Source organism: Micromonospora sp. WMMA1998 (assembly GCF_027497375.1).
GTDB classification, from domain to species: Bacteria; Actinomycetota; Actinomycetes; order Mycobacteriales; family Micromonosporaceae; genus Micromonospora; species Micromonospora sediminicola.
This window is the reverse complement of the sequence record NZ_CP114911.1, coordinates 1-56,764: the sequence shown is the minus strand read 5'-3', so window position 1 is coordinate 56,764 and position 56,764 is coordinate 1. Positions and strand designations below refer to the sequence as shown.

The 56,764-nt window shown below is 73.2% G+C and carries 52 protein-coding genes and 3 pseudogenes (1 of these 55 cut by a window edge); 16 read left to right on the top strand and 39 right to left on the bottom strand.

The window, feature by feature from the left end; all coding sequences use genetic code 11:
* From O7600_RS00275 to aspS, 4 genes are all read right to left on the bottom strand, one after another.
* A protein-coding gene (locus tag O7600_RS00275) for an MFS transporter (protein ID WP_281591727.1) crosses the window boundary here: on the bottom strand, positions 1-776 show its 5' portion. 616 nt of this gene lie to the left of the window's left edge; the window shows 776 of its 1,392 coding nt (coding positions 1-776); it begins with the start codon at positions 774-776; its stop codon lies beyond the left edge, outside the window.
* Positions 773-1,381: a helix-turn-helix domain-containing protein gene (locus O7600_RS00270; RefSeq protein ID WP_281591726.1), complete on the bottom strand. Its 609-nt coding sequence runs from the start codon at positions 1,379-1,381 to the stop codon at positions 773-775. The genes O7600_RS00275 and O7600_RS00270 overlap by 4 nt, the downstream gene beginning before the upstream one ends.
* Before the next feature lie 61 nt (positions 1,382-1,442).
* The gene (locus O7600_RS00265; protein WP_281591725.1) at positions 1,443-2,252 is read right to left on the bottom strand and encodes a sugar nucleotide-binding protein; all 810 of its coding nucleotides are present in this window, start codon (positions 2,250-2,252) and stop codon (positions 1,443-1,445) included.
* Positions 2,253-2,318: 66 nt separating this feature from the next.
* Positions 2,319-4,124 carry an aspartate--tRNA ligase gene (gene aspS, locus O7600_RS00260; RefSeq protein WP_281594301.1) on the bottom strand — a complete coding sequence of 602 codons (1,806 nt, stop codon included), beginning with the start codon at positions 4,122-4,124 and terminating at the stop codon, positions 2,319-2,321.
* 147 nt (positions 4,125-4,271) lie between these two features.
* On the opposite strand from aspS, the gene O7600_RS00255 reads away from it, so the two are divergent.
* Entirely contained in the window at positions 4,272-4,970 is a 699-nt protein-coding gene (locus tag O7600_RS00255) for a DUF998 domain-containing protein (protein ID WP_281591724.1), read from the top strand.
* Here the strand turns inward: O7600_RS00255 and O7600_RS00250 are convergent.
* Together O7600_RS00250 and O7600_RS00245 are read right to left on the bottom strand one after the other, a co-directional pair.
* Positions 4,964-6,010 (bottom strand): S1 family peptidase, encoded by a 1,047-nt coding sequence (locus tag O7600_RS00250; protein WP_281591723.1) that lies wholly within the window; start codon positions 6,008-6,010, stop codon positions 4,964-4,966. The genes O7600_RS00255 and O7600_RS00250 overlap by 7 nt on opposite strands.
* A 210-nt stretch (positions 6,011-6,220) precedes the next feature.
* A pseudogene (locus O7600_RS00245) lies at positions 6,221-6,412 on the bottom strand (transcriptional regulator); the annotation flags it as partial.
* 4 nt (positions 6,413-6,416) lie between these two features.
* Here O7600_RS00245 and O7600_RS00240 point away from each other — a divergent pair.
* Positions 6,417-6,851: pseudogene (locus O7600_RS00240) on the top strand (PaaI family thioesterase); the annotation flags it as partial.
* Between the two features lie 112 nt (positions 6,852-6,963).
* Here O7600_RS00240 and O7600_RS00235 read toward each other — a convergent pair.
* From O7600_RS00235 to O7600_RS00225, 3 genes are read right to left on the bottom strand one after another with little or no spacing between them, the layout of a single operon-like run.
* On the bottom strand, positions 6,964-7,899 hold the full coding sequence (locus O7600_RS00235; protein WP_281591722.1) for an acyl-ACP desaturase: 936 nt from the start codon (positions 7,897-7,899) through the stop codon (positions 6,964-6,966).
* 51 nt (positions 7,900-7,950) lie between these two features.
* Positions 7,951-9,291 carry a histidine--tRNA ligase gene (hisS, locus tag O7600_RS00230; RefSeq protein WP_281591721.1) on the bottom strand — a complete coding sequence of 447 codons (1,341 nt, stop codon included), beginning with the start codon at positions 9,289-9,291 and terminating at the stop codon, positions 7,951-7,953.
* A gap of 43 nt (positions 9,292-9,334) precedes the next feature.
* Positions 9,335-10,048: an MBL fold metallo-hydrolase gene (locus O7600_RS00225; RefSeq protein WP_099161557.1), complete on the bottom strand. Its 714-nt coding sequence runs from the start codon at positions 10,046-10,048 to the stop codon at positions 9,335-9,337.
* A 259-nt stretch (positions 10,049-10,307) separates the two neighbouring features.
* Between O7600_RS00225 and O7600_RS00220 the strand changes: the two genes are divergently transcribed.
* Positions 10,308-11,177 carry a peptidylprolyl isomerase gene (locus tag O7600_RS00220; protein ID WP_281591720.1) on the top strand — a complete coding sequence of 290 codons (870 nt, stop codon included), beginning with the start codon at positions 10,308-10,310 and terminating at the stop codon, positions 11,175-11,177.
* 73 nt (positions 11,178-11,250) lie between these two features.
* Positions 11,251-12,087, top strand: a complete 837-nt coding sequence (locus O7600_RS00215; RefSeq protein WP_281591719.1) for a peptidylprolyl isomerase — start codon at positions 11,251-11,253, stop codon at positions 12,085-12,087.
* A gap of 73 nt (positions 12,088-12,160) precedes the next feature.
* Here O7600_RS00215 and O7600_RS00210 read toward each other — a convergent pair whose 3' ends face one another.
* The 8 genes from O7600_RS00210 to ruvC form a co-directional block, all read right to left on the bottom strand.
* Positions 12,161-14,599, bottom strand: coding sequence for a bifunctional (p)ppGpp synthetase/guanosine-3',5'-bis(diphosphate) 3'-pyrophosphohydrolase (locus O7600_RS00210; protein ID WP_172967999.1), 2,439 nt, complete (start codon positions 14,597-14,599; stop codon positions 12,161-12,163).
* 252 nt (positions 14,600-14,851) lie between these two features.
* The gene (locus O7600_RS00205) at positions 14,852-15,418 is read right to left on the bottom strand and encodes an adenine phosphoribosyltransferase (RefSeq protein WP_091583745.1); all 567 of its coding nucleotides are present in this window, start codon (positions 15,416-15,418) and stop codon (positions 14,852-14,854) included.
* Between the two features lie 90 nt (positions 15,419-15,508).
* Positions 15,509-16,699, bottom strand: coding sequence for a protein translocase subunit SecF (secF, locus tag O7600_RS00200; protein ID WP_091578127.1), 1,191 nt, complete (start codon positions 16,697-16,699; stop codon positions 15,509-15,511).
* A 1-nt stretch (position 16,700) separates the two neighbouring features.
* Entirely contained in the window at positions 16,701-18,638 is a 1,938-nt protein-coding gene (secD, locus tag O7600_RS00195) for a protein translocase subunit SecD (protein ID WP_281591718.1), read from the bottom strand.
* 225 nt (positions 18,639-18,863) lie between these two features.
* A complete protein-coding gene (gene yajC / locus O7600_RS00190; protein WP_091578132.1) occupies positions 18,864-19,208 on the bottom strand; it encodes a preprotein translocase subunit YajC in 345 nt (114 codons plus the stop codon).
* A gap of 138 nt (positions 19,209-19,346) precedes the next feature.
* The gene (gene ruvB / locus O7600_RS00185) at positions 19,347-20,411 is read right to left on the bottom strand and encodes a Holliday junction branch migration DNA helicase RuvB (RefSeq protein ID WP_281591717.1); all 1,065 of its coding nucleotides are present in this window, start codon (positions 20,409-20,411) and stop codon (positions 19,347-19,349) included.
* Between the two features lie 13 nt (positions 20,412-20,424).
* A complete protein-coding gene (ruvA, locus tag O7600_RS00180; RefSeq protein WP_091578136.1) occupies positions 20,425-21,027 on the bottom strand; it encodes a Holliday junction branch migration protein RuvA in 603 nt (200 codons plus the stop codon).
* Positions 21,024-21,551 carry a crossover junction endodeoxyribonuclease RuvC gene (gene ruvC, locus O7600_RS00175; protein ID WP_091578139.1) on the bottom strand — a complete coding sequence of 176 codons (528 nt, stop codon included), beginning with the start codon at positions 21,549-21,551 and terminating at the stop codon, positions 21,024-21,026. The genes ruvA and ruvC overlap by 4 nt, the downstream gene beginning before the upstream one ends.
* 183 nt (positions 21,552-21,734) lie before the next feature.
* On the opposite strand from ruvC, the gene O7600_RS00170 reads away from it, so the two are divergent.
* Together O7600_RS00170 and O7600_RS00165 are read left to right on the top strand one after the other, a co-directional pair.
* Entirely contained in the window at positions 21,735-22,517 is a 783-nt protein-coding gene (locus tag O7600_RS00170; protein WP_091578142.1) for a 3-hydroxybutyrate dehydrogenase, read from the top strand.
* Between the two features lie 14 nt (positions 22,518-22,531).
* Entirely contained in the window at positions 22,532-24,451 is a 1,920-nt protein-coding gene (locus O7600_RS00165; protein WP_281591716.1) for a helix-turn-helix domain-containing protein, read from the top strand.
* A 10-nt stretch (positions 24,452-24,461) separates the two neighbouring features.
* Here the strand turns inward: O7600_RS00165 and O7600_RS00160 are convergent, their stop codons facing one another.
* From O7600_RS00160 to O7600_RS00150, 3 genes are all read right to left on the bottom strand, one after another.
* A complete protein-coding gene (locus tag O7600_RS00160; RefSeq protein ID WP_091578147.1) occupies positions 24,462-25,070 on the bottom strand; it encodes a TetR/AcrR family transcriptional regulator in 609 nt (202 codons plus the stop codon).
* 11 nt (positions 25,071-25,081) lie between these two features.
* Positions 25,082-26,647, bottom strand: a complete 1,566-nt coding sequence (locus O7600_RS00155) for an MFS transporter (RefSeq protein ID WP_281591715.1) — start codon at positions 26,645-26,647, stop codon at positions 25,082-25,084.
* A gap of 125 nt (positions 26,648-26,772) precedes the next feature.
* Positions 26,773-27,834 carry an FAD-dependent monooxygenase gene (locus O7600_RS00150; protein WP_281591714.1) on the bottom strand — a complete coding sequence of 354 codons (1,062 nt, stop codon included), beginning with the start codon at positions 27,832-27,834 and terminating at the stop codon, positions 26,773-26,775.
* Positions 27,835-27,889: 55 nt separating this feature from the next.
* On the opposite strand from O7600_RS00150, the gene O7600_RS00145 reads away from it, so the two are divergent.
* Positions 27,890-28,447, top strand: a complete 558-nt coding sequence (locus tag O7600_RS00145; RefSeq protein WP_281591713.1) for a TetR/AcrR family transcriptional regulator — start codon at positions 27,890-27,892, stop codon at positions 28,445-28,447.
* A gap of 41 nt (positions 28,448-28,488) precedes the next feature.
* Here the strand turns inward: O7600_RS00145 and O7600_RS00140 are convergent, their stop codons facing one another.
* Positions 28,489-29,130, bottom strand: coding sequence for a transcriptional regulator (locus tag O7600_RS00140; RefSeq protein WP_281591712.1), 642 nt, complete (start codon positions 29,128-29,130; stop codon positions 28,489-28,491).
* Between the two features lie 170 nt (positions 29,131-29,300).
* Positions 29,301-29,669 carry a nuclear transport factor 2 family protein gene (locus O7600_RS00135; protein ID WP_281591711.1) on the bottom strand — a complete coding sequence of 123 codons (369 nt, stop codon included), beginning with the start codon at positions 29,667-29,669 and terminating at the stop codon, positions 29,301-29,303.
* 79 nt (positions 29,670-29,748) lie between these two features.
* Between O7600_RS00135 and O7600_RS00130 the strand changes: the two genes are divergently transcribed.
* A complete protein-coding gene (locus O7600_RS00130; protein ID WP_281591710.1) occupies positions 29,749-30,561 on the top strand; it encodes a MerR family transcriptional regulator in 813 nt (270 codons plus the stop codon).
* Between the two features lie 75 nt (positions 30,562-30,636).
* On the opposite strand, the gene O7600_RS00125 is transcribed toward O7600_RS00130, so the two are convergent.
* The 9 genes from O7600_RS00125 to O7600_RS00085 all read right to left on the bottom strand — a co-directional run bounded on the left by O7600_RS00125 (position 30,637) and on the right by O7600_RS00085 (position 40,222).
* Positions 30,637-31,659: a branched-chain amino acid ABC transporter permease gene (locus O7600_RS00125; RefSeq protein ID WP_281591709.1), complete on the bottom strand. Its 1,023-nt coding sequence runs from the start codon at positions 31,657-31,659 to the stop codon at positions 30,637-30,639.
* Positions 31,656-32,537, bottom strand: a complete 882-nt coding sequence (locus O7600_RS00120) for a branched-chain amino acid ABC transporter permease (RefSeq protein WP_281591708.1) — start codon at positions 32,535-32,537, stop codon at positions 31,656-31,658. Before O7600_RS00120 ends, O7600_RS00125 begins: the two co-directional genes overlap by 4 nt.
* Before the next feature lie 10 nt (positions 32,538-32,547).
* Positions 32,548-33,804, bottom strand: a complete 1,257-nt coding sequence (locus O7600_RS00115; RefSeq protein WP_281591707.1) for an ABC transporter substrate-binding protein — start codon at positions 33,802-33,804, stop codon at positions 32,548-32,550.
* Positions 33,805-33,846: 42 nt separating this feature from the next.
* Positions 33,847-34,539 carry an ABC transporter ATP-binding protein gene (locus O7600_RS00110; protein WP_281591706.1) on the bottom strand — a complete coding sequence of 231 codons (693 nt, stop codon included), beginning with the start codon at positions 34,537-34,539 and terminating at the stop codon, positions 33,847-33,849.
* On the bottom strand, positions 34,526-35,287 hold the full coding sequence (locus O7600_RS00105; RefSeq protein WP_281591705.1) for an ABC transporter ATP-binding protein: 762 nt from the start codon (positions 35,285-35,287) through the stop codon (positions 34,526-34,528). The genes O7600_RS00110 and O7600_RS00105 overlap by 14 nt, the downstream gene beginning before the upstream one ends.
* A gap of 322 nt (positions 35,288-35,609) precedes the next feature.
* Positions 35,610-36,686: a zinc-binding dehydrogenase gene (locus O7600_RS00100; protein ID WP_281591704.1), complete on the bottom strand. Its 1,077-nt coding sequence runs from the start codon at positions 36,684-36,686 to the stop codon at positions 35,610-35,612.
* The gene (locus O7600_RS00095) at positions 36,683-38,125 is read right to left on the bottom strand and encodes an aldehyde dehydrogenase family protein (protein ID WP_281591702.1); all 1,443 of its coding nucleotides are present in this window, start codon (positions 38,123-38,125) and stop codon (positions 36,683-36,685) included. The genes O7600_RS00100 and O7600_RS00095 overlap by 4 nt, the downstream gene beginning before the upstream one ends.
* A gap of 53 nt (positions 38,126-38,178) precedes the next feature.
* Positions 38,179-38,832, bottom strand: a complete 654-nt coding sequence (locus tag O7600_RS00090; protein WP_281591701.1) for a TetR/AcrR family transcriptional regulator C-terminal domain-containing protein — start codon at positions 38,830-38,832, stop codon at positions 38,179-38,181.
* Between the two features lies 1 nt (position 38,833).
* Entirely contained in the window at positions 38,834-40,222 is a 1,389-nt protein-coding gene (locus O7600_RS00085; protein WP_281591700.1) for a hypothetical protein, read from the bottom strand.
* A 188-nt stretch (positions 40,223-40,410) separates the two neighbouring features.
* On the opposite strand from O7600_RS00085, the gene O7600_RS00080 reads away from it, so the two are divergent.
* Positions 40,411-41,583 carry an acyl-CoA dehydrogenase family protein gene (locus tag O7600_RS00080; RefSeq protein ID WP_281591699.1) on the top strand — a complete coding sequence of 391 codons (1,173 nt, stop codon included), beginning with the start codon at positions 40,411-40,413 and terminating at the stop codon, positions 41,581-41,583.
* Between the two features lie 4 nt (positions 41,584-41,587).
* On the opposite strand, the gene O7600_RS00075 is transcribed toward O7600_RS00080, so the two are convergent.
* The 3 genes from O7600_RS00075 to dnaE all read right to left on the bottom strand — a co-directional run bounded on the left by O7600_RS00075 (position 41,588) and on the right by dnaE (position 47,348).
* The gene (locus tag O7600_RS00075; RefSeq protein ID WP_281591698.1) at positions 41,588-42,625 is read right to left on the bottom strand and encodes an aminotransferase class V-fold PLP-dependent enzyme; all 1,038 of its coding nucleotides are present in this window, start codon (positions 42,623-42,625) and stop codon (positions 41,588-41,590) included.
* Positions 42,626-43,266: 641 nt separating this feature from the next.
* Entirely contained in the window at positions 43,267-43,767 is a 501-nt protein-coding gene (locus O7600_RS00070; protein ID WP_281591697.1) for a cation:dicarboxylase symporter family transporter, read from the bottom strand.
* A gap of 47 nt (positions 43,768-43,814) precedes the next feature.
* The gene (gene dnaE, locus O7600_RS00065) at positions 43,815-47,348 is read right to left on the bottom strand and encodes a DNA polymerase III subunit alpha (protein ID WP_281591696.1); all 3,534 of its coding nucleotides are present in this window, start codon (positions 47,346-47,348) and stop codon (positions 43,815-43,817) included.
* Positions 47,349-47,534: 186 nt separating this feature from the next.
* On the opposite strand from dnaE, the gene O7600_RS00060 reads away from it, so the two are divergent.
* The 7 genes from O7600_RS00060 (at position 47,535) to O7600_RS00030 (ending at position 53,445) form a co-directional block, all read left to right on the top strand.
* Positions 47,535-47,876, top strand: a complete 342-nt coding sequence (locus O7600_RS00060; protein ID WP_091578193.1) for a PadR family transcriptional regulator — start codon at positions 47,535-47,537, stop codon at positions 47,874-47,876.
* The gene (locus tag O7600_RS00055) at positions 47,873-48,817 is read left to right on the top strand and encodes a permease prefix domain 1-containing protein (protein WP_281591695.1); all 945 of its coding nucleotides are present in this window, start codon (positions 47,873-47,875) and stop codon (positions 48,815-48,817) included. Before O7600_RS00060 ends, O7600_RS00055 begins: the two co-directional genes overlap by 4 nt.
* 263 nt (positions 48,818-49,080) lie before the next feature.
* On the top strand, positions 49,081-50,364 hold the full coding sequence (locus O7600_RS00050) for a sensor histidine kinase (RefSeq protein ID WP_281591694.1): 1,284 nt from the start codon (positions 49,081-49,083) through the stop codon (positions 50,362-50,364).
* Complete coding sequence (locus O7600_RS00045) at positions 50,361-51,053, top strand: response regulator transcription factor (protein WP_281591693.1); 693 nt, start codon at positions 50,361-50,363, stop codon at positions 51,051-51,053. Before O7600_RS00050 ends, O7600_RS00045 begins: the two co-directional genes overlap by 4 nt.
* Positions 51,054-51,134: 81 nt before the next feature.
* Entirely contained in the window at positions 51,135-52,028 is an 894-nt protein-coding gene (locus O7600_RS00040) for an ATP-binding cassette domain-containing protein (RefSeq protein ID WP_281591692.1), read from the top strand.
* Entirely contained in the window at positions 52,025-53,086 is a 1,062-nt protein-coding gene (locus O7600_RS00035; protein WP_281591691.1) for an ABC transporter permease, read from the top strand. The genes O7600_RS00040 and O7600_RS00035 overlap by 4 nt, the downstream gene beginning before the upstream one ends.
* A gap of 77 nt (positions 53,087-53,163) precedes the next feature.
* Positions 53,164-53,445, top strand: coding sequence for a hypothetical protein (locus O7600_RS00030; protein WP_281591690.1), 282 nt, complete (start codon positions 53,164-53,166; stop codon positions 53,443-53,445).
* Here O7600_RS00030 and O7600_RS00025 read toward each other — a convergent pair.
* The 5 genes and pseudogenes from O7600_RS00025 to O7600_RS00005 all read right to left on the bottom strand — a co-directional run.
* Positions 53,397-54,146, bottom strand: coding sequence for a YebC/PmpR family DNA-binding transcriptional regulator (locus O7600_RS00025; protein ID WP_099161583.1), 750 nt, complete (start codon positions 54,144-54,146; stop codon positions 53,397-53,399). The genes O7600_RS00030 and O7600_RS00025 overlap by 49 nt on opposite strands.
* A gap of 106 nt (positions 54,147-54,252) precedes the next feature.
* Complete coding sequence (gene pdxT / locus O7600_RS00020) at positions 54,253-54,858, bottom strand: pyridoxal 5'-phosphate synthase glutaminase subunit PdxT (RefSeq protein ID WP_091578217.1); 606 nt, start codon at positions 54,856-54,858, stop codon at positions 54,253-54,255.
* Positions 54,859-54,931: 73 nt separating this feature from the next.
* Complete coding sequence (gene pdxS, locus O7600_RS00015) at positions 54,932-55,843, bottom strand: pyridoxal 5'-phosphate synthase lyase subunit PdxS (RefSeq protein WP_091578220.1); 912 nt, start codon at positions 55,841-55,843, stop codon at positions 54,932-54,934.
* A 130-nt stretch (positions 55,844-55,973) separates the two neighbouring features.
* On the bottom strand, positions 55,974-56,477 hold the full coding sequence (locus O7600_RS00010; protein ID WP_281591689.1) for a hypothetical protein: 504 nt from the start codon (positions 56,475-56,477) through the stop codon (positions 55,974-55,976).
* 82 nt (positions 56,478-56,559) lie between these two features.
* Positions 56,560-56,739: pseudogene (locus O7600_RS00005) on the bottom strand (alpha-(1-2)-phosphatidylinositol mannosyltransferase); the annotation flags it as partial.
* Positions 56,740-56,764: the final 25 nt, after the last annotated feature.

Sequence of the window (56,764 nt, the reverse complement as noted above, 5' to 3'; positions counted from 1 at the left end):
CCGACCACCTCGGACAGCCGGACCGGCAGCAACGACTCGAACGTGACCATGCCGAAGCCCCAGAACAGCTCGACCGCGACCAGGGCCAGCAGCACCCGGTTGCGGCGCAGCAGGCCGACGGCCTGCCCGACCATCCGGGGCGCCTCGACCACCGAGGCGCGCAGCGCGGCCGGGCCGGAGGCGGGTCGCCGTTCGACCAGCAACGCCAGCAGCGCCACGATCGAGACCGCCTGGAGCACGATCGCGACCAGCACCGGCAGGGTCAGCGCGCTGACCGGGCCGACCGGCCCGAGCGCCACCAGGCCGCCGCTGAGCAGCGCGCCCGCGCCGATGGCGACGCCGACGACGGTGCCGGCCCAGCCGAGACCGCGCTCGTACTCGGCGGCCGGGTCGGCGGCCAGCGTGGCGTCGACGTACCAGGACTCCAGTGGGCCGCTGTCGAGCGCCCGGTAGAGGCCCTGCAACGCCCAGACCAGGAAGAACATCCAGAACGAGTCGGCCACCGCCATCAGCGCCAGCGAGGCGAGGCAGACCACCCAGGCGGCCAGCAGCACCGGTTTGCGGCCGAGCGCGTCGGCGAAGCCGCCGGTGGGCAGCTCCAGCGCCAGCACCACCAGGCCCTGCGCGGTGAAGACCAGGCCGATCTGGGACAGCGAGAGCCCGCGCTCCTGCATGAGCAGGATCATCACCGGGATCAGCAGGCCGGCGGGCAGCCAGCGCAAGCCGTAGAGGGTGAGGTAGCGGGACCGAACCTGGCGTACGGACAGCGCGCTCACGACTTTCCCCCGGCCGGCGGCAGCACCGTGCTGAGCGGGAAGGCGGCCAGGTAGAGCTGGACCATCTCGGCGTCGGGGTCGTCCGGGGCGGTCTCGTCCCGGTGCCGTTCGAAGACCGCGAAGACCTCGGCCTTGATCGCCTCCAGCCGGGCGGCCGGGATCCGCATGAAGAAGTCACCCATGCCGTAGGCGTCGCGCCAGGCGGGCGACCACTCGTGGCGCTGCGCGAACCAGCGCTCCGCGTGGTGGGCGAAGAAGCGGACGTAGTCCTCCTCGATCCACTCGATGGCGGCCCGCGCGTCCGGGTCGTCGTCGAAGTCGGAGGCCTCCCAGCTGGTGGCGTCGTGCGCGGCCCGCCAGTAGCGCTGCCGGCCGGTGCCGAGGTGCGGATCCTCGACCACGAGGCCCACCTCGGCGAGCTGACGCAGGTGGTAGCTGGTCGCGCCGGTGTTGGTGCCGAGCATCTCGGCGAGGGCGGTGGCCGTGGCGGGGCCACTGACCCGCAGCGCCCCGATCAGCCGCATGCGCAGGGGCTGGGCCAGGGCGCGCACCTGCCGGTGGTCGATACGCACGGCGCGGTCCTCCGTCCGCTTCTTCTCCTCCATGCAGTGCACAATATCTGTGCACACATCCTGTGCACAAGATGCTTGCAAAGAAAGTGTGCAACTAGCGGTACAGCTCGGCGACCCCACGCAGCCGGGTCCGCAGCAGCCCGACGGCGCGGGCGGAGTCCAGCACCACCTCGGCCGGGCGGTGCAGCCCGGCGCCCGCGATCGTGGTCGTCAGCAGTCCGCCCGCGTCCACGCCGTCGTGCCGCGCCACCAGGACTCCCAGCTCGGCACGGCTCACCGCGTCCGGCCCAGCCACGTTCAGCGGTCCGGCGTAGTCGCCCGGCACCAGCTCCAGCACGGCGGCGGCCAGGTCGGCGACGTGGACCGGGCAGCGCAGCTCGTCGGTGAAGAGCGTCGCCCGGCCGGCCAGCGCGTCCCGGCAGAGCTGGATCTGCTTGCTCCCCTCCCCCACGATCAGCGACGTGCGCACCAGCGCGGCGCCCGGGTCCACCGCCCGCACCGCCGTCTCCGCCGCCGCCTTCGCCGCGCCGTACGCGTGCAGCGGCGTGGGCATGTCCTCGTCCGCGTAGGGCTTCGGCCGCCCGGCGTGCAGCGCGTCGCTGGACAGGTGCACCAGCCGGGCGCCCACCTCGGCGACGGCGACCGCGATGTGGGCCGCCCCGTCCGCCGTGACCGCCCAGTCGTCGTACCGGTAGGGGGTGGCCACGACCGCGTCGGGGCGTACCCCGGTCAGCAGCGCGCGCACGGCGGCGCGGTCGGTCACGTCGAGCCGGCGCGGCGCGACGCCCGGCACCGCGACGGCCGCGCGGTGGTACGTGCCGACCACCCGGTGCCCGGCGGCCACCGCCTGCCGGCACACCTCGGCGCCGAGGAAGCCGCTGGCGCCCACCACGAGCAGGTTCATGTCGTCTCCCCCGAAGATCGAAAAGGCCCGCGTCATCATGACGCGGGCCTGTTCCGAAAGCGAGGATCAGACCGGGTCGGCCACCGGGGCGGCCGGGCCGGCGGTGCCGGCGTGCGGGCCGGCCGGGGCCTTCGGCTTGGCGTCGATGCCGGCCTCGGCGCGCTGCTGCCCGGTGATCGGGGTCGGCGCGCCGGTCAGCGGGTCGAAGCCACCGCGCGTCTTCGGGAACGCGATCACCTCGCGGATCGAGTCCGCGCCGGCCAGCAGCATGCAGACCCGGTCCCAGCCGAACGCGATGCCGCCGTGCGGCGGGGCACCGTACTTGAACGCCTCCAGCAGGAAGCCGAACTTGTCCTGCGCCTCGTCGGGGGTGATGCCGAGCAGGTCGAACACCCGCTGTTGCACGTCGCCGCGGTGGATACGGATCGAGCCGCCGCCGATCTCGTTGCCGTTGCAGACGATGTCGTACGCGTAGGCCAGCGCCCGGTCCGGCGCGGACTCGAACCGGTCCACCCACTCGGCGTTCGGCGAGGTGAACGGGTGGTGCACGGCGGTCCAGCCGCCCTCGTCCGTGCGCTCGAACATCGGCGCGTCGACCACCCAGCAGAACGCCCAGGCGCTCTCGTCGACCAGGTTCGACCGCTTGGCGATCTCGATCCGGGCCGCGCCGAGCAGCTCCTGGGCCTCGCGCGTGTTCGTGCTCGCGGCGAAGAAGATGGCGTCGCCGGGCTTCGCGCCGACCGCGTCGGCCAGGCCGGCCAGGTGCGCCTCGGACAGGTTCTTCGCCACCGGGCCGCGCGGCTCGCCGGTCTCCGCGTCCAGCACCACGTACGCCAGGCCGCGCGCGCCGCGCGCCTTGGCCCAGTCCTGCCAGCCGTCCAGCTCCTTGCGGGTCTGCGACGCGCCGCCCGGCATCACCACCGCGCCGACGTAGCCGCCCGCGTCGATCGCGCCGGCGAACACCCGGAACTCGGTGCCGCGCAGGTAGTCGGTCAGCTCGGTCAGCTCCACGCCGTAGCGCAGGTCCGGCTTGTCCGAGCCGTAGCGGGACATGGCGTCGTGCCAGGTGATCCGCGGGATCGGCCGGGCGATCTCGTGGCCGGCCAGCTCGGACCAGAGCTTCGCCACGATCGCCTCGCCGAGGTCGATCACGTCGTCCTCGGTGACGAACGACATCTCGATGTCGAGCTGGGTGAACTCCGGCTGCCGGTCGGCGCGGAAGTCCTCGTCCCGGTAGCAGCGGGCGATCTGGTAGTAGCGCTCCATGCCACCGACCATGAGCAGCTGCTTGAACAGCTGCGGCGACTGCGGCAGCGCGTACCAGCTGCCCGGCTGCAGCCGCACCGGCACCAGGAAGTCGCGCGCGCCCTCCGGGGTGGAGCGGGTCAGCGTCGGCGTCTCGATCTCCAGGAAGTCCCGCTCGTGCAGCACCGTGCGGGCGAGCTGGTTGGCCTTCGAGCGCAGCCGCATCGCCCTGGCCGGGCCGCCCCGGCGCAGGTCGAGGTAGCGGTACTTGAGCCGGATGTCGTCGCCGGCCTCGATCTGGTCGTCCACCGGCAGCGGCAGCGGCGCGGCCTCGGAGAGCACCTCCAGCGCGGCGGCGGTCACCTCGACCTCGCCGGTCGGCAGGTCCGGGTTCTCGTTGCCCTCGGGGCGACGGGTGACCTCACCGGTGACCTTGACGCAGAACTCGTTGCGCAGCGCGTGCGCGTCCTCCTCGCGGAAGACCACCTGCACGACGCCGGAGGCGTCGCGCAGGTCGACGAAGATGACACCGCCGTGGTCGCGCCGGCGGGCCACCCACCCGGCGAGCGTCACCGTCGAGCCGGCGTCCGCGGCGCGCAGGCTTCCGGCATTGTGGGTACGGATCACGGCTGGCGTCTCCTCAATCTGGTCCACGACTGCTTCCCGCATTCTGTCAGGGCGGACCGGCCGGCTCCCGGGCACCCGGCGGAGCGGCCCGGCCCGGGGGTGTGGCAAAGCCGGGCCGTGACCCGGGCGGACGGTTACCGTGGCCGGGTGCGCGCCGTACCGAGCTGGGCCGTGGCCGTCGCGGCGGCCGCGCCCGCGATGCTGGTGGCGGGATGGACGGTCGCCGGCACCCGCCAGCCTCCCGGTTACGACCCGGTGCGGGACACGATCAGCGAGCTGGCCGGCGAGGGGGCGACCGACCCCTGGCTGATGGGTGGTGTCCTGGTGCTGCTCGGCGTCGCCTACGTCGCCACCGCCGCGGTGCTGCACGCCGCCGGGCTGGCCAGCCGGTTCCTGCTCGCGGTCGGTGGCACGGCCACCGTCGGGTTGCTCGCGTTCCCCCGCCCCGAGGTGGGCGGCTCACCGGCGCACGGTGTGGTGGCCACGGTCGCCGTGCTCGCGCTGTCGCTGTGGCCCGCCGGCTCGGCCCTGCGCCTGCCGCGCGCCGTGCGCCGGGAGGTGGCCGCCTCGCCCACCGGCACGCCCCCGTGGGCGTTCCGCCGGCCGGTGGCGCTGACCGTGACCGCGGTCCTGCTGGTGCTGTTCGGCTGGTTCGTGGTGGAGGTGACCGGCGGCTCGCGGACCGGGCTGGCCGAGCGGGTGGCTGCCCTGGCCGTCGCGCTCTGGCCGCTGGCCGCGGTCCTGTCGGCCCGCCGGGCGCACCGACACTGGGCGGCCTCGGCCGCCGGTACGACGGAACGGGCCGCCGGTCGCCCGGCGGCCCGTCCACGAAAGGCGGATCAGTAGACGCTGACCCCGTAGACGCTGAGCGCCTCGGTGACCGGCTGGAAGTAGGTGGTGCCACCGGTGCGGCAGTTGCCGCTGCCACCCGACGTCATGCCCAGCGCGGTGCTGCCCGAGAAGAGCGAGCCGCCGCTGTCGCCGGGCTCGGCGCAGACGTTGGTCCGGATCAGGCCGTAGACCGAACCCTCGGCGTAGTTGACCGTCGCGTTGGTGGCGTTGACCGAGCCGCTGCGCAGGCCGGTGGTGCTGCCGGAGCGCTGCACGCTCTGGCCCACGTAGGCGTTACCGGCACCGGTGATGTCGCGGTAGCTGCCGTTGTAGAGGTAGACGTTGCCCGGCTGCGAGCCGCTGCTGTAGCGGACGATGCCGTAGTCGTTGCCCGGGAAGCTCGTCCCGGCGCGGGTGCCGAGCAGGCTGGTCTGCGAGGAGTTGCTGTACCAGCTCGACGAGATGTTGGTGCAGTGGCCCGCGGTGAGGAAGTAGTAGGTCGAGCCGCTGCGGACGTTGAAGCCGAGCGAGCAGCGCCCGCCGCCGCCGGCGTAGATGGCCTGGCCGCCGGAGATCCGGGTGCTGAGCGTGCCGGCCTCGGCCTCGATCCGGACCGCGCCACCGGTGCGGGCGGCGGCGGCCTTGACCCGCGCCAGCTTCGCGCCGGTGACGGTGCTGTCGACGGAGACGACGACCTGGTTGGTCGCCGGGTCGGTCCACCAGGCGGTGCCCGGGATCTTGGCGGAGCGCTCCAGCTCGCTGGTGGCGGCCCTGAGCTGCTTGGCGCCGCGGGTGACCAGCTTCGGCGTGGCGCCGGCGGCGTGCACCTGGCGGGCGGCGGCGGCGTCGGTCACCGTGACGACCATCGTGCCGCTGGCGTCGGCGTACGCGCCGGCGGCCCGGTCGCCGAGCTTGGCCACGAGCGTGGCGGCGGCGTCGGGGGAGGCGGGGGCGGGGGCGGCCTGGGCGGGGGCGCCGAGCAGGGAGCCGGTGGCCAGGGTGCCGGCCAGGGCGACGGCGGCGGCGCGACGGAGCGTGGACCTCGTGGGTCGCATGTAACAACCTCCGAATGGGGGTGAACGGGCGCTGTCATGGGTAAGCGCCCGAGGACGACCCGGGCGACCTGGGGAAACCGTCCGGGCTGACCAAAGTATTCACATATTTAAGATCGTAAGCAAGACATGACTTTGCCCGGATTCGCACCCGGCCCGATGTAACGCCGTGGCAACAACATCGACATGGAGTGTCAGAGCCGCTCAGGGCGGTCAGACGCGACGGCGGGCCCCCGGGCCGGGTCGGGGCAGCACGTCGCGCGGCTCGACCACGTCGTGCCCGTCGGCGCAGCGCAGCCCGACCCGGACCTCGGCGCCGCAGTCGCGGTGCGCCACGCTCAGCGGCGAGCCCTCCGGGTCGGCGAGGTAGCGGTCGCCCCACCCGAGCACCGCGACCAGCACCGGCGGGCGCAGCGGCCTGGAGCTGCTGCGCGCGATGATCGCCGGCGAGCTGGCCGGGCCGCCGGTCATGCACCTGATCGACATGGCCCGGATGGAGGCCGACGAGGGGCGCGTGACGGTCGAGCTACTGCCGCAGGAGTTCCACTACAACCCGCTCGGCACCGTGCACGGCGGGGTCCTCTCCACGCTGTTGGACACCGCCGCGGGCTGCGCCGTGCACACCACCCTGCCGGCCGGCGTCGGCTACACCTCGCTCGACCTCAACGTGAAGTTCCTGCGCCCGGTCACCGTGGACAGCGGCACGCTGCGCTGCGAGGGCACCGTGCTGCAACGCGGTCGCCGCACCGCCCTGGCCGAGGCCCGCCTCACGGACCCCGCCAACCGCCTCGTCGCCCACGCCACCTCCACCTGCCTCCTCTTCCCCCTCGACCACCCCGCCTGACCCGCCCCCTCCCCCTCCCCCTCCCCCCCGCGATCTTGCACTTTCGGCCCACGGAACGCCTGATCCACGGCTTCTGCCCGGGCAGCAACTGCAAGATCGCCGAAGGGTGGGGTTAGCGGGGGGTGGTCAGGCGGGCGGCGCGGGCGGCGCGGCGCTCCTCGAAGCGGGACGCCTGGGTCTCCAGGGTGTCCAGGTGGGCGGCGATCTGGTCGCGGGCGGCCTCGCCGTCGGCGTCCAGGCCGGTCACGTCGAACAGGTTCCACTGGCGCAGCACCGGCATCACCACCTCGTCCCGGTGCTGCCGCAGGTCGTAGATCCCGGCCAGCGCGATCGCCACCGACTTGCGGGCGAAGCCGTCGATGCCCACGCCGGGCATCTGGAAGTCGGCCAGCACGTCGGCGACCGCCCGCATGGCCTGGCTCGGCGCCAGCTCGACCGCGGCGCCGAGCAGGTTGCGGTAGAAGACCATGTGCAGGTTCTCGTCCGCCGCCACCCGGGCCAGCAGCGCCTCGCACGCCGGGTCGCCGGTGGCCCGGCCGGTGTTGCGGTGCGAGATGCGGGTGGCCAGCTCCTGGAACGACACGTACGCCAGCGAGTGCAGCACCTCGTCGTCGTGGACGTTGTGGTAGCCGGCGGACATGTGCACCATCCGGGCCCGCTCCAGCGCCACCGGATCCACCGCCCGGGTCACCGTGAGATAGTCCCGGATCGCGGTGCCGTGCCGCCCCTCCTCGGCGGTCCACCGGTGCACCCAGGTGCCCCACGCGCCGTCACGCCCGAAGAGCGTGGCGATCTCGTGGTGGTACGAGGGCAGGTTGTCCTCGGTGAGCAGGTTGACGATCAGCGCGGTGCGGGCCACCTCGGGCAGCGTCGAGTCGGTCTCGGACCAGGCCTCGCCGCCGAGCGGGCCGTCGAAGGTGCGCCCGTCGCTCCACGGCACGTACTCGTGCGGGAACCATTCCTTGGCCAGCGACAGGTGGCGGTCGAGGTTCTTCTCGACCACGGGCTCCAGTTCGGTGAGCAGGGCGGTCTGGCTGAGCACGGACACGACGTTCTCCCTACGGTGGCGTAACTTACGCCACCGTAGGTCCAAACGTCGTCAGGCGCCAGTGCCGGCCGGACCCACCAGCGGTGTGAGGTCCGCCCGGGGCGGCGTCCACTCGCCCGCCGCCGCGGCCACCTGCTCACCGGAACGGATGTCCTTCACCTCGTCGCCGTCCGCGCCGGGGAACCAGACGTACGGGATGCCCCGCCGCTCGGCGTACCGGATCTGCTTGCCGAACTTCGCCGCGGACGGCGACACCTCGGTGGGCACACCCCGGGACCGCAGCGTTGCCGCGACCGCGTCGCTGGCCGCCCGATCCTCCTCGGCGGTGACCGCGACCAGCACACACGTCGGCACCGACCGGGACACCGACAGCGCCTCGGCGCCGAAGAGCAGGCCGAGCATCCGGGTCACCCCGATCGAGATGCCCACCCCGGGGAACCGGACACTGCCCGCACTGGCCAGGTTGTCGTAGCGGCCGCCGGAGCAGATCGAGCCGAACCGCTCGTAGCCGATCATCTGCGTCTCGTAGACCGTGCCGGTGTAGTAGTCCAGGCCCCGGGCGATGCGCAGGTCCGCGACGCAGAGGCCGGGCGCGTGCGCGGCGGCGGTCTCCACCACGGCGGTCAACTCCGCGATGCCCTCGTCGAGCAGGGGATCGCTCACCCCGAGGGCGCGCACCGCGTCGGCGAACGAGGCGTCGGGCGCGGAGATCTCGGCCAGCGCGAGACACGCCTTGGCCTGGGCCTCGCTCGCCCCGGCGGTCTCGGCCAGCAGATCGGCCACCTTCGCCGGGCCGAGCTTGTCGAGCTTGTCCACGGCGCGCAGCGCCGCCTCCGGGTCGGTCAGCCCGATGCCCCGGTAGAAACCCTCGCAGATCTTGCGGTTGTTGACCTGGATCCGCACCGGCGGGATGGGCAGCGACCGCAGCGCGTCACCGATCACCAGCGGCATCTCGGCCTCGTAGTGCGCCGGCAGCGAGTCCCGGTCGACGATGTCGATGTCGGCCTGGAGGAACTCGCGGTAGCGGCCCTCCTGCGGCCGCTCCCCCCGCCACACCTTCTGGATCTGGTAGCGGCGGAACGGGAACTGCAGCTTGCCGGCGTTCTCCAGCACGTAGCGGGCGAACGGCACGGTCAGGTCGAAGTGCAGGCCGAGCGCGTCGTCCCCGGCCGGGCCGTCGGCGTCGGCCTGCAACCGGCGCAGCAGGTAGACCTCCTTGGAGGTCTCCCCCTTGCGCAGGAGCTGGTCGAGTGGCTCCACCGAGCGGGTCTCCAGCGGGGAAAAGCCGTACAGCTCGAACGTGGCGCGGATCCGGTCGAGCACGAACTGCTCGATCATCCGCTGGGCCGGCGTCCACTCGGGGAAGCCGGAGATGGGCGTGGGCTTGCTCATGGCGTGCTCCTCGAACCCGCGTCGGCGGGGACGTTCGTCGCGGTCAGAGACCGCGGGTGGGCGCGGCCGGGCGCGCGGACCCCGCCACCTCGACGAGGTAGGGGTTGGTCGCGCGCTCGCGGCCGATGGTGGTCGCGGGACCGTGGCCGGGCAGGACGACGGTGTCGTCGGCCAGCGGGAGAACCTTCTCCCGGAGGCTGGCCAGCATGCGGGGCATGCTGCCGCCCGGCAGGTCGGTGCGCCCGATCGAGCCGGCGAAGAGCACGTCGCCGGAGAGGCAGATCTCGTCGGCCTCCCAGGACGAGCCGGCGCCGGGCATCCGGAACAGCACCGACCCGCCGGTATGGCCGGGGGCGTGGTCGACGGTGATCTCCAACCCGGCCAGCGACAGGGTCGCGCCGTCGGTCAGCTCGGCCACGTCGTCGGGCTCGGCGTAGGGCAGGCGACCGCCGAAGAGCGCGGTGAGGTCCATCGAGAGCGCCTTGGACGGGTCGGCCAGCAGCTCCCGGTCCTCCGGGTGGACGTAGGCGGCGATGCCGCGCGCCCCGCAGACCGGCGCGACCGAGAAGGTGTGGTCCAGGTGCCCGTGGGTGAGCAGCACGGCGGCCGGGTGCAGGCGGTGCTCGGCGAGCACCTCGTCGAGCCGGTCGAGCACCCCGATGCCGGGGTCGACCACCACGCACTGCTCCCCCGGAGCGGTCGCCACCACATAGCAGTTGGTGCCGAAGGCGTCCGCGGGAAAGCCGGCCACGAGCACGTCCGTCCCCTTTCCGTCCGGTCGTCGTCCTCGCCCAGCAGCCTAGTCGCACCGGCGAGCGGGTTTCGCCCGCCACCGGACCCGCCCGCCCCAGGGGTCCCAGTGACACCTCCCGATAAACGCAGGCGGGACCTCGTACACCACATTCACAGTCGCTACCCGTACACTCTGGCGGGCGTGTGGCGTGGCGCACCCCGACCGGGACGGCGGGCGGCGTCGGCGACGCCGGCGACGATCAGGCAGAGGAAGGGGAGCACCTGTGGCTTCCAGCAGGGACCGGCAGCGCAAACTGGCGCGGGCCAAGCTCGACCGGCAGCTCGCCCGGCGGGCCGCGGCCGCGAAGCGCCGCCGGCAGATCCAGGCCGGTGTCGGCGCCGCGGTGGTGCTCGCGCTGATCGTGGCCGGTTCGGCCTGGGCGCTCGGCGCGTTCGACTCCGATCCGGAGAAGCCGACCGCCGAGGACGTGTGCCTCTGGACCCCGCAGGACGGCGCGGCGAACACCAACCTCAAGGACGTCGGCACCCCCGCCACCAAGGACCTGCCGACCGAGGGCACGCGGTCGATGACGATCACCACCAACCAGGGTGGGCCGATCACCGTCGGCCTGGACCTGGCCGACGCCCCGTGCGGCGCGGCGAGCCTCGCGCACCTGGCCAGCCGGTCGTTCTACGACAACACCACGTGCCACGAGATCACCACCGAGGGCGCGCTGCGCTGCGGCGACCCGAGCGGCACCGGGATCGGCGGGCCGACCTACTCGTTCTACAACGAGAACGTCCCGTCCGCGCCGGAGCCCAGCCCGTCGGCCTCGCCGGCGCCGGGGCAGCCGCCGGCGTACCCGAAGGGCACGGTCGCCATGATCGGCAACCCGCCCGGCACCAACGGCAGCCAGTTCCTGATCTTCTTCAAGGACTCCAACCCGGCCAAGCCGGACTACAGCGTGGTCGGCCGGGTCACCGGCGGCCTCGACGTGGTGGAGAAGATCGGCGCGCTCCCGACCGTGGACAATGGCAGCGGCGCCAAGGTCAAGCCGAAGACGGACGTGGTGATCCAGAGCCTCACCGTCAGCGAGCCGAACGCCGCGCCGGCCGCGTCCAGCGCGCCGGCGAGCAGCCCCAGCGCCGGCTGAGTCGACGCTGATCCACCCATGACTCGACGGCGCGCGGCGCCGTCCCCCGATACCCAGCAGGTGAGGAGAGACCGTGACGTCCACGAGAGACCGCCAGCGCGCGGCGGCGCGGGCCCGGCTCGAACGGGAGATGGCCGAGCGGGCCGGCAAGGCCCGCAAGCGCCGGCAGACGCAGGCGATCGTCGGCGCCGCCGCCGTGCTGGTGCTCGTCGTGGCCGGCACCGTCTGGCTCGCCACCTCGCTCGGCGACGATGACGACGACAAGCAGGGTGGCACCGCCGCCGGCTTCGTCCAGTGCGCCTACACCGAGGTGCCCAAGGAGGGCCGGCCGGCGCAGATCAAGGACGTCGGGCTGCCGCCGGCGGAGCAGGCCGCCAAGGGCACCCAGACGATGACGATCGACACCAACCTGGGCCCGATCACCGCCAAGCTGGACCGCGCCAAGGTGCCCTGCACCGCCGGCAGCTTCACCCACCTGGCCAGCAAGGGCTTCTTCGACAACACCAAGTGCCACCGACTGGTCACCCAGGGCATCCAGGTGCTCCAGTGCGGCGACCCGAGCGCGACCGGCAAGGGCTGGCGGGACACCGACGGCACCGGCGGGCCGAGCTACAACCTGGCCGAGGAGAACCTGCCCACCGACAAGCGCCCGCCCTACCCGGAGGGCGTGATCGCGATGGCCAACTCCAGCCAGCCGGGCAGCACCGGCAGCCAGTTCTTCATCGTGTACGGCGACTCGCAGCTCGACCCGAACTACACGGTGCTGGGCACGATCACCGGCGGGATGGACGTGGTGAAGCAGGTCGCGGCGGCCGGCGACGACGGCGCGTTCGCCCAGCAGGCCGGCGGCGGTCACCCGAAGAAGGAACTCGTGATGACCAAGGTGAACCTGAGCCCGATCCAGGGCTGAGCACCCGCACGACGACGAAGCACCCGCCGGCTGGGATCAGCCGGCGGGCGCTTCCGTGTGCGGGGTGGGCGGCTCAGGCCCCCGACGTGACCCGGTACGCGTCGAAGACGCCGTCGACCTTGCGCACCGCGGCGAGCAGGTGCCCGAGGTGCTTCGGGTCGGCCATCTCGAAGCTGAACCGGCTGACCGCCACCCGGTCCCGGGTGGTGGTGACGGTGGCGGAGAGGATGTTCACCCGCTCCTCGGAGAGCACCCGGGTGACGTCGGCCAGCAGCTTGTGCCGGTCCAGCGCCTCCACCTGGATGGCGACCAGGAACGTGGAGGCGGAGGTGAGCTTCCAGCTCACCTCGACCACCCGCTCGGGCTGGGCGCGCAGGTCCTCGGCGTTGGCGCAGTCGTCGCGGTGCACGCTGACCCCGCCGGAGCGGGTGACGAAGCCGAACACCGAGTCCGGCGGCACCGGCGTGCAGCACCGGGCCAGCTTGATCCAGACGTCGCTGACGCCGCGGACCACCACGCCCGGGTCGGCGCTGCTCTGCCGGCTGCGCGGCGGCCGGGTGGCGACGGCGGTCTCGGCGATGTCCTCCGCCGCGCCCTCCTCGCCGCCGTAGGAGGCCATCAGCTTCTGCACCACCGACTGGGCGGAGACCTGGCTGTCGCCGACCGCCGCGTAGAGCGAGGCCACGTCGGCCAGGTGCAGGTCCCGGGCGATCGCCATCAACGCGTCCGAGGTGAGCATCCGCTGCAACGGCATGCCCTGCTTGCGCATCGCCTTGACGATCGCGTCCTTGCCGGCCTCGATCGCCTCCTCGCGCCGCTCCTTGTTGAAGTACTGGCGGATCTTGGTGCGGGCGCGCGGGCTCTTGACGAAGCCCAGCCAGTCCTGCGTCGGCCCGGCCGTGTCGGACTTCGACGTGAAGATCTCGATCACGTCGCCGTTGGACAGCGTCGACTCCAGCGGCACCAGCTTGCCGTTGACCCGCGCGCCGATGCACTTGTGCCCGACCTCGGTGTGCACCGCGTACGCGAAGTCGACAGGCGTCGAACCGGTCGGCAGCGGGATGACGTCACCCTTGGGGGTGAAGACGTACACCTCCTGGCTGGACAGGTCGAAGCGCAGCGCGTCCAGGAACTCGCTCGGGTCGGCCGCCTCGCGCTGCCAGTCCAGCAGCTGCCGCAGCCAGGTCATCTCGTCGATGTGCGCCGGCGGGCCCACCACCGGGGTGCCCTTGTGCTCCTTGTACTTCCAGTGCGCGGCGATGCCGAACTCGGCGGTGCGGTGCATCGCGTAGGTGCGGATCTGCATCTCCACCGGCTTGCCGGTGGGCCCGATGACCGTCGTGTGCAACGACTGGTACATGTTGAACTTGGGCATGGCGATGTAGTCCTTGAACCGGCCCGGCACCGGCTGCCAGTTGGCGTGGATGACCCCCAGCGCCGCGTAGCAGTCGCGCACCGTGTCGACCAGGATCCGCACCCCGACCAGGTCGTAGATGTCGTTGAAGTCGCGCCCCCGCACGATCATCTTCTGGTAGATCGAGTAGAGGTGCTTCGGCCGGCCGGTGGTCTCCGCCTTGATCTTGGCGGCCTTCAGGTCGGTCGACACCTTCTGGGTCACCTGGCGCAGCAGCGCCTCGCGCTGCGGCTGGTGCTCCCCGATCAGTCGGTTGATCTCCTCGAACCGCTTCGGGAACAGCGTGCCGAAGGCGAGATCCTCCAGCTCCCACTTGATCGTGTTCATACCGAGGCGGTGCGCCAGCGGGGCGAGGATCTCCAGCGTCTCCTTGGCCTTCTGCTCCTGCTTGGGGCGGGGCAGGAAGGTCAGCGTCCGCATGTTGTGCAGCCGGTCGGCCAGCTTGATCACCAGGACCCGCGGGTCCTTCGCCATGGCCACGACCATCTTGCGGATCGTCTCCGCCTTGGCCGCGTCGCCCAGCTTGACCTTGTCGAGCTTGGTGACGCCGTCGACCAGCAGCGCGACCTCACCGCCGAAGTCGGCCCGCATCGCGTCGAGCGTGTATTCGGTGTCCTCGATCGTGTCGTGCAGCAGCGCCGCGACCAGCGTCGTGGTGTCCATGCCCAGGTTGGCCAGGATGGTCGCCACGGCGAGCGGGTGGGTGATGTACGGGTCGCCGGACTTGCGGTACTGACCCGAGTGCCAGCGCGCGGCCGTGTCGAAGGCGCGCTGCAGCAGCCGGGCGTCGGCCTTGGGGTGGGCGTCCCGGTGGGTGGAGATCAGCGGCTCCAGCACCTCGCTGACCTGCGAGGTCTGCCAAGGCGCGTTGAACCGGGCCAGCCGGGCGCGTACCCGACGGCCGGTCGGCGCGTTGGAGAGGGCGAACCCGCCGCTGGTCGAGGGGTCGTCGGTCGGGAACGGCACCACGACCGCGCCGCCGTCGGCCGTCGCGTCGGGCACGCCCCCGGTGGCGCCGGTCGCCCGGGCCGGAGGATTGCCGCTGCGCTCGGTCACCGAGCCGTCCGCGTCGCCTGTCGGGTGCACCGTGCCCTCCACCGGAGGGACGACATCGTGGGACACCGGCCTCCTCACCGCTCGCCGGGGATGCGTCGGCCGTGCGGCCGACGTCTGGTTCAACCGACCCGGGGGTCGGTGTTGTTCCGCGCCGGTCACCGGGGCCGGGCCCCGGCGGCTCGCCGCCCCGGACGGTCGCCCGCCCGGTCAGGCAAAGGGCAATGGTACCCGTACGCAGGGTACGCCGCCGCTCCGCCGGACGGTCCGAGCCGGTCGCGCCGACCGGCCGGCGGGTCAAACGGTCAACAGGGCATGGACCGGACGCGGGGCGAGCCGTTCCCGGCCCTTGAGGAAGCCCAGCTCCAGCAGGACGGTGAAACCGGAGACCGTGCCGCCGGCCCGCTCCACCAGGTCGAGGGTGGCCTCGGCGGTCCCGCCGGTGGCCAGCACGTCGTCGAGGACGAGGACCCGGTGCCCGGCGGTGAACGCGTCCTGGTGCACCTCCAGCGTGGCCTCGCCGTACTCCAGCGCGTAGGAGGCGGAGTGGGTCGCGCGGGGCAGCTTGCCGGCCTTGCGCACCGGCACCACACCGACCCCGGTGGCGTACGCCACGGCCGCCGCCAGCACGAACCCGCGCGCCTCGATCCCGGCGACGGTGTCGAACGAGTCCGGCCCGTGGTAGGCGATGATCCCGTCGATCACCTCGCGGAACGCGACACCGTCGGCGAAGAGCGGCATCAGGTCCTTGAACATGACCCCCGGCTTGGGGAAGTCCGGCACGTCGAGCAGCCGGCTCGCGACCAGCTGGGCGACCTCCGGGCCGCTGTCTCCCCGTACGCCGGCGGTGTGGGTCTCCGTCACGGTGCGTCCCATGTCCTCTCGAAACGACGACGGCGTCCGTCATGCCGTGACACCAGCATGACGGACGCCGTCCGGTCGGTTCCGTCCGGGTCAGCGGCGCTTCGCGCCGCCGGGCCGGTTGCCCCCGCCGCCGGCGGGGCGACCGCCCCGGGCGCCGCTGGGACGCTTGCCGGCCGGCCGGGCGCCGACCTTGGGCGCGGCGCCGGCCAGCGCTGCCGCGTCCGGGTCGATCGGCTCGTCGCCGACCGGCGCGGCGCGCGGCGCGCCCTTCGGGGTGATCTCGCCGCGGGCGAGCGCCCCTCGGCGGGCGAGCACCCGCTTGTTGTGGGCGCTGATCCGCGGGTCCTGGTTCTTCAACAGCACCAGCAGCGGGGTGGCCAGCAGGATCGAGGTCAGGAACGCCACCGCCATACCGACGAAGAGCACCAGGCCGAGGTCCTTCAGCGTGCCCGCGCCGAGCAGGCCGGCGCCGATGAAGAGCAGACCGCCGACCGGCAGCAACGCGACGACCGAGGTGTTCAGCGAGCGCATGAGGCTCTGGTTGAGCGCCAGGTTGGACGCCTCGCCGTAGGTGAGGTTGTTGTTCGCGGTGATGCCCCGCGTGTTCTCCTGCACCTTGTCGAAGACCACCACCACGTCGTAGAGCGCGAAGCCCAGAATGGTGAGGAAGCCGATGATCGTCGACGGGGTGACCTCGAAGCCGACAAGCGAGTAGATGCCGGCGGTGAGGACCAGGTTGGTCAGCAGCGAGGCGATCGCGGCGACCGCCATCCGCCACTCGAAGCGCAGCACCAGGTAGATCGACACCACCGCGATGAAGATCAGCAGACCGAGCAGCGCCCGCGAGGTTACCTGGCTGCCCCACGCCTCGGAGACCTGGCTGCCGCTGATCTGGTCGGCCTGGATCCCGAACTCCTCCGCCATCGCCGCCTTGGCCGCGTTGGCCTGGTCCTGGCTGAGCTGCCCGGTGCGCATCTCGTAGGTCTCGCCGCCGGCGCCGCCGACCTTCTGCGCGGTGACCACCTCGACGCCGGGCGCCTCCTTGGCCAGCACGTCGTCGACGGTGCGTTCGGCCTGGTCGAGCGTGCCGACGCTGGCCGGCACCTGGAACGAGTTGCCGCCGGCGAACTCGATGCCGAGGCTGAAGCCGCGGATCGCGAAGCTGAGCACGGCGATCAGCACCAGCGCGCCGGCGACCGCGAACCACACCTTGCGCTTGCCGACGATGTTGAGATCGGCCTCGCCCCGGTAGAGCCGGGCGGCCAGACCACTCTTCGCCATCTCAGGCCTCCTTGACGCGCGGGTTGCGGGCGGCGCCCGGCTCTGCCGACCGGGCCGGCAGCGCCCGACCCAGACCGCTGACCCGCGGGGACAGGAACGCCCGGGTGCGGGCGAACATCGTCATGATCGGGTGGCGGAAGAGGAACACGACGACCAGGTCCAGCACGGTCGCCAGGCCGAGCGCGAAGGCGAAGCCCTTCACCGCGCCGACCGAGACGATGTAGAGCACCACGGCCGACATCAGCGTGATGGCGTTCGCCGAGATGATCGTCCGGCGGGCCCGGATCCAGGCCCGCGGCACCGCGCTGCGCGGGCTGCGACCCTCGCGGATCTCGTCCTTCAGTCGTTCGAAGTAGATGACGAACGAGTCCGCCGCCACACCGAGCGAGACGATCATGCCGGCGATGCCGGCGAGCGTCAGCGTGAAGCCGATCGACCGGCCGAGCACCACCAGCGCGCCGAAGACCAGCAGCGCGGAGAGCACCAGGCTGAGGAAGATGACCGAGCCGAGCAGCCGGTAGTAGAAGAACGAGTAGATGATGACCAGCAGCATGCCGATGCCGGCCGCCAGCAGGCCCGCCTTGAGGTGGCTGTCGCCGAGCGTCGCGGTGACGTTCTGGCTCTCCTGCGGCTCGAACGTCACCGGCAGCGCGCCGTAGCGGAGCTGGCTGGCCAACGCGTTCGCCGACTTGTTGTCGAAGCTGCCGGTGATCTGCGAGTCACCGGTGAGCACGCCCTGGATCTCCGGCGAGGAGACGATCCGGTTGTCCAGCACCACGGCGACCCGGCACTTGCCGTCCTGGCCGAGCGCGGTCTGGTCGCAGGCCTGACCCTCGTTGTTGAACGACTCGCGGGTCAGCGCGGTCCACTTCTCCTGGCCGCTGCCGGTGAAGTTGAGGCTGACCACCCACTGGCTGGTCTGGTCGAGCTGGGCGGAGGCGTTCTTGACGTCGGTGCCCTCGACCTTGGCCACGTCGAGCAGGTTCTTCGCGCCGGCCTCGCAGGCCACCACCCGCTGCTTCGGGTCGTTGATCGAGCCGGCCGGCCGCTTGTCGAGCTGGGCGCAGGTGATGGTGGGGACGTTGAACTGCATGTCCGCCGGCAGCACCGCGATCTCCTGCGGGGAGAGCGTGCCGAACGGCTTGAGCTTGTCGGCCAGCGACGGGTCGGTCGCCAGGTCGGCCGGGGCCTTGAGGCCGGAGGCGGCGCCCCAGGCGGCCGCGCCCACCTTCTGCTCGACGGCCTTGCGCTGCTGCTCGATGCTCTGCGGCACCGGGGCGGCGCTGGCGCTCGGGCTCGGCGCGGCGGCGCTCGGCGAGGCCGACGGCGTCGGCGTGGCGCTGCCGCTCGGTGCCGGCGCCATCCCACCCTGACCGCCGGCGCTCGGCGACGCGGAGACCTTGGCGCTCGCGCTCGGCTTGGGCGAGGCGCTGCCGGTCGGCTTCGCGGACGCGCTGCCCGACGGCTTGGGGCTGGCACTGCCGGACGGAGCCGGGCTGGCGCTCGGGCTCGGCGGCGGGGCGAGGGCCGCGCCGGTGCCGTCGGTGGCCTTGAGCACCTTGCGGAAACGCAGCTCGGCGGCCTCACCGACGTCGGTCAGGTCGCGGTTCTGGCCGGGCAGGGAGATGACGATGTTGCGGTTGCCCTCGGTGACCACCTCGGCCTCGGCCACGCCGTAGGCGTTGACCCGGCTCTCGATGATCTGGCGCGCCTCTTCGAGGTTGTCGGCGGTCGGCGGCTTGCCGTCGACCGTGTTGGTGGCCTCGAGCGTCATCCGGGTGCCGCCGATGAGGTCCAGGCCGAGCCGGGGCTCCAGCCGGTCCTTCCAGCCACCGCTGGCGCCGCCCGAGAAGAACACCAAAAGATAGAGGACGACGAAGATGAACCCGAGCACGGCTAGCTGCCGTCCGGGGCGCATCTGTCCCTGAGGTGGTGCCACGGCTGTCCTGTCTCCCTGTACGGTCGCGCCGCTTCCGCGGCGGCGACATCTGTCGGGCCGGGGGTGTCCGCCCGACTGCTCCGGCTGGTCGGCCCCGGCGGACGGCACGCCGGCCCGGACGCGACGCGGGGGCGCCGCGCGGGCCTGCCCGCGTGCCGGCGTCCGACGCCGACCCAACTATCCACTTGTGCGGGTGTCCCCGCTGCCCCGTCCTGGGGCGGGCGGTCACTCCTTGACCGGCTCGGCTTCCTCGCTGATCGTCTCGGCCGCCGGCGCCTCGGCCCGCTTGATCACCCGGGCCACGGCCGGGCGGGCGTAGCGGGTCTGCACGCCGGGAGCGACCTCCAGCAGGACCGTGTCGTCCTCGACCACGGTGACCGTGCCGTGCAGGCCGCCGATGGTGACCACCTCGTCGCCCGGGGAGAGGGCGGACTGCATCTGCTCGGCCTCACGGCGGCGCTTCTGCTGCGGACGGATCATCATGAAGTACATGACGACGAAGAGCAGAGCGATCATGAGGATCGGCGTCAGACCGCCGGCTCCCCCGCCACTCGCTGCTGCGTAAAGCACGGTGTCGACCTTCCGGTTGGCCCCCGCCGGCCCCGGAGGGCACCGCAGCGGAGGCGGATTCTCACGTCCTGTACAGACCGCGGCGAAGTCTAGTCCCTGCTCCTGAGAACACCGAATGCGGCACAGATCACGTTCGGATCACGGCTGATCGGTCTGGACCGAGAACAGATCGGGCCCGGCCGGGGCGTCCGCACCAAATGTACCATTCGGTGGCGTACGCCCCAGATGATGCCAGGCAGCCGCCGTCGCCACCCGGCCCCGCGGGGTACGGGCCAGCAGCCCGGCCCGGACCAGGAACGGCTCGCAGACCTCCTCGACCGTGTCCGGCTGCTCCCCCACGGCCACCGCCATGGTGGAGAGCCCGACCGGGCCGCCCCGGAACGAGTCGACCAGCGCGGTGAGCACCGCCCGGTCCAGCCGGTCCAGGCCGAGCGCGTCCACGTCGTAGACGGTCAGCGCGGACCGCGCCGTCTCCACCGTCACCACGCCGTCGGCCCGCACCTCGGCGTAGTCGCGCACCCGGCGCAGCAGCCGGTTGGCGATCCGGGGTGTGCCCCGGGACCGGCCGGCGATCTCGGCCGCGCCGTCGGCGGTGATCGGCACGCCGAGGATCCGGGCGGAGCGGTGCAGCAGCGTCTCCAGGTCGGCCGGCGAGTAGAAGTCGAGGTGCGCGACGAAGCCGAACCGGTCCCGCATCGGACCGGTCAGCAGGCCCGAGCGGGTGGTGGCGCCGACCAGCGTGAACGGCTCCACGTCGAGCGGGATGGCGGTGGCGCCGGGGCCCTTGCCGACCACCACGTCGACCCGGAAGTCCTCCATGGCGCTGTAGAGCAGTTCCTCGGCCGGCTTGGCGATCCGGTGGATCTCGTCGATGAAGAGCACGTCGCCCTCGGCCAGGCTGGTCAGGATCGCGGCCAGGTCGCCGGAGCGCTCGATGGCCGGCCCGCTGGTCACCCGGATGCCCGCACCCAGCTCGGCGGCGACGATGTTGGCCAGGGAGGTCTTCCCGAGTCCGGGCGGCCCCGACAGGAGAATGTGGTCCGGCGGGGAGCCGCGTCGCATCGCGCCCTGCAACAGCAGGTCGAGCTGGTCGCGCACCCGGTCCTGGGCGATGAACTCGGCGAGCCGCTTCGGCCGGACGCTGGCCTCGGCGTCCCGCTCCGCGTCGCTGACGTAGGCCGAGACCAGGTTGTCGCCGGTCATCCGCGCGGGCCCGTCATCGGGTGCGGCCCAGCAGACGGATGGCCTGCTTGAGCAGGACCGGCACCGGCGGCGTCTCGCCGTCGACGGTCTCCGCCACCGCGGCCACCGCCTGGTCGGCCTGCGCGGCCGTCCAGCCGAGCCCGACCAGCGCCTGACGCACCTGCTCCGGCCAGGCGCCCACGGTCACCCCGGCCGCGCCGTCGGGGCCGACCGGCACCGGACCGACCCGGTCGCGCAGCTCCAGCACGAGCCGCTCGGCGCCCTTCTTGCCGATCCCGGGCACCCGGGTCAGCGCGGCGGTGTCGGCGTTGGCGATGGCCTTGCGGACCGCGTCCGGCGTGTGCACCGCGAGCACCGCCTGGGCCAGCCGGGGGCCGACGCCGCTGGCGGTCTGCAGCAACTCGAACAACTGCTTCGCGTCGTCGTCGGCGAAGCCGTAGAGGGTGAGCGAGTCCTCCCGGACCACCAGGCTGGTGGCCAGCCGGGCCGGCTGGCCGACCCGCAGGTCGGCGAGCGTGCCGGGGGCGCACTGCACGGCCAGGCCGATGCCGCCCACCTCCACCACCGCGTGGTCCGGACCGGTGGCGGTCACCGTGCCGCGAACGCTGGCGATCATCGTGCCCCTCCTCGTCGGGCCCGCTGGGCGGCGGCGGCCAGCTTGGACCGGGTGCCACCGCGCCAGACGTGACAGATGGCCAGCGCCAAGGCGTCGGCGGCGTCGGCCGGGCGGGGCGGCTCGGCGAGCCGCAGCAGCCTCGTGACCATGGCGGTCATCTGCGCCTTGTCGGCCTGACCGGAACCGGTCACCGCCGCCTTCACCTCGCTCGGCGTGTAGGTGGTCACCGGCAGCCCGGCCCGCGCGCCGGCGAGCACCGCGATGCCGCTGGCCTGGGCGGTGCCCATCACCGTGCGGACGTTGTGCTGGCTGAACACGCGCTCCACCGCGACCGCGTCCGGCCGGTGCTCGGCGACCAGGTCGGTGAGCGACCGGTCCAGGTGCAGCAGGCGCAGCGGCAGGTCGTCCTCGGGGTCGGTGTAGACCACGTAGTAGGCGACCAGCGTGCACGGGCGACCGGGGACGCCCTCGACCACGCCGACCCCGCACCGGGTCAGCCCCGGGTCGACGCCGAGCACGCGCACGCCGCCTCCTCCCCGAGCCGTCAGCAGTACGTGTGTTCGACACACCCTACTGGTGTGCTCCGACGACCGGACGCCCGGACACGCCGGGTGCGATCGGAGCGCAACACACCACACACTGAAGCGGTCGAGTATGTGTCGCCGCCCCATGTGCCCGAGGCCACACGCCTCGTAACTTCTTGCGCCATGACGGCAGAACCCGTGGCGGTCCCCCACGTCGTACACGTCGACCTCTCCGGTCGCAACGCCCTGGTGACCGGTGGTGGCAGCGGCATCGGGCGGGCCTGCGCCCTGCGCCTGGCGGCGGCCGGCGCCTCGGTGGTGGTGCTGGACCGCAACGTGGAGGCGGCGAAGGCGGTGGCGGCCGAGGCGGGCGGCCGGGCCGAGGGGGTCGACCTGGCCGACCCGGAGGCGGTGGACCGGCTCGACGTCGACGCCGACATCGTGGTGAACAACGCCGGCCTGCAGCACGTGGCGCCGGTGCAGGAGTTCCCGGTGGAGCGGTTCGAGTACATCCAGCGGGTGATGGTGGAGGCGCCGTTCCTGCTGATCCGCCGGGCGCTGCCCCGGATGTACGCCAACGGCTGGGGCCGGATCGTGAACATCTCCTCGGTGCACGGGCTGCGCGCGTCGCCGTACAAGGCCGCGTACGTGTCGGCGAAGCACGCGCTGGAGGGCCTGTCGAAGGTGGTGGCCCTGGAGGGCGCGGCGCACGGGGTGACGGCCAACTGCATCAACCCGGCGTACGTGCGGACCGCGCTGGTGGAGAGCCAGATCGCCGACCAGGCGGCCAGTCACGGCATCGGCGAGGACGAGGTGATCGAGAAGATCATGCTGGCCCGGGCGGCGATCAAGCGGCTGATCGAGCCGGAGGAGGTGGCCGAGCTGGTGGCGTACCTGTGCGCGCCACCCGCCGCGTTCCTCACCGGCGCGTCGATCGCCCTCGACGGGGGCTGGACGGCGAACTAGTGGCGCCGCGCACAATGTCGGTCATGTCGTCGCCGGTCGAGTTCCTGGAGCTGCTGGCGCGCGAGGCCGCCGCGGTCGAGTTCGAGGGCCCGCTGGTCGCCGCACGCGCCGCCGGCCTGCCCGCCGACCGCCTGGCCGAGCTGGAGCAGGCGAAGGTGGTGGCGCTGCGGGTACGGGCGCTGCTGGAGCGCCGCCGCCGGCGGGAGACCGAGCTGTCCGGCCTGTACGACACCGCCAGCGACCTGGCCGGCCTGCGCGACCTGGACGACGTGCTGCGGGCGATCGTGCACCGGGCGCGGATCCTGCTCGGCACCGACGTGGCCTACATGACGCTCAACGACGACGAGCGCGGCGACACCTACATGCGGGTCACCGACGGGTCGATCTCGGCCCGCTTCCAACGGCTGCGGCTGGAGATGGGCGACGGTCTGGGCGGGCTGGTGGCGCAGACCGGCACCCCGTACGTGACCGCGAACTACCCGGAGGACGACCGGTTCCGGCACACCGGGGAGATCGACGGCGGGGTGGGCGAGGAGGGCCTGGTGGCCATCCTCGGCGTGCCGCTGCGGCTCGGTTCGAGCGTGATCGGCGTGCTCTACGCGGCCAACCGCTCGGCCCGGCCGTTCGCTCGGGAGGAGGTGTCGCTGCTGGTCTCCCTGGCCGCGCACGCGGCGGTGGCGATCGACACCGCCCGGCTGCTGGCCGAGACCCGTGCGGCGCTGGAGGAGCTGTCGGCGGCGAACGGCACGATCCAGGCGCACAGCACGTCGGTGGAGCGCGCCGCCGCCGCGCACGACCGGATGACCGCGCTGGTCGTGCGGGGCGGCGGGATGGAGGACGTGGCCGCGGCGGTCACCGAGGTGCTCGGCGGGGCGCTGCTGGCGCTGGACGCGGAGGGCCGGCGGCTGGCCCGGGTCGGCGAGATCGAGGAGCCGGACCGGGCGGACATCGTGGAGGCGGTGGCCGCGTCGCGGACCGAGGGGCGCAGCGTGCGGCGCGGCCCGCTCTGGTACGCCGCGGTGGTGGCCGGCGCGGAGAACCTGGGCGCGCTGGTGCTGCGCCCGGACGACGATCTGGTCGACGCCGACCAGCGGATCCTGGAGCGGGCGGCGCTGGTGACCGCGTTGCTGCTGCTGTTCCGCCGTACGGTGGCCGAGGCGGAGGGTCGGGTCCGGGGTGAGCTGCTCGACGACCTGATCGCCCGGCCGTTGCGGGACACCGACGCGTTGCGCAGCCGGGCCCGCCGGATCGGGGTCGACCTGGACGCGCCGCACGTGCTGGTGGCGGTCGGCGACGACGCGTTCGCAGAGACCGGCTCGGCCCGGCAGCGGGTGCTGTCGTGGGCCACCACGTACGCGTCGACCCGGGGTGGGCTGGCCGCGGCGCGCGACGGCCGGGTGGTGCTGATGCTGCCCGGTCAGGACGCCGGCGGGGCGGCCCGCGCGGTGGCCCGGGACCTGTCCCGGGTGACCAGCCGCCCGGTGACCGCCGGGGCGAGCGGGCCGTCGACCGGTCCGGCGTCGCTGGCGGTCACGTTCGCCGAGGCGGAGCGCTGCCTGACCGCGCTCGGCGCGCTGGGCCGGGCCGGGCAGGGGGCGAGCACCGCGGAGCTGGGTTTCGTCGGGCTGCTGCTGGGCGCGGTCGGCGACTCCGGCGACCGGGACGTGAGCCGGTTCCTCACCGCGACCGTGGGGCCGGTGGTCGACTACGACGCCCGGCGCGGCACCGCGCTGGTGAAGACGCTGGAGGCGTACTTCGGGGTGGGCGGCAGCCTGGCCCGGGCGGCCGAGCAGCTGCACGTGCACGTGAACACGGTGACCCAGCGGCTGGAGCGGGTCGGGCAGTTGCTGGGCGCGGACTGGCAGCGCCCGGAGCGGGCGCTGGAGGTGCAGCTCGCGTTGCGCCTGCACCGGTTGCGCACCCCGGCCGGCTGAGCCGGCCGGGTCAGCGGGGGCGCAGGCCGTCCAGGACCGCGTCGACGATCCGCTCGGGGAGGATCCGTTCGTCCCGGTCGGGGTGCCAGTGCAGCATCCGCTGGGTCAGCATCGGCGCGGTGAGCAGCGCCATGGCGACCTCGACGTCGAGGTCGGCGCGCAGCTCCCCGCTGTCCACGGCGCGCAGCAGCACCTCGCGCATGGCCTGGCGCCGGGGCTCGATGATCGCCTCGTAGGCCTGGCGGTGCGCGGAGCTGCGGCTCACCTCCGGCACCAGACACGGCATGATCTTGCGGACCCGGGGGTCGACGTGCTGGCCCACGGCGCCGACCAGCAGGACCAGGTCGTCGCGGACCGAGCGACCGCCGGTGCGGGGCGGGGCGCCCTTGAGCCGGCCCAGCGCGTCGAGCAGCAGCGCCTCCTTGCCCGGCCAGCGACGGTAGATGGTGGCCTTGCCGACGCCGGCGCGGGCCGCGATCGCCTCGATGGAGAGCGCCTCGACGGTGCTGCCCTCGGCCAGCAGGTCGAGGGTGGCCTCCACGATCGCCTCGTCCGCGCGGGTGCTCCGCGGTCGCCCGGGCGACCGCGGAGCATCCGCCGTGGAAGTCATGTCAGACATTGTCCACGAACCTACGCGGTCCCGGCCAACTCCCGCTCCGTGGCCGGGGCGGCGTCGGGGGCGACGACCGGCCGGCCCGGCATCCAGCGCAGCACGATCACCATGCCGAGCACCGCCACCAGCGCGGAGACGCCGGCCGCCCAGTGCATGGCCGAGACGAACGAGTCGTTGGCCGCGTCGATCAGTCGCGGCGCGGCCGGGCCGAGCCGGTCGGCGACCGCGTACGCACCGGAGACCGACTCGCGGGCCGCGTCGCGGACCGGGGCGGGCAGGGCGGCGACCGCCGGGGCGACCTGGTCCCGGTAGACCGCGGAGAGCACCGAGCCGAGCACCGCCACGCCGAGCGCGCCGGCGACCTGGCGGATGGTGTTGCTGACCGCCGAACCGACCCCGGCCTTCTCCCGGGGCAGCGCCGACATGATCGACTCGGTGGCCGGCGGCATGATGTTGGCCATGCCGGCGCCCTGGACGAAGCCCAGCGCCGAGAAGATCCAGATAGGCGTGTCCGCGTCGATGAAGACGAACGCGGCGAGCGCGATCGTGGTGAGCAGCAGCCCGACCGCGGCCACCGTCCGGCCGCCGTAGCGGCGGACCATGGCCGCGCTGCGCGGCGCGAAGATCAGCTGCGCGGCCGCGAACGGCAGGAACAGCAGGCCGCTCTCCAGCGGGCTGTAGCCGCGCACCAGCTGCAGGTAGAACGCGCCGAAGAACATCACGCCCATGGCGGCGAAGAAGACCAGGCCGACCAGGGCCACCGGGGCGGCGAACCGGGGCACCCGGAACAGCCGCACGTCCAGCGACGGGTGGTCGCTGCGCAGCTCGTGGGCCACGAACCAGCCGAGCACCGCCAGGCCGCCGACGATCGCCACCCAGACCTGCGGCCGGCCGAAGCCGTGCTCGCCGCCGTCGATGATGCCGTAGGTGAGGGCGACCAGGCCGACCACGGACAGCAGGACGCCGAGCAGGTCGACCCGGCCGGGCGAGGGATCGCGGGACTCGGGCACCAGCACCGCGACCAGCACCACGCCGAGCACCACCACCGGCACGTTGATCAGGAAGACCGAACCCCACCAGTAGTGCTCCAGGAGCGCGCCGCCGAGCACCGGGCCGATCGCCACGGCGAGGCCGACCGCGCCGGCCCAGACCCCGATCGCCTTGGCCCGCTCGCGGGGGTCGAACACGTTGGAGATGATCGAGAGCGTCACCGGCATGATGGCCGCGCCGCCGACGCCCATCAGCGCCCGGGCGGCGATCAGCTGCGCCGGGTCCTGCGCGTACGCCGACAGCAGGGAGGCGAGCCCGAACAGCGCCAGCCCGAAGATGAGGAAGCGGCGGCGGCCGAGCCGGTCGCCGAGCACGCCGAAGGTGAACAGCAGGCCGGCGAAGACGAGCGTGTAGGAGTTGATCGCCCACTCCAGCTCGCCCTGGCTGGCGCCGAGGCCGTGCACCGGGTCGGCGAGGGTGCGCAGCGCGACGTTGAGGATCGTGTTGTCGAGGACGACCACGAGGAGGCTGATCACCAGCACCCCGAGGATCGCCCACCTCCTCGGGTGTCCGGTGTTCTCGTGCGGTTCCATTCGGGTTCTCCCCCCGGCTCACCCGCGTCGGAATACGATACGGGGCAGACTCGTAACGCAGCCGAGCGTAGGTGAGCAGGTTTCGATACGGAACCGGTTCGTATCGAATGTGCGCCAGGTCACGGTCAGGCGGGCGGGCCGGCGGCCAGTGCCAGCCGGAGCATCGCGTCGCGCACCGGCAGCAGGCGTCGGGCCTGGGCGAGCCGGCCCGCCCACCGCGCGCCGGCCGCGATCCGCTGGGTGGGCCGCCGGCGGCGCCGGTCGTACGCCCGCAGCCCGGCCGGCAGGTCGTCGGCGACACGCAGGCAGTCGGCCAGCGCCACCGCGTCGATCAGCGCCTGGCAGGCGCCCTGGCCGAGGTCCGGCGTCATGGCGTGCGCGGCGTCGCCCAGCAGCGCCGTCCGGTCGCCCACGTAGGACGGCAACGGGGTCAGGTCACGGATCTCGTGCCGGAGGATCCCGTCGGGCGTGAGGGCGTCGAGCACCTGCGGCACCGGCCGGTGCCAGTCGCCGAAGAGCCGACGCAACTCGGCCCGGTCGTCCGTCGGCGCGGGATGCCCCTCGGGCAGGCTCACCGCGGCGTACCAGTTGGTGCGCCCCGGGCCCGCGGGCGTGAGCCCGAACTTGCGGCCCCTCCCCCAGGTCTCGCCGCCCTCGGGCACCTCCGTGTCGACCACGCCCCGCCAGGCCACCGCGCCGGCGTGGCGCAGCGGGTAGCGGTCGCCGTGCAGGGCCACGCGGACCACGCTGTTGATCCCGTCCGCGCCGACCACCAGGTCGTACGCGTCGAGCAGGGCGCGCGGGTCGGTGACCGGGGCGGCGAGGCGCAGCACCGGCCCCGGTAGCGCGGCGGCGAGCACCGCGAGCAGCACCGGCCGGGTGACCAGGTGCACCGGCTCGCCGTGCCGGCGCTCCAGCCGGTCGACGTCGATGGTGGCGATGCGACTGCCGTCCGGCCGCCGGATCGTCCCACCGACCTGCCGGCGGCCGCGGCGGCGCACCTCGTCGCCCACGCCGAGCGCGTCCAGGGCGCGCATCGCCCCGGGCCAGACGCCGAGCCCGGTGCCGGTCTCCGGCAGCCCGGCGGAGCGCTCCAGGACCGTCACCTCCCAGCCGGCGGCGCGCAGCCCGACGCCCGCCGCGAGCCCACCCACGCCGCCACCGACCACCACCGCCCGACCGTCCATGCCGGCCACCGTACTACAGATGTAGTCATTTTCACTACGCCTGTAGTCTTGCCCGGTGACCGATCGCCGGCAGCTCCTGCTCGACGCCGCCATCCGGGTGCTCGGCACCCGGGGGCCGCGGCAGCTCACCCACCGGGCGGTGGACGCGGAGGCGGGACTGCCCGAGGGCTCCGCGTCCAACCGGTTCCGCACCCGGGAAGCGCTGGTCGCCGGCGTCTTCGAGCGACTGGTCGAGGTGGAGACGCAGACCTGGCAGCGACTGGCCGCGGATCTGCCGCCCGGCGACGTCGACGGCTTCGCCCGGGTGCTCGGCCGGCTGATCCGGCGGTTCACCGACGAGGAGCGGGTGGTCACACTGGCCCGGTACGCGCTGTTCGTGGAGGCGGCCGTGCGACCCGAGCTGCGCCCCGCCATCGAGGCCGGGCGGGCGCGGCTGGCCGGGTGGGGGGTGCCGCTGCTCGCCGCGCTCGGCTCGACCGACCCGCCCGCCCACTTCCGGGCGCTGCTCGCGCTCGTCGACGGGCTCCTCGGCAACCAACTCGCCACCCCCGACGGCGACGTCGACCCGGAGTCCGCCGTCGCCGCCCTCCTGCGCGGCTTCCGGGCCGGCTGACCGGCCGCCACCGCCCGCGGGCCGCGCCGGACGGATCCCGCCTACCGCGCCCCGTCCCGCTGCCGGGCGGCGTCGCGGCACGCGGCGAGCGCGTCCGACAGGCTGGTCAGATGCCCGGCCGGCGTGGCCGGCGGGGTGATCCAGCCCGGCCCGGCCCCGTGCACCCGCACCGACGGGAACTCCCGTGCGAAGCGGACCGCGCGGTACGCCCGTCCGGTCATCGGTGTCTGCGACCACACCACCACGGTGTGCGGGCGGGTCCGACGCACCGCGCTGGCCAGCGCCGGCCAGGGCAACGCGGCGCCGAGCAGCAGGCTGCCCAGACCGGCCTCGCGCAGCGCCGCGGCGAGCGCGTGCAGGCCGAGACAGTGCAGCTCCTGTTCCGCCCCGGCGAGCAGGATGCCGCCGGCCGGGGCTGGTGTCCCCGGCCCGCGCAGCAGCACGTCCAGTCCGGACCGCAGGCCCTCCGAGAAGGCGTGTTCCACGGCCACCTCGGCGGCGCTGCGGCCGGGCAGCGCGGCCAGCATCGGCGCGCAGACGCCCTCCCACACCGGCGCCACCCCCCACCGGTCCGCGGCCTCGACCACCAGCGCGGCGACCCGGTTGCCGTCCAGGTCCTCCGCCGCGAGCGTGAACTGCTTGCGGGCGGTCTCGACGACATCGGCCGGGATCGGATCGGTCACCACCGGACGCACCCCTCGGTAGACGGTCACTACCGAGGGGTTCGTCGGAAGGGGGCGGCCTGGATGCGCCCGGCGCCGACCGGTCCGCACCGGGGCGCGGTGCCCACGCCGCGCCGGTGGGGCGGCTCACACCGGCGTGTGCTCCGGTCGGAGCGGCCGCGCCCCGGCCGTCACGGCTCGATCACCAGGCCGGCGATCAGCCCGTCCCGGAGCGTGAACCGGAAGTGCAGGTCGGCGACGCCGCCGGGAAAGTCGCCCTCCAGGTGATGCACCGCGTCGTAGTTCCGGTCGTCGGCCCGGGCCGCCGCGACCAGCTCGGAGGTGTACGTGTACTCGCTCGACGAGTGGGACAGCCAGTGCCGGATCTGCCCGGGTCCCCGGTGGGTCCGGCCCTCGTCGGTCACCGACGCGTCGGGGGTGAAGCGTGCCACCGCCGCGTCGACGTCCCGGGCCTGGTGCGCGACGAGGTACTGCGTGATCGTTTCGGGCAGGTCGTCGGGCGAGATCCGGCTCGCCCGGCTCCAGTCGATTGCGTCCATGTGCCCACCGTGGGGTCTCTCGGCGGGAGAGGGTCAAGTCGTCGACTCTCCCCCGGGGCGAAGGTGCAGAGTGAGAGCCATGCGCAAGGGCATGACGATCGGGGAGTTCGCGACGGTCACCCACCTGAGCGTGCGGACGTTGCGTCGCTATCACGAGGCCGGGCTGCTGGAGCCGGAGACCGTGGACCCCTTCACCGGCTACCGCTACTACTCTACGAACCAGGTACCGCCCGCGCAGGTGATCCACCGACTACGCGAGCTGGACGTGCCACTGGCCGAGGTCAAGGCGATCCTCGCCACCGACGACCCCGCCCGGCGCACCGACCTGATCGCCGGGCACCTGCGTCGCCTGGAGGAGACGCTGGACCGCACCCGGGGGGCCGTCACCGCCCTGCGCCGGCTGCTGCGCCCCGACGACCAGGACCTGCCGGTCGAGCTGCGCGCCGTCCCCGGGCTCACCGTCGCCGCGGTGCGCGCGGACGTCGAGTTGGCGCGGGCCGGCGCCTGGTACGACGGCGCGATGGCGGAGCTGGACGCGGCGTACCCGGTGGGCGACCGCACCGGACCACCCGGCGGCCAGTACGCCAACGAGCTGTTCACCGACGGCGCCGGTGCCGTCACCGTCTACCGGCCGGTCCGTCGTCCCCGCCCGGGCGGGCGGGTCGAGGTCGTCGACCTGCCGGCGGCCGAGTTCGCCGTCGCCGTGCACTCCGGCCCGCACGACGACATCGACGTCACCTACGGGCGGCTCGGCGCCTGGGTGGTCGCCCACGCGCTGGTCGTCGACGGGCCGATCCGCGAGACCTACCTGGTCGGGCCGCGCGACACCGACGTCCCCGCCGACTGGCGTACCGAGATCGGCTGGCCGGTCTTCCGCCTCACCCCCGCCTAGGACGGGCCCGGCGCCGGGCGGCGCGACGCGGGGGCGCGGTCCGCCGCCCGCGTCGCGCCGTCGGCGCGCGCGGGTCTAGCCGGACCGGTCCCGACGGGTCGCCGCCCGTCGCCGGGCCAGGTGGGCGACCGTGCCCCAGACGCCCCGCCGGAACAGCAGCACGACGAGCACGAAGATGCCGCCGGTGACCAGCCCGATGGCCTCGAACCCGGAGAACGACAGCCAGTCCTCCAGCCGGACCACCAGGGCCGCGCCGAGCACCCCGCCCCACAGCGTGCCGATGCCGCCGAGCACCACCACGATGACCGCCTTGCCGGAGGTCGTCCAGTGCAGCACGTCCAGCGAGACGAACCGGTGGCCGACCGCGAAGAGCCCGCCGCCGAGCCCGGCCAGGAAGCCGGAGAGCACGAACGCGGTCAGCTTGTAGCGGTGCACCGGGTAGCCCAGCGCGCGGGCCCGGGCCGGGTTGTCCCGGATGCCGACCAGCACCCGGCCGAACGGCGAGTGCACGATCCGCCAGGCGGCGAGCAGGCCGAGCAGCACGATCGGCAGGATCGCGTAGTAGAAGTAGTAGTCGTCGGTGAGGTCGGCGCCGAAGAACGCGCGCGGCACGCCCTGCAGGCCGTTCTCGCCCTGGGTGACCGAGCGCCACTCGTTGGCCACGTAGTAGACCATCTGCGCGAAGGCCAGCGTGACCATGGCGAAGTAGATCCCGGTGCGCTTCACCGCCAGGTAGCCGATCGGCAGCGCGAGCAGCGCCGCGCCCAGCGCCCCGGCCAGCACCGCGGCCGGGAACGGCAGGCCGGCGTGGATCGCCACCAGCCCGGTCAGGTACGCCGAGGTGCCCCAGAACGCGGCGTGCCCGAAGGACATCAGCCCGGTGAAGCCGAGCAGCAGGTCCACCGAGACGGCGAAGAGCGCCCAGCACAGGATGTCCACCGCGACCGCCGGGTAGAGCCCGTTGGGCAGCCACAGCGCGACGAGCAGGCCGCCGGCGAGCAGCGCGTACCGGACCCAGCCGGGCGCCCGCGCGACGGCGAGCAGCCCGGACCGGGGTGCCTTCCGCTCGACCGGGGCGGTTTCCAGAGCACTGCTCACGCGGGTGCCTCCTCTCGGCCGAACAGGCCGGCCGGACGCCAGAGCAGCACGGCGGCCATCACCACGAACACGACGGTCTGTGACACGAGCGGGTAGTCCGACAGGTACGCCTCGCCCCACGCCTGGATCAGGCCGATGCCGAAGCCGGCGGCGACCGAGCCGAAGATCGAGCCGAGGCCGCCGATCACCACCACCGCGAAGACCACGATGATCAGGTCGGCGCCCATCAGCGGGTTGACCGCCCGCATCGGGGCGGCGAGCACCCCGGCCAGCCCGGCCAGGGCGATGCCGAAGCCGAACACCGGGGTGACCCACCTCCCCACGTCGATGCCGAACGCCCGGGTCAGCTCCGGCCGCTCGGTGGCGGCCCGGACCACCATGCCGATCCGGGTCCGCCCGAGCACCCACCACACCGCCAGGCACAGCAGTACGGTGAAGCCGAGGATGAAGACCCGGTACGTCGGGAAGTCGAAGAGTCCGAAGTCGACCGTCCCGCTCAGCTCGGCGGGCGTGGCGTACGGGCTGGACTGCACGCCGTACCGGGACTTGACCAGGTCCTGCAGGATCAGCGTCAGGCCGAAGGTGAGCAGGAAGTTGTAGAGCGGGTCGAGCCGGGTCAGCCGGTGGATCACCGCCCGCTCCAGCGCCATGCCGAGCAGGCCCAGCGCCAGCGGCATGATCACCAACGCGGCCCAGAACGGCACGCCGGCCTCGGCGAGCAGCACGTACGCCCCGAACGCGCCGAGCATGTAGAACGCGCCGTGGGCGAAGTTCACCACCCGGAGCATGCCGAAGATGACCGCGAGCCCGAGGGCGAGCAGGGCGTAGAACGCCCCGCCCACCAGCCCGTTGAACGTGTTCTGCAGGAACCCTGACATCAGACCGTCGTCACATCTTGCAGTCGGCCGACGGGGTGCGGAAGGCTTCCGCCGCCGGGATGGTCTTGAGGATCTTCACGTAGTCCCACGGCTCCTTGACCTCGGCCTGCGGCTTCACCTGGGCCAGGTACGCGTCGTGCACGACCCGGTGGTCCTCCGCGCGGATCTTGCCGTTGCGCAGGAAGAGGTCGTTGACCTCCTTGCCCTCCAGCTCCTTGACCACGGCGTCGGCGTCGTCGGTGCCGGCGGCCTGCACCGCCTCCAGGTACTGCATGGCGGCGGAGTAGTTCGCCGCGTGGGCGAACGACGGACGGGTGCCGGTCTCGGACTGGAACCGGTCGGCCCACTCCCGGTTCTGCTGGTCGAAGTTCCAGTACCAGGCGTCGGTGTAGGTGGTGCCGGCCAGCGCGGCCGGGGTGAGCGAGTGGATGTCGGTGATGAACATCAGGCCGACGGCCAGCCCGACGCCCTTGTCCCGCAGCTTGAACTCGTTGTACTGCTTGACCACGTTGACCAGCTCCGCGCCGGCCTGCATGGTGCCGAGCACCTGCGGCTTCGGGTTCAGCGTCGGCGCCTTGAGCAGGAACGACGAGTAGTCGCCGCTGGTGTTCGGGAACGGGGCGCCGTCCTTGCCGACGACCTGCCCGCCGGCCGCGGTGATGGCGGCGGTGAAGCTCTTCTCCATGTCCTGCCCGAACGCGTAGTTCGGGTAGAGGATGTACCAGTTCTTGCCGACCTGCTCGGTGGTCACCGTGCCGGTGCCGTGGGCCAGCATGTACGTGTCGTACGCGTAGTGGAACGTGTACTTGTTGCAGCTCTTGCCGGTCAGGTCGGTGGTGGCGGCGCCGATGTTGAAGTAGAGCTTCTTCTTCTCCTTGGCCACGTCGGCGACCTTCAGGGCGGCCGAGGAGGTCGGCACGTCCAGGATCGCGTCGACGCCCTTGCGGTCGATCATCTCCTGGGCCTTGCTGTTGGCCACGTCCGGCTTGTTCTGGTGGTCCGCCGTCTCCACGGTGATGTCCTTGGTCACCGCGTCGTCGCCGTGCTTGGCCTTGAAGTCGGCGATGGCCATCTCCACGGCCTTGACCGAGTTGCGCCCGGACAGCTCCGAGTAGGCGCCCGACTGGTCGTTGAGCACGCCCAGCACGATCTTGTCGCCGGTCAGCTTCGAGTCGCCGCCGGACTGCGGGCCACCGCCGCCGCAGCCGGCCACCAGCAGCGCCGCCGCCGAGGCGGCGGCCACACCCACGCTCCTACGCATGTTCATCCCCTTCGTACCGCGCGGTCCGCGCGGGTCAGCCGTCCAGATTCAGATGCCGAGGTACGCCAGCAGCTCGCGTTCCCGCGAGCGCACCTCGGCGTTCTCCATCGCCTCCGCGATCCGTCCCTCGGCCAGCAGGTAGTGCCGGTCGGCGACGCCGGTGGCGAAGTGCAGGTTCTGTTCCACCAGCAGCACGGTCACGCCGTGCTTCTTGGCCTCCCGCAGCAGGTCACCGACCTGTTGCACGAGCAGCGGCGACAGCCCTTCGGTGGGCTCGTCGCAGAGCAGCAGCCGGGCGCCCATGCGCAGCACCCGGGCCAGCGCGAGCATCTGCTGCTCACCGCCGGAGAGCATGGTCGCGGCCGAGTCGCGCCGGGCGTGCAGGGCGGGGAACGCCTCGTACACCCGCTCCAGCGGCCACGGGTCGGGGCCGACCCGGGGCGGCAGGGTCAGGTTCTCGGTGACCGTGAGCGTGGCGTACGCGCCCCGGTCGTCGGGGACCCAGCCGAGCCCGGCCCGCGCCCGTTTGTACGCCGGCAGCCGGGAGATGTCCCGGCCGTCGAGGCGCACCGTGCCCCGCTGGTCGGGGTGCAGCCCCATCACGCACCGCAGCAGCGTGGACTTGCCGGCGCCGTTGCGCCCGACCAGGGTGACTACCTCGCCGGCGGCCACCTCCAGACTCACCTCCCGCAGCACCTGGGCCTCGCCGTAGGCGGCGGAGAGGTTCTCAATGCGCAGCATCCGCGGCTCCCAGGTAGGCGGTGATGACCCGCTCGTCGGCGCGGACCTGCTCGTACGGCCCCTCGACCAGCACCTTGCCGGCCTGCAGGACGGTGACCGTGTCGGCGAGCCGGCCCACCACGCTCATGTTGTGCTCCACCATGACCACGGTCCGTCCCGTGCGGACGGTGGCGATCAGGTCGACGGTGCGGTCGACGTCCTCCAGGCCCATCCCGGCGGTCGGCTCGTCCAGCAGCAGCACCTTCGGGTCGAGGGCGAGCGCGATGGCCAGTTCCAGGGCCCGCTTGCGCCCGTACGCGAGGGCCTCCGCCGGCGCCTCGGCGAGGTCGGCCAGGCCGACCATGGCCAGCAGTTCGTCGGCCCGGTCCCGGTAGCGGCGCATCAGCTTCGCCGACCGCCAGAACCGCCAGCCCAGCCCGCTGGACGCCTGGAGGGCCAGCTCGACGTGCTCCCGCGCGCCGAGTTGCGGGAAGAGGCTGGTGATCTGGAACGAGCGGGCCACCCCGAGGCGGGCCACCCGCTCCGGGGGCAGCCCGGTAACGTCCCGGCCGTCCAGCTCGATCCGCCCGCCGCTGGGCGGCAGGAAGCCGGTGAGCAGGTTGAACAGTGTGGTCTTGCCGGCGCCGTTCGGGCCGACGAGGGCATGCACGGTCTCCGGCGCCACGTCGAGGTCGACGCGATCGACGGCCCGGAAGCCCCGGAAGTCCCGGGTCAGCCCTCGGGCCGACAGGATCGCTTGCCCGGCCATCGCCTCACCCTCCGCAGGTCCGCACGCGAGGGCCAGGTCGGTGACCGGGGTCACAGGGCCGTCGCGTGCAGGAAACCTACGGGGAGCCGAAGTGGTCGAGCCATGTCGATCCGCCACACATTCCCCCGGTGCGGCACGGGGTCGACCTCCACAGGGGTCGACGCCGCGCCGGCGGATCGGAGCGGATCGGTGGCCGTCGACATGTGGCCGGTCACCGTCACCGGCCGGCGAGGTGTAAGGAGGGGCCCCCTGTTAACGCCTCCGGTAGAGAAGGGCACCCCTTTCACATGTGACCGGCGCGCGATGCCGGTGGAGCGGCCGATCAGTCCGGGAACGTGACCACCCAGCGCGCACCCTCGCCCCGGGCCAGCCGCTCCAGCGCCGCGGGCGCCTCCGCCAGCGACACCGTGCCGCTGACCAGCGGCGTCAGGTCGAGGTCACCGGCGGCGAGCGCGGCGGCCAGCTCCGGCACCTCCCGGTCCGGGTCGGTCGAGCCGTAGACCGAGGACCGCAGCGTCCGCGCCGAGTGGAAGATGTCCAGGGCGGAGAGGCTGAGCAGGTCGTCCTTGGCGCCCATGCCGACCACGGTGACCGCTCCCCCGCGTCGCGTGGCCCGCCATGCGGTGCGGATGGTCGCGGACCGGCCGACGCACTCGAAGGCGTGGTCCACCCCACGCCCGCCGGTGCGCGCGCGGACCTCCTTGCCGAGCGTGTCGTCGGAGCGCAGGAAGTCGGTGGCGCCGGCGGCCAGGGCCAGTTCCCGTTTGGCCTCCATCACGTCGACCGCGAGGATCGGTGACGCGCCGGCGCGGCGGGCCGCGGTGAGCACGGCCAGGCCGACCCCACCCAGCCCGATCACCGCCACCGACTCGCCGGCGCCCACCCGGGCGGTGTTGCGGACCGCGCCGACGCCGGTGAGCACCGCGCAGCCCAGCAGCGCCGCCTGCGCCGGCGGCAGGCCGGCCGGCACCGGCACGGCGGCCCGCTCCGGCACCACCACCTCCTCGGCGAGCGCGCCGAGGCCGAGCGTGACCTGCACCGGCTCCCCGGCGGCCGTCTCCCCCCGGGCGACCGAGGGGGCGGTGTTCGCGGCGCACAGCCAGGGCTCGCCGTGCCGGCAGTGCCAGCAGTCGCGGCAGGCGGGCGCCCAGTTGAGCACCACCGGCGTGCCGACCGCCAGCCGGGTCGCCGGACCCGCCTCGGCGACAACACCGGTGGCCTCGTGCCCCAGCACCAGCGGGTACGCCGGCGCCAGCGTGCCGTTCACCATGGCCAGGTCGGAGTGGCAGAGGCCGGCGGCGCGGATGCGGACCCGCAGCTCCCCCGGGCCGGGCGCGGGCAGGCGCACCTCCTCGACCGTCGGGGTCTCGCCCCGGCCACGCACGACCAGCGCCCTCACCGCTGGATCGCCTTCAGCTCGGTGAACTCCTCGACGCCGTAGCCGCCCAGCTCGCGGCCGAGGCCGGACTGCTTGTAGCCGCCGAACGGGGCGAGCGGGTTGAACGCCCCGCCGTTGACGTCCACCTGGCCGGTCCGCAGCCGCCGGGCCACGGCCAGCGCCGCGTCGGAGTCGGCCGACCAGACCGCGCCGGCCAGGCCGTACCGGGAGTTGTTGGCGATCGCGACCGCCTCGTCGGTGTCGGCGAACGGGATCACCGCGAGCACCGGCCCGAAGACCTCCTCCTGGGCGAGGGCGCTGTCCGGGTGCACGTCGGCGAGGACGGTGGGCGCCACGAAGTGGCCCCGGGACGGCAGCGGCGCGTCCGGGCCGCCGGCGACGAGCCGGGCGCCGTCGGCGAGCGCCCGGTCCACGTGCCCGCGTACCCGTTGGGCCTGGGCGGCGGAGACCAGCGGGCCGAGCCGGGTGGCCGGGTCGAACGGATCGCCAAGCCGGTAGCCGGCCACGGCGGCCGCGACCAGGTCGAGCGCCTCGGCGTAGCGGTCGCGGTGCACCAGCATCCGGGTCCAGGCGGTGCAGGTCTGGCCGGAGTTGAGCAGCGCGTTGCCCACGCCGACCTTGACCGCGGTGGGCAGGTCGGCGTCGGCCAGGATGACGTTCGCCGACTTGCCGCCCAGTTCCAGGGCGACCCGGGCGATCCGGTCGGCGGCGAGGTGCGCGATCCGCCGGCCGGTGGCGGTGGAGCCGGTGAACGAGACCAGGTCGACGTCGGGGTGCGCGGCGAGAGCCTCACCGACCACCGGGCCGGTGCCGGGCACCAGGTTGACCACCCCGGGCGGCAGGCCGGCCTCGGTCACCGCGTCCAGGAGCAGGTACGCGGTGAGCGGCGTCAGCTCGCTCGGCTTGAGCACCACCGTGCAGCCGGCGGCCAGCGCCGGGGCGACCTTGGCGACCACCTGGTGCAGCGGGTAGTTCCACGGGATGATCGCGCCGACCACGCCGACCGGCTCGCGCACCACCAGCGAGTTGCCGACCTCCTGCTCGGCGGCCGGTCGGGCGGCCAGGTCGACCATGCTGCGCAGCACGGTCAGCGGCAGGCCGGCCTGCACCCGGGTGGCGAGCTTGAGCGGGGTGCCCAGTTCGAGGGCCACGGTGCGGGCGATCTCGTCGGCCCGGGCGGTCAGCGCGGCGTGCAGCCGGTCCAGGTGGGCCGCTCGGTCTGCGGGTGCGGTGGCGGCCCAGCCGGGGAACGCGGCCCGGGCGGCGGCGACCGCCCGGTCCACGTCGGCGGGGGTGCCGGCGGGGACCTGCCCGATGGTCTCACCGGTCGCCGGGTTCTCGACCGGGATCGTCCCGCCGTCCGCCGGGTCGACCCAGTCCCCGGCGAGGTGCAGGTGGCGGCGGACCAGCAGGGCGGGGGGCGCATCGGCGAGATCCATGGCGTCCCTTCGGGGGCGGGAGGGGCGGGAAACTAGCAGTGGGAGTTTCGACGCTACCCCGGACCGCTGCCGCGTTCCACCGGGGCCACCGTCCGGGCGTACTCGTCCGCGAGGCCGTGCAGCAACGCGTCCAGGCCGAGGGTGAAGGCGCCCTCGTCGACGCTGCGCTGGTGGCCGCGCAGCCGGTGGGCCTGCGTGAGGTGCGGGTGGGCCGCGTACAACTCCGGGTCCTCCACGAACCCCCGCGCGAACGAGCCGAGCGCCGACCCGGCCACGAAGTAGCGCAGCGCGGCGCCGATGTGGGTGGCCCGGGCCGGCGGCCAGCCCGCCCGGACCAGCGCGCCGTAGACGGCGTCGGCCATGGCCAGCGCGGCCGGCCGGCGGCCCGGCCCCTGCGCCAGGTAGGGGACGACGTTCGGGTGCGCGGCCAGCGCCGCGCGGTAGGACCGGGCCCAGCGGCGCAGCGCCTCGACCCAGTCGTACCGGTCGAAGACGCTCACGTCGACCGTGCCGGTGACGCTGTCCGCCACGGCGTCGAGGATCTCGTCCTTGGTCGCGAAGTGGTTGTAGAGCGAGGGGCCCTGCACGCCGAGCGCGGCGGCCAGCCGGCGGGTGGAGAGCGCGCCGAGCCCGTCGGCGTCGATGAGCACGAGCGCGGTCTCGACGATCCGGTCCCGGTTGAGCAGGGCCTGGCGGGGACGGGGCATGTCAGACCTCCCGGGCGGCGGGTCCGGCGGACGCCTGGAGGATCCCGGCCTCGGCGAGGATCCGTTCCATGAGGGCGACCGGAAGGTTGGGGTTCCGTGCCGCCGACCCCGCGGCGGCCGGATCGTCGAGCAGCTCGGCCAGCCGTTCGGCGGCAAGGCGGGGGTCGGACGCCATCCAGGACCGGACGCCGCCGTCGGCGTCGCGGCTGAGCCGGTCGATGAGCTCGGCCGGCGCCTCCGGGTCGTAGCGGACCAGCATGCGCGCCCTCGGGTCGGCGGAGTCGGCCAGCCGGGCCAGCCCGACCCGGGGAAAGTGGGGCCGCGCGATCAACATGCTCGCCGTGATCACCCGGGCCTCCAGGTACGTCGCGAGCAACACCTCCCCCGGGACCTCGTCGTGGTTCTCACAGAGCAGCAGCCGGACCGCGAAGTCGTCGTCGCCGGCGAGCCGGGCCACCTGGTCCGGACGCAGGTTCGGGCTGTACGCGGCGCTGCGCCGCAGCCCGACGTGGGCCGAGCGGACGGCGCCGTCCAGTGCGTCGGGGTCGCCGAGCCGGTCGAGCACCCACCGAGCGGGTCGGAGCCGGGTCTCCGGCCGCACCTCGTAGTCCATGGCGGCGCGTTCGGCCTCGGTGAGCCCGGGTCGCAGGGACAGCCGTAGCCGCACCGTCGGGTCGGGGTCGGTGGCCAACTCCTCGACCAGGTCGCGGGGCAGGTGCGGGTTCTCGGCCACGGCCGCGCGGACGTCCCGGTCCTGGTGCCGGGCGAGCCGCTGCGCCACCGTCCGCGCCAACGGGATCTCGACGGCCAGCTCACGCAGCCGCCAGGGGTCCGGCCACGCCTCGTCGAGGACGCCGGCGAGCAGTTCCGGGCGGCGGCGCCACGCCCGTCGGGCCACCGCGTCGCGCACCCGGGGGTCGGGGTCGGCGAGCAGCCGGTCGGTGGTCCCGTCCGGCGGATCCACCCAGCCCGCGTACCCCGAGATCCGGACCTCGGGATCGGGGTCCTCGACCATCCGGGCCCGGACGCTTACCGGACACTGCCGGGACCCGGCCACCTCGTCGCGGACCCGCTGGTCCGGGTCCGCCGCCAGCCGGGCGTAGGTCTCCTCGGGCAGCGGCGCGGGCGTGGCCCGGAACAGGTCCGGCCCGTGGGCGAGCAGGACACGGACCATCGGCGCGGGATCGTCGACGAGCAGGGCACGCTGGTCCGGCGTGGCCGACGAACTGTCCGCCAGTGCCGCCCGCACCCGCCGATCCGGGTGCTTGGCGACGGCGGCGCAGAACTCGTCCGGCAGCGTGTTCCGGAAGATCAGCACGGCTACGGCCGCGTCGCTGTCGTCCAGCATGCGGAGCAGCAACTCCGACGGGGTCGCCGGGTTGCCGGCCACTCCCCTCACCTGTTCGCAGCCCAGGTCCCGCAAGCCGCCTCCCGTCCGAAACCACCTGATCATGCACCCTAACCGGGCGCCTCACCGCGGCGGCGACAGGAGAGGGCTGGACGGATGAAAACTTGCACCGCTAGTTTAAGGGTGACCGCCGCCGCCGCGACGGTTGCCATGCCGACCGAGGGAGCATCGTGGACTTCGCACTGTCCGACGAGGAACGGGCCGTCCGGGACACCGTGCGCGCCTTCGTCACCCGCGAGGTGCTGCCGCTGGAGCAGGAGGTGCTGCGCCGCGAGCGCGCACACCGGCCCGGCCTGGACCGCTCTGAGCTGCGCGAGTTGCAGCTCAAGGCGAAGAAGTTCGGCTTCTGGGGCCTGGCCACCCCCGAGGAGTACGGCGGGATGGACCTGCCGGCGGTGATGCAGTCGCTGATCTGGACCGAGCTGGGCCGCAGTTTCGTGCCGTTCCGCTTCGGCGGCGAGGCCGACAACATCCTGTTCCACGCCACCGAGGAGCAGAAGCGCGAGTTCCTGATCCCCACCATCGAGGGCGAACGGATCTCCTGCTTCGCCATCACCGAGCCCGGCGCCGGCTCCGACGCAGCGAACATCAAGCTGCGCGCGCGGCGCGACGGCGACGACTGGATCCTCGACGGCGAGAAGACGTTCATCACCAACGGCAACGACGCCGACTTCGCCATCGTGGTGGCGGTGACCGACCCGGAGAAGGGGGCCCGCCGCGGCGGCGCGACCGCGTTCCTGGTCGACCGGGCGATGGGCTGGCGGTCGGAGTTCATCCAGACCATGGGCGAGGGCGGCCCGGCCTCGCTCATCTTCGACGGCGTACGCGTGCCGCACCGCAACATCCTCGGCGAGATCGGGCAGGGCTTCACGCTCGGCATGGAGTGGATCGGCAAGGGCCGCTACACCATCCCCTCGCACGCGGTCGGCATCGCCGAGCGGGCCCTGCAGATGGCGATCGACCACGCCAACACCCGGGAGACGTTCGGCGCGCCGATCGCCACCAACCAGGCCATCCAGTGGATGATCGCCGACTCGGAGACCGAGCTGGAGGCCGCCCGCTGGCTGATCCTGCGCTCGGCCTGGACCGTCGACCAGGGCCTCGATCCCCGACACGCCTCCTCGATGGGCAAGCTCTACGGCGCCGGCATGGTCAACCGGGTGGTGGACCGGGTGCTCCAGATCCACGGCGGCATGGGCTACACCCGGGAACTGCCGATCGAGCGCTGGTACCGGCAGGTCCGGCTCTACCGCATCTTCGAGGGCACCGACGAGATGCAGCGGCTGATCATCTCGCGGGACCTGCTGCGCGGCTACACGAAGATCGGCGGCCACCTGGCCTGAGCGGTCAGCCGGTCAGCGCCTCGACCGCCCGGTCCACGTCCGCCTCGGTCGTGTAGAGGTGGAACGAGGCGCGGACCCGCCCGGCCCGTACCGCCGCGCGCACCCCGGCGCGGGCCAGCCGCTCCTGGGCGTCCGGCACGTCCACGCTGACGATCGCGCTGTCGCCGGGCGGGCGGCCCAGCCCGGCCAGGAACCGGTTGGCCAGGGCCACGTCGTGGTCCCGCACCGCCGCCAGGTCGAGGTCGGCGAGCAGTTCCAGCACCGGCGCCGCCCCGGCGTAGCAGAGCCACGACGGGGAGATGTCGAAGCGGCGGGCGTCGTCGGCCAGCCGCAACGGCGTGCCGTAGTACGAGGCGTGCGGGTCGCGGCCCGCGTACCACCCGGCGGCGTCCGCACGCATCCGCTCGCGCAGCGCCGGGGCCAGGTAGGCGAAGGCCGCGCCGCGCGGCGCCATCAACCACTTGTACGCCCCCACCAGCACCGCGTCCGCCCGGTCGGCCGCGAACGGCAGCCATCCGCAGGCCTGGGTGCCGTCGACCACCACCAGCGCGTCGTGCGCCCGGGCCGCCGCGACGATCTCGTCGTACGCGGCGACCGTGCCGTCGGCGGACTGCACCAGGCTGAACGCCACCAGGTCGGTGCCGGCGTCGATCGCGTCGACCAGGCCGTCGAGCGGCACGGTGCGCACCCGCACCCCGCGGTCCTCCTGCACCAGCCAGGGGAACAGGATCGAGGTGAACTCCCCCTCGGGCACCACCACCGTGGCACCCGGCGGCAGCGCCGCCGCGATCGGCGCCACCAACTGGGAGACGGCCGCGCCGACGCTCACGTCGGCCGGGTCCACGCCGACCAGCCGGGCGAACGCGGCCCGGGACCGGTCGACCGAGGTGTCCCACACCTCGAACGACACCCGGCCGGTCCGCCACTCGGCGAGCACCTGCTGCACCGCCGTCCACACCGGATCAGGCGGCAGCCCGTAGGTCGCCGTGTTCAACCATCCCGGCTCCACCTGCCACAACTTCCGCGCCTGCGCCAACTCCATGCCACCGACGCTAGCCACCCCCACCTCCCGCCTGAAACCACCAATCCCAGCCCCGTGGCCCACGCTCCTCACCCCGCTCGCACTGCCCTCGCTCCCCCACCCCCTCACCCTCCCCGCGGCCCCCGGCTCCGCGGCCCCCGGCCCCGCGGCCCCCGGCCCCGCCCCGCGGCGCCCCGCCCTGCACCCTCACCCGGCGCGCCCCGCACCCCGCGCCCCGCACGCCGCACGCCGCACGCCGCACGCCGCGATCTTGCAGTTCCGGCCGCCCCCCTTGGGCGCTTCGCCCTTTCATACCTTCACCCGGGCGGAAGGTGCATGATCGCGGACGGGCTTGTGTCGCTGCTGCCGCACGGAGGTGACGGTTGAAGGCCGATATACCGCTGAGTCATATTTATGACTCAGCGGTATATCGCTCGGAACTCACATGCCTGTCTGGTCGGTCGAGTCAGGGTGGGCCCACCTCGGGACATGGACCGGCTCATACAGGCGGGACACTCCGGCCCGCACCCGTCTCGGCGAGATTGCTGCTCCAGGCGCGCGGCTGGTCCGCAGGCAAACCACGTAGCCAATCCCGCCCCTGGTCAGGGCGGGCCAAGCCGGGCCGAGGCGAGCCGGGCCGGGCCCGGCGCCGGCTGGCGGGGTCAGGCGGTGGAGTCGGCGAGCGGGCGCTCGGCGCCGGGCGGGGTGTCGTCGGCGGGACGCTCGTCGTCGTTCTCGTCGACCATGGTGGCCTCGTCGAACGGCCGGTCCCCGGCCAGGACGGCGCGGGCCCGGTCGCGGTCGAACTCACCGGTCCAGGTGCCGACCAGCACGGTGGCCATGGCGTCGCCGGCGAAGTTGGTCAGCGCCCGGGCCTCGGACATGAACCGGTCGATGCCGACGATCAGGCCGACGCCGTCGACCAGGTCCGGTCGGTGCGACTGGAGGCCGCCGGCCAGCGTGGCCAGGCCGGCGCCGGTCACGCCGGCGGCGCCCTTGGACGCGATCACCATGAAGACCAGCAGCGAGATCAGGTCGACGAAGCCGGTGCCCAGCGGTTTCAGGCCTTGCCGACGTCGGGCGCGACCAGGCCGACCACGATGCCGGCGACGACGGCGGCGGGCGGGTCGGACAGCCTCGGAGGTGGGGGTGGTGGTGTCCATGTCGACACTGTGAACCAGGTCTCACCGGACCGCACGCGGTCCGCCGGTCAGCTCACGTTGGCCGGGCCCAGCACACTCTTCAGGTCGCCCATCAGGGCTGTGGTCGGCGCGACCCGGAACGGGCCGAGACGCAGCGTGGTGACCTTGCCGCCGTTGAGCAGCTTGACGTGCACCTCGCAGTCGCCCGGGTGCAGCACCAGCGTCTCCTTGAGCCGCTCGACCAGCGGCGGGGTGCAGCGGTGCACCGGGATGGTCAGGGTGACCGGCTTGTTCGCCGGGTTGCTGGTGACGTCCGGCATGGACATGTCCATCGCCATGATCCGGGGGGTGTCGTCGCGCCGGTCGACCCGGCCCTTGACCACCACGATGGCGTCCTCGGCGATGTACTGCCCGATCACCTCGTAGGTGTTCGGGAAGAACAGCGTCTCCACGCCGCCGGCCAGGTCCTCCAGGGTGGCCGAGGCCCAGGCCCGGCCCTGCTTGGTGACCCGGCGCTGCACGCCGGAGAGGATGCCGGCGAGGGTGATTACCGCGCCGTCGGGCACGGTGCCCTCCTCGGAGAGCGCGGCGATGGTGGTGTCGGCCGCCGCGCCGAGCACGTGCTCCAGGCCGAACAGCGGGTGGTCGGAGACGTAGAGGCCGAGCATCTCGCGTTCGAAGGCGAGCTTGTCCCGCTTGTCCCACTCCCCCTCGCCGATGACCGGCATGACGGTGGTGCTGCCGCCGGTGTCCGCGTCGCCGAAGCCGGCGCCGAACAGGTCGTACTGGCCGACCGCCTCCTTGCGCTTGACGTCGGCGTACGCGTCGATGGCGTCGGCGTGCACCGCCAGCAGGCCCTTGCGGGGGTGGTTGAGCGAGTCGAACGCGCCGGCCTTGATCAGCGATTCGATGGTCTTCTTGTTGCAGACCACCGCGTCCACCTTGGACAGGAAGTCGTAGAAGTCGGTGTAGTCGCCCTTCTCGTCGCGGCACCGCATGATCGAGGCGACCACGTTCGCGCCGACGTTGCGCACCGCGCCCAGACCGAAGCGGATCTCCTTGCCGACCGGGGTGAACGGGCCGGCCGAGGTGTTCACGTCCGGCGGGAGGACCTGGATGCGCATCCGGCGGCACTCGGACAGGTAGAGCGCCATCTTGTCCTTGTCGTCACCGACGGAGGTGAGCAACGCGGCCATGTACTCGGCCGGGTAGTGCGCCTTCAGGTACGCGGTCCAGTAGGAGACCAGGCCGTACGCGGCGGAGTGGGCCTTGTTGAACGCGTAGCCGGCGAACGGGACCAGCACGTCCCACACCGCCTGGATGGCCTCGTCGGAGTAGCCGCGCTCGCGGCAGCCGTCCCGGAACGGGATGAACTCCTTGTCGAGGATCTCCTTCTTCTTCTTGCCCATCGCCCGGCGCAGCAGGTCGGCCTGGCCGAGCGTGTAGCCGGCGAGGATCTGCGCGGCGCGCTGCACCTGCTCCTGGTAGACGATCAGGCCGTAGGTCGGGGCGAGGATCTCGCGCAGCGGCTCCTCCAGCTCCGGGTGGATCGGGGTGATCTCCTGGAGGCCGTTCTTGCGCAGCGCGTAGTTGGTGTGCGAGTCGACGCCCATCGGGCCGGGGCGGTAGAGCGCCAGCACGGCCGAGATGTCCTCGAAGTTGTCCGGCTTCATCAGTCGCAGCAGCGAGCGCATCGGCCCGCCGTCGAGCTGGAAGACGCCCAGCGTGTCACCGCGGGCGAGCAGCTCGTACGCCTGCCGGTCGTCCAGCGGCAGGCCCAGCAGGTCCAGCTCAAGGTTGTGGTTGAGCCGGATGTTCTTCACCGCGTCGTCGATGATCGTCAGGTTGCGCAGGCCGAGGAAGTCCATCTTCAGCAGCCCGAGCGACTCGCAGGTCGGATAGTCGAACTGCGTGATGATGACGCCGTCGGAGTCGCGTCGCATGAGCGGGATGTGCTCGATGATCGGTTCGGCGGACATGATGACGCCGGCCGCGTGCACGCCGGTCTGCCGGATCAGGCCCTCGATGCCCTTCGCGGTCTCGATGACCTTCTTGACGTCCGGGTCGGACTCGTAGAGGCCCCGGATCTCGCCCGCCTCGGCGTAGCGCGGGTGCTTCGGGTCGAAGATGCCGGACAGCGGGATGTCCTTGCCCATCACCGCGGGGGGCATGGCCTTGGTGATCCGGTCGCCGACCGCGTACGGGAAACCCAGCACGCGGGCCGAGTCCTTGATCGCGGCCTTCGCCTTGATCGTGCCGAACGTGGCGATCTGCGCGACCTTGTCCTCGCCCCACTTGTCGGTCACGTACTTGATGACCTCACCGCGCCGGCGCTCGTCGAAGTCGATGTCGACATCCGGCATCGAGACGCGCTCGGGGTTGAGGAACCGCTCGAAGATCAGGCCGTGCGGGATCGGGTCCAGGTCGGTGATGCCCAGCGCGTACGCGACCAGCGAGCCGGCGGCCGAGCCACGGCCCGGGCCGACCGCGATGCCCTGGCTCTTGGCCCACTGGATGAAGTCGGCGACCACGAGGAAGTAGGACGGGAAGCCCATCTGGATGATGACGCCCAGCTCGTACTCGGCCTGGACGACGTGGCCCTCCGGGATGCCGTTCGGGAAGCGGCGCTTGAGCCCGGCGAACGTCTCCTTGCGGAACCAGGACTCCTCGGTCCCGCCGTCGGGGATCGGGAACCGCGGCATCAGGTTGTGGAAGGTGAACATGCCGGTGGGGTCGACCTTCTCGGCCACCAGCAGCGTGTTGCGACAGCCCTGCTGCCACAGCTCGGAGGAGTCGACCGCGCGCATCTGGTCGGCGGACTTGACGAAGTAGCCGCCGCCCTCGAACCGGAACCGGTTCGGGTCGGCCACGTTGCTGCCGGTCTGCACGCACAGCAGCACGTCGTGCGCCTCGGCCTGGGCCTCGTGGGTGTAGTGCGAGTCGTTGGTGACCACCGGCGGGATGTCGAGCTTACGGGCGATCTCGGTGAGCCCGTCGCGGACCCGGCGCTCGATGTCGAGGCCGTGGTCCATGATCTCCAGGAAGTAGTTGTCCTTGCCGAAGATGTCCTGGTAGGCGGCGGCGACCTTGAGCGCCTCGTCGAACTGGCCGAGCCGCAGCCGGGTCTGCACCGCGCCGGACGGGCAGCCGGTGGTGGCCATGATGCCCTCGGCGTGCTCGGCGATCAGCTCCATGTCCATCCGGGGCCACTTGACGTAGTGGCCCTCCATGGAGGCGCGGGAGTTGAGCCGGAACATGTTGTGCAGGCCGGTGCGGTTCGCCGCCCACATGGTCATGTGGGTGATGGCGCCGTTGCCGGAGACGTCGTCGCTCTTCTGCTCGGGGCGCCCCCACTTGACCCGCGCCTTGTGGAAGCGCGACTCCGGCGCCACGTACGCCTCGACGCCGAGGATGGGCTTGACCCCGGCGGCCATGGCCTGCTTGTAGAAGTCGTTCGCGCCGTGCATGTTGCCGTGGTCGGTGATCGCCACCGCCGGCATGCCGAGCCGCGCCGCCTCGGCGAACAGGTCCTTGAGCCGGGCCGCCCCGTCGAGCATCGAGTACTCGGTGTGTACGTGCAGATGCGCGAACGAATCGCCCATGCGTGGCGCCCCCCGGGTTGTGGATCAAGTTGCGTCGGAGTCGACCGACCCACCCTACCGAGGCGGTCCGACCGGCTCCACCGTCCGCGCCGGGCGTGGCCGGCGTCTCTCCCGACCGTCCGGACGTACGCCACACGACGCTGTATCCGCTTGCAATAGTGTGTGGCGCACACTATCGTGTGTCACATGGTCACCGACGAGGTCCTCCGGACCCACCTCCAGGAGCTGCGACGCGGCACGATCGTGGTGGCCAGCCTGGTCGCCCTGCGCCGCCCCGACTACGGCTACGCCCTGCTGCAACGGTTGGCCGCGCACGGCTTCGCGGTCGACGCCAACACGCTCTACCCGCTGCTGCGCCGGCTCGAGGAACAGGGCCTGCTGACCAGCGAGTGGAACACCGAGGAGAGCCGGCCGCGCAAGTTCTACCGCACCAGCGACGACGGCGAGACGGTGCTGGGCCGCCTGCTCGACGACCTGACCGCGGTCCAGACGTCCGTCACCCAGTTGATCGAAGGAGTAGGGCGATGAGTTCCCTGACCGACCGCTATCTCGCGGCCACCCTGCGCACCGTGCCGGCGCCGCGCCGCGCCGAACTCGCCGAGGAGTTGCGCGCCTCCATCGCCGACATGATCGACGACCGGACCGCGGGCGGGCAGGACCACGCCTCCGCCGAGCGCGAGGTGCTCACCGAGATGGGCAACCCCGAGCAGCTCGCGGCCCGCTACAGCGACCGCACGCTCCAGCTCATCGGCCCGCGCTACTACCTGCTCTGGTGGCGGGTGCTGCGGATGCTGCTCACCTGGATCCCGGCGATCGTCGGCGTGGTCACCGGCGTGGTCAAGGCGACGGTCGGCGGCGAACCGGGCGCGGCGATCGGCGCCGGCATCGCCAGCGCGTTGCAGACGGCCGTGCAGATCGCGTTCTGGGTCACGCTGTCCTTCGCCGTCCTGGAGCGCACCCGGACCCCGCTGGGCCTGCCCGAGTGGACCGTCGACCAGCTCCCCGAGGAGACCCACGACCGGCAGATCAGCCAGCCGGACAGCGTCGCGTCCGTGGTGTTCCTGCTCGGCACGGTCGGCGTCCTCGTCGGGCAGCACTTCCAGCACTGGGCCAGCGGCGACGGCTCCCGGCTGCCGGTGCTCGACCCGGCGCTCTGGAGCTTCTGGCTCCCGGCGCTGATCGTGGTGCTGCTGGCCACCGTCGGTCTGGAGATCGCGAAGTACCGGTCGGGCCGGTGGACCTGGCCGCTGGTCGCGGTCAACGCGCTGCTCAACCTGGCGTTCGCGGCGCCGGTGGTGTGGCTGCTGCTGACCGACCGGATGCTCAACCCGGACCTGGTCGAGCGGTTCGCCTGGCTCCGCGAGGGCGGGGTGGACGACGTCGCCCGGATCGCCGTGGTGGTCACCGTGGTCATCGCGGTCTGGGACGTGATCGACAGCGCGGTCAAGGCGGTCCGCGCCCGCCGCTGAGGTCCCGACCGGCCCGGCGCCGCCCGCACCGGGCGCGCCGGGCCCTCCGGTACGCCGGGCTTCAGGCCGCCGCGCGTCACTCCCGCGCCAGCAGGGCGTAGACCGCCTCGTCGGTCCACTCCCCCTTGACGAACTCGTTCTCCCGCAGGTGCGCCTCGCGCCGCATGCCCAACCGCTCGATCGACGTGGCGGGAGAGGGTGGGTCGGGTGGCGAGGGCGCCCTTCCGGTCGGGGCGGGCGGGGGCGGGTGGCATGGTCGTACGGTGAGCACCGCAACCACCACCGGCTGGCGACGGCCGGGCCCCACCGCCGAGCAGCTCCGCACCGACCTCTGGATCGGCCTCGGTGTCACCGTGCTGGCCCTGTTCGAGCTGACCCTGGCCCGCAGCACCGGGGCGTTCCTGCTCGGGCCGCCGCCGAGCCTGGCCGAACAGATCTTCTGGACGGCGGCGGCGACCGCGCCGCTGGCCCTGCGCCGACGGTGGCCCACCGCGGTCGCGGTGTTCATCTCGATCGCCTTCATCGCCGGGCAGGCCCGGGCGGTCCCGCTGTCCCAGCTCCCGTCGGGGGCGCTCTTCGCCGCGCTCTACACCCTCGGCGCCTGGGGCACCGACCGGCGACTGGCCGGGCGGGTCCGGGTCGCCATCATCGGCGCCATGTTCGGCTGGCTGGGACTGTCGCTCGCGCTGCGCGCCGACCAGCTCTCGGCGAGCACCTTCGACGGCGCCGCCGGCCCGGTGCCGCCGGTGCTCGCGGCCGTCATCAACGGCGTTCTGTACAACGTCCTGTTCTTCGCCTTCGCCTACTACTCCGGCCAGACCGCCTGGGTGGCCGCGCGCCGCCGGCACGAGCTGCGGGAGCAGGCCGAGCAGCTGCGCCGCTCACAGGAGGAGGCGCGCGAGCGGGCGGTGATGGGGGAACGGGTCCGCATCGCCCGCGAGCTGCACGACGTGGTCGCCCACCACGTGTCGGTCATGGGCGTGCAGGCCGCCGCGTGCCGGCGGGTGTTCGACCGCGACCCGGACAAGGCGCGAACCGCGCTGACCGCGATCGAGGAGACGGCCCGCACCTCGGTGGACGAGCTGCGCCGGATGCTCGGCGTGCTGCGGGACCCGAGCGTCACGTCCGGCGCCGCGCCCGCCGACACCGCCGGCCTCGAGCAGGTCGCCGCGCTCGTCGACCGGGCCCGGGAGACCGGCCTGCGGGTCCAGCTAGGGGTGTACGGCGACCCGACGCCGCTGCCCCGCTCGGTGTCCCAGGCGGCCTACCGGATCGTGCAGGAGGCGGTGACGAACGTGGTCAAGCACGCGTCCGCCACGTCGCTCGACGTGCGGATCCGTTATCTCGACCGGGAGCTGGAGGTCGACGTGAGCGACGACGGGCGCGGCGGAGGGTCGGGCGGCGGGGGCGGACTCGGCCTGATCGGCATGCGTGAGCGGGCCACCGCGCACGGCGGTGAGCTGGAGGCCGGGCCGAGGGCCGGTGGCGGCTTCCGGGTGCGGGCCCGCCTGCCGCTGGCCGTCGAGACCGCCGGGCGGGCGGCGTGACCGGGCCGGCGCCGGACGGGCCGGTGCGGGTCCTGCTCGTCGACGACCAGCACCTGGTCCGCAGCGGCTTCCGCATCATCCTCGAGGTGGAGGACGACATCGAGGTGGTCGGTGAGGCCGCCGACGGGGAGCGGGCCGTAGCGATGGCCGCCGCGCTGCGACCGGACGTGGTGCTGATGGACGTGGAGATGCCGGTGCTCGACGGGCTGGCGGCGACCCGCCGGATCACCGGCGACGCCACCGGGGACGGCCCGGCCGTGCTGATCCTCACCACCTTCGACCGCGACGACTACCTCTTCGCGGCGCTGCGTGCCGGGGCGAGCGGCTTCCTGCTCAAGAACGGCACGCCGGAGGATCTGGTCGAGGCGGTCCGGGTGGTGGCGCGCGGCGAGGGACTGATCGCGCCCGCGCTCACCCGCCGGGTGATCTCCACCTTCGCCCGTCCCGGTGCCGCGCCGCCCGACCCTCGGCACGACGCCGCGACGGCGGAACTGACCCCCCGGGAGCGTGAGGTGCTGGCGCTGGTGGCGCGAGGCGCCAGCAACGCGGAGGTCGCCGCCGTCCTGCACGTCGGCGAGGCGACCGTGAAGACCCACGTGAGCCGGGTGCTGGCCAAGCTGGGGCTGCGGGACCGGGTCCAGGCGGTGATCTTCGCGTACGAGCACGGCATCGTGCGGCCCGGCGGCTGACGGCATCCGCCGCGCGGCGGACCCCGATGATCAACCCCTGGTGGGACGCCGTCGCGCCCGCCCGACCGTAGCGTCGGGCGCATGACCAGCGTGCTCCACCTGGACGGCGTCGACCGCAGCTTCGACGGACGTCAGGTGCTCTCCGACGTCACCTTCGACGTGGCCGCCGGCCGGCTGACCGGGTTCGTCGGCGGCAACGGCGCCGGCAAGACCACCACGATGCGGATCATCCTCGGCGTGCTCGCCCCGGACGCCGGGCAGGTGACGTGGCGGGGGGACCGGCTCACCCGGGACGCCCGGCGGCGGTTCGGCTACATGCCGGAGGAACGGGGCCTCTATCCGAAGATGACCACCCGCGAGCAGGTGGCCCACCTCGGGCGCCTGTACGGGTTGGACGCGCCGGCGGCGCGCCGGCGGACCGACGCGCTGTTGGACCGGATCGGCCTCGGCGAGCGCGGCGACGACCTGCTGGAGACGCTGTCGCTGGGCAACCAGCAGCGGGCGCAGATCGCGGCCGCGCTGGTGCACGACCCGGAGGTGCTGATCCTCGACGAGCCCTTCTCCGGGCTCGACCCCCTCGCCGTCGACACGGTGGTCGCGGTGCTGCGGGAACGGGCCGCCGCCGGGGCGCCCGTGCTCTTCTCCAGCCACCAGCTCGACGTGGTGGAACGGATCTGCGACGACCTGGTGATCATCGCGGGCGGCACCATCCGGGCCGCCGGCCCCCGGGAGGAGCTGCGCGCCGCGTACACCCTGCCCCGGTTCGAGCTGGTGGTCGACGGCGACGCCGGCTGGCTGCGGGATCAGGCCGGGGTGGAGCTGGTCGACCTCGACGGCGCCCGCGCGGTGTTCGACCTGGAACCCACCGTCGACGACCAGTCCGTGCTGCGCGCGGCGCTGGCCCGCGGCCCGGTGCGCGCCTTCCACCCGGTCACCCCGTCCCTCGCCGAGATCTTCCGAGAGGTCAACCAGTGAACACCTACCAGGCCACCCGGTTGGTCGCCGCCCGCGAGATCAGGGTCAAGCTGCGCGACAAGACGTTCCGCTACGGCACCCTGGTCTTCCTGCTCATCGCGATCGCCTCCACGGTGCTCCCGGCGATGCTGCAGGGCGGACCGTCCACCGTGGCGGCGCCCGCCGCGGCCGCCGGCCCGCTGCGCGCGGCCGGCCTGGACGTCCTCGTGGTCGCCGACGACGCGGCCGCCGAGCGGGCGGTACGCGACGGCGACGCGGACGCGGCGGTGGTCGCCGGCCCGACCGTGCTCGGCGACCAGCGGGCCCCGGACGACGTGGTCCAGGCGCTCAGCGTGGCCCCGACGGTGCGGCTGCTCGACCCCGACGCGGTGGACCCGGTCACCGCCTACCTGGTGCCGTTCGCCTTCGCGTTCGTCTTCTTCATCATGTCCCAGACCTTCGGCATCCAGGTCGCGCAGAGCGTCACCGAGGAGAAGCAGACCCGGATCGTGGAGATCCTGGTCGCCGCCGTGCCGGTCCGGGCGCTGCTGGCCGGCAAGATCGTCGCCGCCGGCGCGCTGGCGCTGGGACAGGTGGCGCTGATCGCGGTCGCCGCGGTGGCCGGGCTGCGGCTGACCGGTGGCGGGGACCTGCTCGCCCTGGTCGCCCCCGCGCTCGGCTGGTTCGTGCCCTTCTTCCTGCTCGGCTTCCTGCTGCTGGCGGCGATGTGGGCGGCCGCCGGCGCGCTGGTCAACCGGCAGGAGGACATCGCCGGGGCGTCCACCCCGGTGCAACTGGCGGTGATGGCGCCGTTCTTCGCGGTGGTGTTCCTCAACGACAACGCCACCGCGATGCGGATCCTGTCGTACCTGCCGCTGTCCGCACCGACCGCGATGCCGGTGCGGCTGTTCACCGGCGACGCGGCGACCTGGGAGCCGTTCGTGGCGCTGGCGCTGCTGCTGGCCGCGGCGGCCGGCTTCCTCGCCGCCGGGGCGCGGATCTACCAGGGATCGCTGCTGCGCACCAACGGGCGGACGTCGGTGCGTGCGGCCTGGCGACAGCGCGAGACGGTCGGCTGACCGCGGCCGCCCCGCCCGGCCCGGGACCGGCCGGCGGGGCGGCGGAGCCGATCCGACCTGCGCGAGGATCGCCGACCATGAGTACGGACCCGACCCACCTGCGCGCCCTCGCCGACGAGTGCGTCGACCTGGTGTCCCGGCAGTTCGGCCACCGGCTGGACTGGTCGCCCGAGAGTCTGTCGACGCTCGACGGGGTGTGCGCCGACCTGATCGCCGTGACGACGGGCCGCGACGAGCATCGCGGCGTCCGCCATGGACGACGGCCCGACGCCCGGGAGGTCCGGGTGTCGGGCCGTCGCGGCGGTCCGGGTCAGCCGACCGCGGCCATCACCTCGTCGGAGACGTCGAAGTTGGCGTAGACGTTCTGCACGTCGTCGCAGTCCTCCAGCACGTCGATCAGCTTGAAGATCTTGCGCGCGCCCTCCTCGTCCAGCGGCACGTTCACGCTGGGGATCAGGGAGGACTCGGCCGACTCGTACTCGATCCCGGCGTCCTGCAGGGCGGTGCGCACCGCGATCAGGTCGCCCGGCTCGGAGACCACCTCGTACGCCTCACCGAGGTCGTTGACCTCCTCGGCGCCGGCGTCGAGGACGGCCATCATCACGTCGTCCTCGCTGGTGTCGGCCTTGGGCACGATCACCACGCCCTTGCGGGAGAACATGTACGACACCGAGCCGGCGTCGGCGAGCGAGCCGCCGTTGCGGGTCAGCGCGGTGCGCACCTCGGTGGCGGCGCGGTTGCGGTTGTCGGTGAGGCACTCGATCAGCATCGCCACGCCGCTCGGGCCGTAGCCCTCGTACATGATCGTCTGCCAGTCGGCGCCGCCCGCCTCCAGCCCGGAGCCGCGCTTGACCGCGCGGTCGATGTTGTCGTTCGGGACCGAGTTCTTCTTCGCCTTCTGGATGGCGTCGTAGAGGGTCGGGTTGCCGGCCGGGTCGCCGCCGCCGGTGCGGGCCGCCACCTCGACGTTCTTGATCAGCTTGGCGAACATCTTGCCGCGCTTGGCGTCGATCACGGCCTTCTTGTGCTTGGTGGTCGCCCACTTTGAGTGGCCGGACATCTGAGTACCTCCGTTAGTGATCCACGCCCGCGTCCGCAGCCCGCGCCGGAGCCGAACCCGGCAATCCTACCGAGGCCACGGCCGGCCGGCACCCACGGGCGCACCGTCAGGCGGCGGCCCGGACCACGTCGACGAAGTGACGGTGCAGGCGAAGGTCGCCGGTCAGCTCCGGGTGGAACGACGTGGCCAGCAGGTTCCCCTGGCGGACCGCGACGATCCGGTCGGCCGCCGGGCCGTCGGTGACCCGGCCGAGCACCTCCACGCCGGGGCCGACCCGCTCGACCCAGGGCGCGCGGATGAAGACCGCGTGGAACGGCTCGCCGTCGACCCCGGCGAGCGTCACCGGCGCCTCGAACGAGTCGACCTGGCGGCCGAACGCGTTGCGCCGGACGGTCATCTCGATGCCGGCGAAGCCGCGCTGGTCGGGGCGGCCGTCCAGCACCTCCGTGGCCAGCATGATCATGCCGGCGCAGGAGCCGTAGACCGGCATGCCGGCGGCGATCCGCTTGTCGATCGGCTCGCGCATCTCGAAGATGTCCACCAGCTTGCTGATCGTGGTCGACTCGCCGCCGGGCACCACCAGGCCGTCGACCGCGTCCAGCTCGCCCGGCCGGCGCACCGCCCGGGCGTCGGCGCCCGCGCCGGCCAGCGCCGCGACGTGCTCGCGTACGTCGCCCTGAAGCGCGAGCACGCCGATCACCGGTCCGGTCACAGTGCTCCTTCGAAGGTGTTAAAAGGGGGCCCCGCCTCTACCGGAGGCGTTAAGAAGGGGCCCTTCCTTGGGTTTACCAGCCGCGCTCGGCGAGGCGGTGCGGCTGGGGGATCTCGTCGACGTTGATGCCGACCATCGCCTCGCCCAGCCCGCGCGACACCTTGGCCAGCACGTCCGGGTCGTCGTGGAACGTGGTCGCCTTGACGATCGCCGCGGCCCGCTGGGCCGGGTTGCCGGACTTGAAGATGCCCGAGCCGACGAACACGCCCTCGGCGCCGAGCTGCATCATCATGGCCGCGTCCGCCGGGGTGGCGATGCCGCCGGCGGTGAACAGCACGACCGGCAGCTTGCCCCGCTCGGCGACCTCCTTGACCAGCTCGTACGGGGCCTGGAGCTCCTTCGCCGCGACGTACAGCTCGTCGGCCGGCAGCGTCTGGAGCCGGCGGATCTCCTGCCGGATCTTCCGCATGTGGGTGGTGGCGTTGGAGACGTCCCCGGTGCCCGCCTCGCCCTTCGAGCGGATCATGGCGGCGCCCTCGGTGATCCGACGCAGCGCCTCGCCCAGGTTGGTCGCGCCGCACACGAACGGGACGGTGAACGCCCACTTGTCGATGTGGTTGGCGTAGTCGGCCGGGGTCAGCACCTCGGACTCGTCGACGTAGTCGACGCCGAGCGCCTGCAGGATCCGCGCCTCGACGAAGTGGCCGATCCGGGCCTTGGCCATCACCGGGATCGAGACGGCGGAGATGATGCCGTCGATCATGTCCGGGTCGCTCATCCGGGACACGCCGCCCTGGGCGCGGATGTCGGCCGGCACGCGCTCCAGGGCCATCACGGCCACGGCGCCGGCGTCCTCGGCGATCTTCGCCTGCTCGGGGGTGACCACGTCCATGATCACGCCGCCCTTGAGCATCTCGGCCATGCCGCGCTTGACGCGGGCGGTGCCGACGGTGGCGTCGGTGGTCGGTGCGGTGGATTCAGACACGGGTCATCGCTCCTCGGCGGGCTGGGGAGGGGGCTGCGCTGGAATGCTACGACCGGCGCGGCGCCGCTCCGACAGCCAATCGGCCCCCCGGTGGCCTGCGCTGTGGCCGCCGTCACGACCCCCGGCCCGGTCAGCCGGTGGGGACGTCCGCGCGCGGGACCACCGTCGGGTCGTCGATGTCGAAGTAGCGGGGCCACTCCCGCCCCCGTCCCATCCGGAACAGCCGCACCACCGGACGGCTCCGGGCCGAGCGGGCGTCCCGGACCAGGTCGGTGTGCACCTGCCGGGCCAGCGCCAGCCGCCGGCTCGCCGCGATCACCGCCGCGCAGGCCGCGTCGTCCGGGTCCAGCAGGACCGCGCGCAACTGCCGGGTGAGGTCGTTCTCGGCGGCCTCGCGCTCCTCCGGGGCGGCGTCCAGCGCGATCCGGGCGGCGGCGTACAGCTCCACGCCGTACCGCTGCTCGGCCAGCACCGCGGCGGCGGCCGCGCGGCGCAGCAGGTGCGCGTCGAGCGCGCGCGCCGCGGAGTCCGCCCGGACCTGCAGCCGCTGCACCCGGCCGGAGGTCCAGATCAGGTACGCCGAGACCAGCCCGAGCACCAGGGCCGCGCCCACCACCCACCACATGCCCGGCATCGTAGTGCTGCTCCTCATCCCGGCCGGCCGGCGCGGGCACCGGTCGACGCGCTCGTCACAGCGGCCCCACCGGCCACCGTGGTCAGCCCAGCCCCGCCCACTCCTGGTCCATGACCCGGCCGTCGGTGGCCTCGATCGCGGCTGCGTATACCTCCAGAACGCGGCGGGCAACCACGGGCCAGTCGAAATTCGCCACCACCTGGTCGCCGGCGGCGGTCAGCCCGGCCCGCTGGCCGTCGTCGTCGAGCAGTTCGGTCAGCGCGGCGCCCAGCGCCACCGCGTCGCCG

Excerpts from the sequence above, each read along its gene's own strand:
- O7600_RS00270 (WP_281591726.1), bottom strand. The coding sequence starts at position 1,381 with ATGGAGGAGAAGAAGCGGACGGAGGACCGCGCCGTGCGTATCGACCAC.
- O7600_RS00265 (WP_281591725.1), bottom strand. The coding sequence starts at position 2,252 with ATGAACCTGCTCGTGGTGGGCGCCAGCGGCTTCCTCGGCGCCGAGGTG.
- O7600_RS00250 (WP_281591723.1), bottom strand. The coding sequence starts at position 6,010 with ATGCGACCCACGAGGTCCACGCTCCGTCGCGCCGCCGCCGTCGCCCTG.
- hisS (WP_281591721.1), bottom strand. The coding sequence starts at position 9,291 with ATGAGCAAGCCCACGCCCATCTCCGGCTTCCCCGAGTGGACGCCGGCC.
- secF (WP_091578127.1), bottom strand. The coding sequence starts at position 16,699 with ATGGCGAAGAGTGGTCTGGCCGCCCGGCTCTACCGGGGCGAGGCCGAT.
- ruvB (WP_281591717.1), bottom strand. The coding sequence starts at position 20,411 with ATGACCGGCGACAACCTGGTCTCGGCCTACGTCAGCGACGCGGAGCGG.
- ruvA (WP_091578136.1), bottom strand. The coding sequence starts at position 21,027 with ATGATCGCCAGCGTTCGCGGCACGGTGACCGCCACCGGTCCGGACCAC.
- O7600_RS00170 (WP_091578142.1), top strand. The coding sequence starts at position 21,735 with ATGACGGCAGAACCCGTGGCGGTCCCCCACGTCGTACACGTCGACCTC.
- O7600_RS00165 (WP_281591716.1), top strand. The coding sequence starts at position 22,532 with ATGTCGGTCATGTCGTCGCCGGTCGAGTTCCTGGAGCTGCTGGCGCGC.
- O7600_RS00160 (WP_091578147.1), bottom strand. The coding sequence starts at position 25,070 with ATGTCTGACATGACTTCCACGGCGGATGCTCCGCGGTCGCCCGGGCGA.
- O7600_RS00155 (WP_281591715.1), bottom strand. The coding sequence starts at position 26,647 with ATGGAACCGCACGAGAACACCGGACACCCGAGGAGGTGGGCGATCCTC.
- O7600_RS00150 (WP_281591714.1), bottom strand. The coding sequence starts at position 27,834 with ATGGACGGTCGGGCGGTGGTGGTCGGTGGCGGCGTGGGTGGGCTCGCG.
- O7600_RS00135 (WP_281591711.1), bottom strand. The coding sequence starts at position 29,669 with ATGGACGCAATCGACTGGAGCCGGGCGAGCCGGATCTCGCCCGACGAC.
- O7600_RS00130 (WP_281591710.1), top strand. The coding sequence starts at position 29,749 with ATGCGCAAGGGCATGACGATCGGGGAGTTCGCGACGGTCACCCACCTG.
- O7600_RS00120 (WP_281591708.1), bottom strand. The coding sequence starts at position 32,537 with ATGTCAGGGTTCCTGCAGAACACGTTCAACGGGCTGGTGGGCGGGGCG.
- O7600_RS00115 (WP_281591707.1), bottom strand. The coding sequence starts at position 33,804 with ATGAACATGCGTAGGAGCGTGGGTGTGGCCGCCGCCTCGGCGGCGGCG.
- O7600_RS00110 (WP_281591706.1), bottom strand. The coding sequence starts at position 34,539 with ATGCTGCGCATTGAGAACCTCTCCGCCGCCTACGGCGAGGCCCAGGTG.
- O7600_RS00105 (WP_281591705.1), bottom strand. The coding sequence starts at position 35,287 with ATGGCCGGGCAAGCGATCCTGTCGGCCCGAGGGCTGACCCGGGACTTC.
- O7600_RS00095 (WP_281591702.1), bottom strand. The coding sequence starts at position 38,125 with ATGGATCTCGCCGATGCGCCCCCCGCCCTGCTGGTCCGCCGCCACCTG.
- O7600_RS00090 (WP_281591701.1), bottom strand. The coding sequence starts at position 38,832 with ATGCCCCGTCCCCGCCAGGCCCTGCTCAACCGGGACCGGATCGTCGAG.
- O7600_RS00075 (WP_281591698.1), bottom strand. The coding sequence starts at position 42,625 with ATGGAGTTGGCGCAGGCGCGGAAGTTGTGGCAGGTGGAGCCGGGATGG.
- O7600_RS00070 (WP_281591697.1), bottom strand. The coding sequence starts at position 43,767 with ATGGACACCACCACCCCCACCTCCGAGGCTGTCCGACCCGCCCGCCGC.
- dnaE (WP_281591696.1), bottom strand. The coding sequence starts at position 47,348 with ATGGGCGATTCGTTCGCGCATCTGCACGTACACACCGAGTACTCGATG.
- O7600_RS00060 (WP_091578193.1), top strand. The coding sequence starts at position 47,535 with ATGGTCACCGACGAGGTCCTCCGGACCCACCTCCAGGAGCTGCGACGC.
- O7600_RS00055 (WP_281591695.1), top strand. The coding sequence starts at position 47,873 with ATGAGTTCCCTGACCGACCGCTATCTCGCGGCCACCCTGCGCACCGTG.
- O7600_RS00040 (WP_281591692.1), top strand. The coding sequence starts at position 51,135 with ATGACCAGCGTGCTCCACCTGGACGGCGTCGACCGCAGCTTCGACGGA.
- O7600_RS00030 (WP_281591690.1), top strand. The coding sequence starts at position 53,164 with ATGAGTACGGACCCGACCCACCTGCGCGCCCTCGCCGACGAGTGCGTC.
- O7600_RS00025 (WP_099161583.1), bottom strand. The coding sequence starts at position 54,146 with ATGTCCGGCCACTCAAAGTGGGCGACCACCAAGCACAAGAAGGCCGTG.
- O7600_RS00010 (WP_281591689.1), bottom strand. The coding sequence starts at position 56,477 with ATGCCGGGCATGTGGTGGGTGGTGGGCGCGGCCCTGGTGCTCGGGCTG.